Source organism: Microbacterium foliorum (assembly GCF_006385575.1).
GTDB lineage: Bacteria > Actinomycetota > Actinomycetes > Actinomycetales > Microbacteriaceae > Microbacterium > Microbacterium foliorum_B.
Map to the genome: position 1 here is coordinate 3506116 of NZ_CP041040.1, position 54501 is coordinate 3560616.

A 54501-nucleotide genomic window follows, 5' to 3' on the forward strand; every position below is an offset into this window, starting at 1 on the left:
AGTGACCGGCCGCTGTGCCTGGCGAGGATCGCCTCCATGTCCGCCCGCACGCGCACGACCTCGTCGGCCGCGAGGATGAGGTCGGGGATCGCCCCTCGTGACTGCCCGGCGGGCTGATGCAGCACGATGCGGGCGTGAGCCAACGCCGCGCGCTGGCCCTGTGCCCCAGCCGCGACCAGCAGCGCAGCCGGTCCGATCGCCTGCCCGACGCACGTCGTCGCGACCGCGGGGCGGATGTGCTGCATCGTGTCGTAGATCGCGAGCGCGGCCCCCGGGTCGCCGCCCTCGCTGTTGATGTAGAACTGCACGCCCGCGTCCTGACTGTCGGCATCCAGATGCAGCAGCTGCGCGATCAGCGCGTTCGCCACTCCCGCGTCGATGCCGGTGCCGAGATAGATGACCCGCTCGGCGAGCAGGTGCGAGTAGACGTCCATCACGCGCTCGCCCCGCGGATGCTGCGCGATGACGTTCGGGATCGTGTAGCCGCTCATGCGCTCGCCCCCAGTCCGACTCGGACTCGTCGACGCGGCATGAGATCCGAGAGCGAATCGACGATCTCGTCGATGAAGCCGTAGTCCTTCGCCTGTCCCGCGGTGTACCAGCGGTCATGCAGCGAGTCCTCGAAGATGCGCACCACGGGCTGCCCGGTGTCGGCCGCGATCAGCCCGAGCACCGTGTCGCGCATGTGCCTCAGGTCGTCGGCCTGCGTCTCGATCTCGCCGGCCGAGCCGCCGATGCCGGCAGACCCCTGGTGCATGAGGATGCGCGCGTGCGGCAGCGCCCTGCGCTTGCCCTCGGTCCCGGCCGAGAGCAGGAACTGCCCGGCGCTGCAGGCGAGGCCCAGCGCGAGGGTCGACACGTCGTTCGGAACCATCTTCATGAGGTCGCGGATCGCGAGCATCGACGGCACCGAGCCGCCGGGCGAATGGATCCACAGGGCGATGTCGGTCGTCGGATCCTCGGCTGAGAGAGTGAGCAGCTGCGTCATGAGCAGCGTGCCGTTGTCGTCGTCGAGGGCGCCGTCGAGCACGAGCACGCGCTCGTGGAACAGCGCCCGTCTGGCCTCGGGTCCGAACTGCGGGATCGGGTTGTCTTCGCTCATGGCCCCAGCATCCGTCGTCGAGAACGTGTGCGGGGCGGTATCCGCCCGAGGCAGATCCGCCTGAGGCAGATCGCGCATCGACCTGCACGGATGTGCACGCGTAACACCCCCGACTCACGACGCTTCTACCCTCGAGGCATGGCTCAGCAGAAGACACCCGAGTGGCAGTGGTCCGAAGACGGCATCAACTTCCGCACCCGCAAATGGGTGAAGCCGGAAGACCTCAACGCGAACGGGTCGCTGTTCGGCGGCAGCCTGCTCAAGTGGATCGACGAGGAGGCCGCGATCTACGCGATCGTGCAGCTGGGCAACTACCGCGCGGTGACCAAGCACATCTCGGAGATCAACTTCGAGGCCTCGGCCGTGCAGGGCGACCTGATCGAGATCGGCCTGCAGGCGACCCACTTCGGCACCACGTCTCTGACCATGCGCGCGGTCGCCCGCAACATGATCACCCGCAAGCGCATCCTCACGATCGAGAAGATCGTGTTCGTGAGCCTCGACGAAGACGGCACACCGACCCCGCACGGGTACGACGAGATCACCTACAACCGCGACCGGATGCCGACGGAGAGCATCGCCACCGGCACGATCCGCCTGCCCTAGGTTCTGGCCAGCGGCTCCGCGGACATCGCGGCGGCGTCCGTGACCCGCGACAACGAGGCGAATGCCTGAGCGAGGTCGGCGATCAGGTCGTCGACGTTCTCGAGACCGATCGAGAGTCGCAGCACATCCGCATCGGGGCGAGCCTCTGCGGGCACGGGCCGGTGGGTCAGCGCGGCCGGATGCTGGATCAGCGAATCGACACCACCCAGCGACACGGCGTGCGTGAACAGCGATGTCGACGAGGTGACGGCGGATGCCGCGGCATACCCGCCCTGCATCCGCATCGCGATCATGGCCCCGGTGCCGCGCATCTGGCGCGCGAGGATGCCGTCGGGATCCTCATCGAGGCCGGGATAGAAGACCTCCGCGACCTCTGGCCGGTCGATCAGCCACTGCACGATGCGGCGAGCGCTCTCCTGCTGCGCCCGCATGCGCACCGGAAGGGTCGTGAGTCCGCGGTGCAGCAGGTAGGCGCCGAGCGGGTGCAGCAGCCCGCCCGTCACTGCGCGCACGCGGCGCAGCGTCTCTGCGGTCTGCTCGCTGCAGGCCACCACACCGGCGATCACGTCGCCGTGCCCGCCGAGGTACTTCGTGGCGCTGTGCAGCGACATGGCCGCGCCGTGGTCGAGGGGGTTCTGCAGCACGGGCGTCGCGAAGGTGTTGTCGACGACGACGGGGACGCCTCCGGCCTGCGCGACCACCGCGGCGATGTCGGCGATCTCGAGGGTCGGGTTGGCGGGGGTCTCGACCACCACGAGTCCCGTGTCCGGGCGGATCGACGCAGCGACCTCGGCAGGGTGGCAGTACGTGGTCTCGACACCCAGCAGGCCCGAGCCGAGCAGATGGTCGGTGCCGCCGTAGAGGGGGCGCACCGCGACCACGTGGTTCTTGCCGGCAGCCGGTCCGTGCGCGAGGATCACCGCGGTCATCGCCGCCATGCCCGACGCGAAGGCGACCGATGCCTCGGCGTGCTCGAGCTCGGCGAGGGCGTCTTCGAACCGCGCCACGGTCGGGTTCCAGAGCCGCGCGTAGACCATGCTGCCGTCGGCGGGCGGCCGCCCGCCCGTCGCCATCGCCTCGTACGAGTCGCCACCGCGCTCGATATCGGGCAGCGGGTTGGTCGTCGACAGGTCGATCGGCAGCGCGTGGACGCCGAGTCCTTCGAGGTCTGAGCGGCCGCTGTGCACGGCGACGGTGTCTGGATGCAACGGTGCAGTCATGCCTGCCACGTTGCCCGAATCACGATCGATGCGCAGAAATTCGACAGCATCCGTCGTGTTCTGAGTGGTTCCCGATATTCTGAGCGAACATGCGACCACAGGAGGTGCGGGCATTGGCGAAAGCACAACTCGATGAGATCGATCTCGAGATCCTCGCCGTGCTCACCCGCGATGCCGAGGTCACGAACAAGGCTCTCGCGCACGGGCTGGGCCTGGCGGAGTCCACGTGCGCCCATCGCGTGCGAGCGCTGCGTGAGCGCGGGATCATCCGCGACACCCGCGTCCGGATCGACGGGGCGGCTCTCGGCCTGCCCCTGCAGGCGATCATCAAAGTGCGCCTCGCGAATCACACCGGCCCCAAGGTCACGGCGCTCTTCGACGCGCTCGCGAGCATCCCCCGGGTGCTGCAGGTGTTCCACGTCGCGGGTGTCGACGACTTCCTCGTGCACGTCGCGGTGCAGGATGCCACCGCTCTGCGCGACATCGTGCTCGAGCACATCACGATCCACCCCGTGGTCCGCGGCACCGAGACGCAATTGGTGTTCGAGCTCCGCGACGGCGCCGGTCTGCTCGCGCGCTGAGCGGATCGTGGGCGAGGATGGACTGGTCCGTCGAGCAAGGGAGCCCCGAATGAGCCGCAGCGCCACCGCAGCCACGACCGCGATCAGAGAGATGCGCGACTTCCTCTTCGCGAATGCGACGGACTACCCGGCGGCGCGCGAAGGGTTCGTCTGGCCGTCGCCCACCGAGTTCAATTTCGCGCTCGAGTGGTTCGACGTGATCGCGGGCGAGACGCCCGACCGCCCTGCCGTGCAGATCGTGTCGGCCGATCTCAGTCTCGAGTCTTGGACGTACGGCCAGCTGTCGGCCCGCTCAGACCAGGTCGCGGCCTGGCTGACCGGCCTCGGCATCCGACGAGGCGACCACGTCATCGTGATGCTCGGCAACACCATCGAGCTGTGGGAGGTGATGCTCGCCATCACCAAGATCGGCGCGGTGTCGATCCCGACGTCGACCCTGCTCTCGGCATCCGACCTCGCCTACCGCGTCGAGCACGGCAGAGCCCGCGCGATCGTCACGCTCGGCAGCCTCGGTGAGCGCATCGCCGACATCGACGCCGACGTGCTGCGCATCGGAGTGGGTGACGGCGTCCCGTCTGAGTGGACGCGCTTCGACGACTCTTCCAGCGCGCCGACGACCTTCGAACCGGACGCCGCGACGCCGGCCGACGACACGGCCCTGCTCTACTTCACGAGCGGCACGACCAACCGCCCGAAGCTCGTGCAGCACACGCACGTCTCGTATCCCATCGGACACCTGTCGACCATGTGGTGGCTGGGCGTGCGACCCGATGACGTGCACCTGAACATCTCGTCGCCGGGGTGGGCGAAGCATGCATGGTCGAGCTTCTACTCGCCGTTCCTCGCCGAGGCGACGGTCTTCGTCTACAACTACGACCGGTTCGACGCGAACACCCTGATGCAGGTGATGGACACGCACCACGTCTCGACGTTCTGTGCGCCGCCGACGGTGTGGCGGATGCTGATCCAGGCCGACCTCGCGCGACTGACCCACCCGCCGCGCGAGCTCGTGGGGGCCGGCGAGCCGCTGAACCCCGAGGTCATCGACCGGGTGCGCGCGGCGTGGGGCGGCACGATCCGCGACGGCTTCGGCCAGACCGAGATGACGGCCTGCGTGGGCAACTCCCCCGGCCAGGTCGTCAAGGTCGGATCCATGGGGCGCCCGCTGCCCGGGTATCCCGTGGTGCTGCTCGACCCCGCCACCGGTGAGATCGCCGAGCACGAGGGCGAGATCGCACTCGATCTGGCCGACCCGCCGGTCGGGCTCATGGCCGGGTACTACGACGACCCCGACAAGACAGCCGAGTCCCGCGTCGGCGGCTACCACCACACCGGTGACATCGCCCAGCGGGATGCCGACGGGTATCTGACCTACATCGGCCGGGCAGACGACGTGTTCAAAGCCTCCGACTACAAGATCTCACCGTTCGAGCTCGAGTCGGTGCTGTTGGAGCACGACCTCGTGATCGAGGCGGCGGTGATCCCGAGCCCCGACCCGACGCGGCTCGCGGTTCCGAAGGCCTACGTCTGTCTGCGCCCCGACGCGGTCGGTGCCGAGGCCGATGCCGCCCGTTCGATCTTCGCCTACGCGCGCGACCGATTGTCGTCGCACCTGTGGGTGCGGATCATCGAATTCGTCCCCGAGCTGCCCAAGACGATCTCGGGCAAGATCCGGCGCGTCGAGCTGCGCGCCAGAGAGGCCGAGCGCGTGACCTCAGGAGACGAGGGCGCGCAGCACCGCGATCGCGACTACCGCTGACGAGCCCTCAGCCTGCCAGCGCGGGCTGACTGCCCGTGCTCGGCGTCGCCGTCGTGCTGCGCGGCACGGCAACCGGATCCGGTGCGTCGACGAGGGGCTGGACCCGCGCTGCGCGGGCCGCTTCGCGTGCCGGCTCACCGGCGCTCACGATGCCGCGACCCACGGCTCCGATCACCAGCATCACGACGAGCGCCGCGCCTGAGATCAGCAGCGGCGTCCACTGATTCGCGAACGATGCCGTGGAGCTGAGCATCGCGCTCGGAATCCACAGACCGACCGCTCCGCCGGCGAGACCCGCTGCTCCGCGCATGATCGCGACCCCTGCGATGAGCGCACACAGCGCTGCGAGCACAGCTCCCGCCACTCCGATCGGCACCAGAATCGATGCTAGTTCGCTTGCCACCCTTGACGATGTCATCACGACCCCCCGGTCTGCGGAATCTCCGCACTACCAACACTACGAAGTGTCGGCGTGCTGGACATCCATCTCAAGGATGATGTTCTGCAACCGTGACGAGCTGTTCAGCGACGCGTCAACCGCCCGAAACGTGAGGTCTTGACCACTCGCACCGGCTGAGTGACGACCGCATCGACGACCATCGAGCCGTCCGTCGGTCCGATGATCGCCATCGCCGACGTCTCGGTGGACTCGATCGGGTCGACCGGCATGCGAGCGAGCGACCGATGAGCGCGCACATACGCCGGCACCAGCAGCACGATCGCGCCGAGCCAGGCGAGAGGGTTGCTGAGCGCCACGCCCTCGAAGCCGATCATCGCGCCGAGCACGATGGCGGCACCGACGCGCATCACCAGCTCGATCACCCCCGTGACGGTGGGCACGAGGGTGTGGCCGAGGCCCTGCAGCGCACCGCGCAGCACGAACAGCACGCCGAGCGCCCAGTAACCGCATCCGTTGATGATCAGCATGAGGTGTGCGAGGTCGACGACCTCATCCGCTGCGGCGCCCTCGCCGACGAACAGCCGCACCAGGGGCGCACCGAACGCGATGATGACGACTCCGAGCGCGATGCCGGCGGCGATCGCCATCCAGGTGCCCTCTACGACACCGCGGCGGATGCGGTCGGGGCGGCGTCCACCCAGGTTCTGCGCCGTGTACATCGATGAGGCGAGACCCAGCGACGAGAGGAACGCCACGGCGAGGCCGTCGACGCGGGACGCCGTCGTGTAGGCGGCGACGGCATCGGAGCCGAGGGTGTTCAGCGCCACCTGCACGACGAGCGTGCCGATCGCGATGATCGACGCCTGGAAACCCATCGGCAGGCCGAGGCGCAGGTGCTCCCTGAAGTCGTCGCGGGTGACGCGCCAGTCGGCCCGACGCAGGTGCAGCATCGGCAGCCGACGGCGCACGAACTCGAGGCACAGCGCCACCGACACGGCCTGGGCGACGACGGTCGCGAGGGCCGCGCCGCCCACGCCCCAGTCGAGCGGTCCGACCATGAGGATCACGAGGCCGACATTGAGCGCACACGACACCGTGAGGAAGATCAGCGGCGTGCGCGAGTCGCCGATCGCGCGGATGATCGCCGAGAGGTAGTTGAAGAACATCGTCGCGCTGGCGCCGATGAAGCTGATCTGCGTGAAGACCGTGGCCTCGGGCATGAGCTCGGCCGGCGTCTGCAGCAGGGCGAGCGTCGGTGCCGCGATCAACGGCGCGACGATCGTGAGCACCACGCTGGTGATGCCGGTCAGGATCACGCCCGTCGCGACCGAGCGGCGCACCGCCGCACCGTCACCCGCGCCGAACGCCTGCGCGATGGGGATCGCGAAGCCGCTCGTCAGACCCCAGGCGAAGCCGATCAGCAGGAACAGCAGGCTGCCGGTCGCGCCGACGGCGGCGAGAGACTCGACGCCGAGGTGCCGGCCGACGACGACGGCATCGGCGAACTGGTACATCTGCTGCACGACATTGCCGAGCAGCAGGGGGATCGAGAACGACAGGATGACGCGCCACGGGCGGCCCGTGGTGAGGGAGGTGGCCATGAGAGGAGCGGCTCGCAGAACTGGGGGATGATCGGGGGTCGAACAAGGATATCGAATCGATTCGGTTAACTGCCATCCCTGATCGGCCATTACGGTCGGAAGGATGCCGCAGCGGGACGCGGCACCCGATACCGGAGGATCGAGCGATGACGACAGAGAGAACACGGGGATCCGTCGGGGTGGACGCGACCGCCGGGGGCGACGGCGACGGCGACGACCAGCACCTGAAGAGGGCCCTGAGCAACCGCCACATCCAGCTGCTCGCGATCGGCGGTGCGATCGGCACCGGCCTGTTCATGGGCAGCGGCAAGACGATCTCGGTCGCCGGCCCCTCGGTGATCTTCGTCTACATGATCATCGGCTTCATGCTCTTCTTCGTCATGCGGGCGATGGGCGAGCTGCTGCTGTCGAACCTCAAGTACAAGTCGTTCAGCGACTTCGCGAGCGATCTGCTCGGCCCGTGGGCCGGCTTCTTCACCGGATGGACGTACTGGTTCTGCTGGGTCGTCACCGGAGTCGCCGATGTGATCGCGATCGCCGGATACTCGGATGCGCTGATCCCCGGCATCCCGTTGTGGATCCCCGGAGTCCTCGTGATCGTCATCCTGCTCGCGCTGAACCTGCCCACCGTCGCCGCCTTCGGCGAGATGGAGTTCTGGTTCGCGCTGATCAAGATCATCGCGATCGTCGCGCTCATCGTCACCGGTCTCGTGATGATCTTCACCGGCTTCCAGCACGATGCGGGAACCGCGAGCTTCAGCAACCTGTGGGACCACGGCGGCATGTTCCCGCACGGCTTCATGGGCTTCGTCGCGGGCTTCCAGATCGCGGTGTTCGCGTTCGTCGGCGTCGAGCTCGTCGGCACCGCCGCAGCCGAGACCAAGGACCCCGAGAAGAACCTCCCCAAGGCGATCAACGCGATCCCGATCCGCATCCTGCTCTTCTACGTGGGTGCGCTCGTGATCCTGATGGCCGTCACCCCGTGGACCGAGTACGTCGCCGGCGAGAGCCCGTTCATCGCGATGTTCGCCCTCGCGGGCCTCGGCATCGCCGCGACGGTCGTCAACCTCGTGGTGCTGACCTCGGCCATGTCGAGCGCCAACTCGGGCATCTACTCGACGTCGCGCATGGTCTTCGGTCTCGCGAAAGACGGCGACGCACCGCGCATCTTCGGTCGCCTCTCGAAGCGAAGGGTGCCGCAGAATGCGCTGTTCCTGTCGTGCATCCTGCTGTTCTCGGGGGTCGTGCTGCTCTACGCGGGTGAAGACATCGGCACCGCGTTCGACATGGTGACCACGGTGTCGGCCGTCTGCTTCATGTTCGTGTGGACGATCTTCCTGTGCAGCTACCTCGTCTACCGCCGCCGGCGGCCCGAGAAGGTCGCGGCGTCGAAGTTCCGGATGCCGGGCGGCGTCTTCATGGTCTACGTGGTGCTCGCGTTCTTCGTGTTCATCCTCTGGGCACTGACGACCCAGCCAGACACCCTTACCGCGCTGCTGGTGACGCCGATCTGGTTCGCACTGCTGTTCGTTTCGTGGCTGTTCGTGCGCAAGTCGCAGAACCATCTGACCCGTCACGCAGCGCACATCGCGTACCTGCGCGACGACTCCCCGGAGTAGCCGCGGGCGGATGAGGGAGGGGCTGACAGCCCCTCCCTCATCGTCGAGGCCGCGCGTAGCGTCGGTCTCGACGAAAGGACACCGCATGCACACTCGCACACTCGGACAGGGACTCGAGGTCTCGGCAGTCGGACTCGGCTGCATGGGAATGTCACAGAGCTACGGGCCGAACCCCGGCACCCGCGACGAGATGATCGCCGTGCTGCGCTCGGCGCTCGACCTCGGAGTCACGTTCTTCGACACCGCAGAGGTCTACGGCCCGTATGTGAATGAGGAGCTGGTCGGCGAGGCTCTCGAGCCGATCCGCGACCAGGTCGTCATCGCGACGAAGTTCGGCTGGCGCATCGAAGACGGCAAGAGCGTCGGCCTCGACAGCCGGCCGGAGCAGATCCGCCGCGTCGCCGAGCAGTCGCTGCGTCGCCTGCGCTCCGACGTGATCGACCTCTTCTACCAGCACCGCGTCGACCCCGACGTGCCGATCGAAGACGTCGCCGGCACGGTGGCCGAGCTGATCGCAGAGGGCAAGGTGCGGCACTTCGGGCTGTCCGAGGCATCGGCCTCGACGATCCGCCGGGCACATGCCGTGCAGCCGGTCACCGCGCTGCAGAGCGAGTACTCGCTGTGGACGCGCGACCCTGAGGCCGAGGTCCTGCCCGCCCTCGGCGAGCTCGGCATCGGCTTCGTGCCCTTCAGCCCGCTCGGCAAGGGGTTCCTCACCGGCACGGTCGATCGCAGCACTTCATTCGCTGAAGGTGACATCCGCGGCACGATCCCGCGCTTCAGCGAGGAGAACCGGGCAGCGAACCAGGCGCTGGTGGGCCACGTCGCCTCACTCGCGGAGGCCAAGGATGCCTCGCCCGGTCAGATAGCCCTCGCCTGGCTGCTGGCTCGCGAACCGTGGATCGTGCCGATTCCCGGCACCCGACGCACCTCTCGCATCGCCGAGAACGTCGGAGCGACGGCTGTGGCGCTGTCGGCCGACGAGATGGCGGATCTCGACCGGCTCGCCGACCGGGTCGGGGTGCGGGGAGACCGGTACAACCCGCAGCAGATGTCGTTCGTCGATCGTTGAGCGCGCGAGAGCGCTGGGTAGTCTGAGGCGGATGACTCCGCCCCGCAGCTACCCGGCCACGATCGCCGCACCCGTGGAGCACGAACTCGTCATCAAGAAGTCGCGGTTCATCGCACGGGTCGAGCCGGTCGCCTCGGTCGAGGATGCGGATGCCGTGATCGCGCGCATCCGCAAGCAGTGGTGGGATGCGCGGCACAACTGCACCGCGATGGTCACCGGTCTGCTCGGCGATCAGGCGCGCTCGTCGGATGACGGCGAGCCGTCCGGCACTGCGGGGGTGCCGATGCTCGAGGTGCTGCGACGGCGAGAGCTGACCGACGTCGTCGCCGTCGTGACCCGCTACTTCGGCGGCGTGAAGCTCGGTGCCGGCGGGCTCGTGCGCGCGTACTCGTCGGCCGTCTCGGAGACCTTCGATCTCGCATCGCTCGTGCACCGGCAGTCCCTCACTCAGGTGACGATCGACGTCGCACAGGCGGATGCCGGACGCTTCGACAACCTTCTGCGCGACTGGGTGCCGCGTCACGGCGCGACGCTCGGTGATCCGCGTTACGGGGCGCTGGCCACATTCGAGGTGTGGGTGCCCGCGCAGGAGCTCGAGCGACTCGCGGATGACATCGCCGCGGCATCCGCCGGCTCCGTGGTGCCGGTGATCGGCGTCGAGCGCGTCGTGGACGTGCCGGCCTGACCTCGACCGCGGCGCCCGGCTGATCCACAACAGCGTCCGGATATTCTGGATGCCGCGATCTCGGAAGGAGAGCGATGTTCGACAGCCCGCTCTCGGCTTCTGCCTACGAGATCCTCGGTGTGGACCCGACCGTCGACGACGACGAGCTGCGGCGCGCCTACCGTCGTCGCCTGCGCCAGACGCACCCGGACACGGGTGGCGACGCCGCCGTGTTCATCCAGGTGCAGCGGGCGTGGGAGCTGATCGGCACCCCCGAGGGCCGCGCGGCCTACGACCGCCGTTCCGGCGCGCACCCCGGCATCCCGGCCGAACCGGAGTGGAACGGCTGGCGCCCGCAGTCGGCAGCCCGCACCGACACCCGCCCCCGGGCACGGTCGTACGGCCACCCGGGCGGCTGGCGCCGAGAGCGCTACCTGTCGCTGATCCGCGAATGGGCCGGCCGCGGCGTCGAGGTGCCCGACCCCTATGACCCTGCGCTCGTGCGCTCGGCCCCACGTGACCTGCGTCGCCTGCTGGCCGATGCTCTCGCCGAAGAGGCGACCGCCCGCACGGTGAGCGCGCTCGGCATGGGCTTCACGGTGTGGCACGACGTGGCCACAGGAGCGGACGCCGACGACAAGCTCGACCATGTCGTGCTCAGCCCGTCCGGCCTCTACGGCATCATGTCGGAGGACTTCGGCGGGGTCGTCGGGTTCCGGCGAGGCGAGATCACCGGCCCGAGCCTCGGCACACGCGCGCCCGTCACCGCCGCTCTCGCGCGCATGCGCACCGTCGCCAAGGCCGCCCGCGTGAAGTTCGGCGGACTCATCATGGTGCTCCCCGACGATGATCTGGCCCAGGCTGTCACGCCGCTGGGCAGCAGCCGCGGCGTGCCCGTCGTGGTCGTGCGTCGCAGCGCGCTCTCGATGGTGCTGCGCCAGGGAGTCCCCGGCGCCCGTGCCATCGGCGGCAACGAGCTCTTCGACGTGCGCACCCGACTGCAGCAGACCGTCACCTTCGTCTGACGCGGGGCCTCCTGAGATCGAGAGGAGCTCTTGACCGCGATCGTCAAACCGGTTTACACTCGCCTCACCCGCATTCGTCAAACCGGTTAAATCCTGCTGGCCGGATGCCGATGGTCAGCCCGATGTTCCACGAGGAGGTGGCATGAGCCGCACGACGATCGCCGACGTCGCCCGCGAAGCCGGCGTCACCAAGGCCACCGTCTCGCACGCGATGAGCGGCAAGCGGCCCATCTCCGACGACACCAGGGCCAAGGTGCTCGCCGCCGCCGAGAAGCTCAACTGGGTGCCGAGCCAGAGCGCCCGCGCGCTGGCCACCCAGAAGGCCAACGCGATCGCGGTGGTGCTGGCCCGAGACCCTGAGGTCATCGCGAACGACTCGTTCTTCCCCGCGTTCATCGCCGGTGTCGAGTCGGTGCTGGCCGAGACCGAGACCGCCCTGATCCTGCAGGTGGTTCCCGATCGCGCAGCCGAAGAGCGGGCCTACCGGTCGCTCAGTCACGGTCGCGCGGATGGCGCCCTGCTGCTCGACCTGAGGAACGATGACTGGCGCGTGCCGCTGCTCGAAGAGCTCGACCTCCCGTCGGTGCTGGTCGGCGCCTACGAGCAGCCGACCAGGTTCTCCTGCGTGCGCACCGATGACGACTCACCCGTGCGCGAGATCATCGCTCACCTGCGCACCGAGGGGCATGAGCGCATCGCGCACGTCTCGGGTCCGCTCGACTACGTGCACTCGCGGGTGCGGGCTGATGCCTACATCGCCGCCGTGGGCGGCGATGCTCTGCTGCGCGAAGGCGACTTCACCGCCTCGAGCGGCCGCGAGCGCACCGCCGAACTGCTCGCGCTGCCCGAGCGCCCGACCGCCATCCTGTACTCGAACGACACCATGGCGATCGCCGGGCTGTCATTCGCACGGTCGAGCGGCCTCAGCATCCCCCGGGATCTCGCGATCGCCGGCTTCGACGACGACCACCTCTCGGCTCATCTCTCCCCCGCGTTGACGAGCGTCTCATCGGGCCCTGCCGCGCGAGGACGCGCCGCCGCCCGCCTGCTGCAGGCCGACATCCTCGGTGCCGAGCCGCGCACAGAGGTCGTCGACTGCAACGTCGTGCACTTCCGGGAGAGCACCACCCGCTAGACGATCGCCCGAACCATCGCGTCAAGGAGGACAACATGAAGAAGAAGATCCGCGCAGCAGCGCTCCTGGGAGCCGTCGCACTGGTCGCCACCGGCTGCTCGTCCGGTGGCGGAGGCGGCGATGCCTCGGCCGAGGGCACCGGCTCGATCGACATCTGGCTGTCGAACAACGAACAGGAGGTCGCCTGGGGCACCGCCGTGGTCGACGCCTGGAACGCCGAGCACCCCGACGAGCAGGTCAACGCTCAGGAGATCCCCGCCGGTTCGTCGTCGGAAGAGGCGATCACCGCGGCCATCACCGCCGGCACCGCGCCGTGCCTCGTCTACAACGTGGCTCCGGCTGCGGTCTCAGGCTGGGTCAAGCAGGGCGGACTCGTCGACCTCAGCTCCATGGAGGGCGGCAGCGACTACATCACCGAGCGCGGTGGAGAGGTCGACTCGTACGCGACCGACGGCAGCTTCTATCAGCTGCCGTGGAAGTCGAACCCGGTCATGGTGATGTACAACAAAGCCCTCTTCGAGGCGGCGGGCATCGACCCCGAAGACCCCCAGATGGCCTCGTACGACGACTTCCTCGCCGGGTCACGGGCGATCGTGGAATCCGGCGTGCAGAGCGCGATCTGGCCGGCGCCGACCAGCGAGTTCTACCAGCCCTGGTTCGATTTCTACCCGCTCTATCTCGCCGAGACCGACGGCACGATGCTCGTCGAAGACGGCACAGCGACGGTCGACTCGGATGCCGGGCGCGAGGTCGCCGAGTTCTGGAAGACCTTCTACGACGAGAAGCTCTCGCCCAACGAGGCCTCGACCGATGACGCGATGTCGGCCGGCACGACCGCGATGCAGCTCGCCGGCCCGTGGGCCATCCCGTCGTATGCCGAGACCGTCGACGTCGGGTTCATGCCCGTGCCGACGAGCGACGGCCGCGAGAACCCGACCACCTTCGCCGACTCGAAGAGCGTGTCGATGTTCACCGCGTGCGAGAACCAGGGCACCGCGTGGGAGTTCCTGAAGTTCTCGACGAGCGTCGACAGCGACGGACAGCTGCTCGAGGCGACGGGCCAGATGCCGATGCGCACCGACCTCACCGAGACCTACGCCGACTACTTCGACGCGAACCCGAACTACGTGGCGTTCGCCGAGCAGGCCGAGGCCACGGCAGACGTGCCCAGCATCCCCAACTCGGTCGAGGCCTGGCAGGCCTTCCGCGACGAGTACTCCGCCGCCGTGATCTTCGGCAAGGAGTCGGTCGACGACTTCCTGAAGAACGCCACGACGAAGATCGACGACCTCGTCGCCGAGTGATGAGCCCGTCATGACGCTCCGAGACGACGCCGTCGCGGACGTGGCCGGGGGCACTGCAGCCCCGGCCCCGTCCGCGGGCCGGCCACCGAGGGCGCGGTTGCGCACCCGACTCCTGGGTGCGCAACCGATCGGCGGCCTGTTCGCCCTGCCGTACCTGATCTTCGTGCTGGCGATCTTCGCGTTCCCGCTGGGATTCGCGGTCTACATCGCCTTCCACGACTACTTCTTCACGGCCCCCAACGTCGAAGTCGAGCGACCGTTCGTGGGCTTCGACAACTTCGTGACCGTGCTCACCGACCCGAGGGTTCTCGGATCGTTCCGCAACACCCTGATCTTCCTCGTCATCAACGTGCCGCTCACCGCCGTGCTCTCGCTCGTGCTCGCGGCGGCGCTGAACACCGGCATCCGCTGGGTCGCCGCCTACCGCGTGGCGTTCTACGTGCCGTATCTGACGGCGAGCGTCTCGCTCGTCGGAGTGTGGATGCTGCTGTTCTCGGGCAACGGTCTGATCAACACGATCCTCGGGCCACTCGCCCCCGATCCGTCATGGTTGGTGAACAGCGGTCTCGCGATGCCGATGATCGCGCTGTACGTCACGTGGAAGCAGCTGGGCTTCTACATCCTGCTGTACCTCGCAGCGCTGCAGAACGTGCCGAAAGAGCTCTACGAATCGGCCGAGACCGACGGTGCCGGCGCGTTCTCGCGCTTCTGGAACGTCACGGTTCCCGGTGTGCGCAGCGCCACCACGCTCGTGCTGATCCTGTCGATCATCACCGGAGCGAACCTCTTCACCGAGCCGTACCTGCTGACGAACGGCGGCGGCCCCGACGGCGCCTCCTCGACACCCGTGCTGCTGATCTATCAGCTGGGCATCCAGCAGCAGAATCCCGACACCGCGGCAGCGATCGGCATGATCCTCGTGATCCTGGTCGGCATGCTGTCGCTCGCCGCCAACCGTGCCACCAGGGAGCGATGACCATGAGACGCCAGCGTTCACTTCCCCGCATCCTGAGCCTGATCCTGCTCACGGTCGCGGCGATCGGCTTCGCCTTCCCGTTCTACTTCATGCTGGTCGGGGCGTTCCAGGAGAACCCGACGAACTCGCCGAACGAGCTCTTCCCGACGAGCGGATGGACGGTCGACAACTTCCTCGCGATCGACTCCCGCATCGACCTGGCCGGCTCCCTGCTCAACTCGCTGATCTTCACGGCCGGCGTACTGCTGGGAACGGTCGTGTTCGGCCTGCTCGCCGGGTACGCGATCGCGCGACTCGACTTCCGAGGTCGCGGCGTCATCTGGGTGCTCATGCTGCTGGTGCAGATGGTGCCCTTCCAGCTGCTGATGATCCCGTTGTACGTGCAGATCACCCGCAACTACGGGCTCGGCGACTCGTATATGGGCATGATCCTGCCGTTCCTCATCAACACCACGGCGGTGTTCATCTTCGTGCAGTTCTTCAAGGCGCTGCCCGTCGAGATCTTCGAGGCCGCCCGCATCGACGGCGCAGGGGAGATCCGCCTGCTGACCTCGGTCGCGATCCCGCTGATCAAGCCGGTGCTCGTGACGGTCGTGCTCGTCACCTTCATCGGTCCGTGGAACGAGTTCCTCTGGCCGTTCCTCATCACGAAGGACGCATCGCTGCAACCGCTCGCCGTGTCTCTCGCGAACTACATCTCGAATGTCGCGCAGTCCACGGCGAACCCGAACGGAGCGATCCTCGCGGGTGCGACCGCGCTGGCCTTCCCCGTCGTGATCCTCTTCATCGTCTTCCAACGCTTCTTCCGGGCCACCGACCTCGGTGCGGCCGTCAAGGGCTGATCCGCCCTCCCCAGTCCCCCAGAAAGGACCCCCATGTTCACCGGAGCATCCTTCCCCCTCGGCCCGTTCACCCCCTACGAGGGCAACCCGATCCTGCGCCCGAAGGGCGACAGCTGGGAGTCGGCGAATCTCTACAACCCTGCGGCCCTCGTCGACGGCGACGAGGTGGTGCTGCTCTACCGGGCGCACGCCGACGACATCGTGTCGCACATCGGCATCGCCCGCTCGAGCGACGGCGTGAACTTCACCCGAGAGGACGCCCCCATCCTCTCCCCCTCCGAGGACTACGAGCGCTACGGATGCGAGGATCCGCGCATCGCGCTGATCGACGGCACCTACTACCTCACCTACACCGGCTGGGATCGGCGCAGCGCGCAACTGTGCCTCGCGACCTCGACCGATCTGCGCACCTGGACCAAGCACGGCCCGCTGTTCGACGACTTCGACACGTTCAAGACCATGGACCCCCGCGGGTTCAACTGGTCGAAGGCCGGGGTCATCGTGCCGCAGAAGATGCACGGCAAGTGGTGGATGTACTTCGGCGAGGGTGCGATCTACTGGGCGACCAGCGACGATCTCATCCACTGGACGCCGGGCACCGCCGACACCGAGCCGATGTACTCCCCTACTGCCGGCACGTGGGACGAGGCGCTCGTCGAGATCGGCACATCGCCGGGCGTCACAGACAACGGCCTGCTCGTCATGCTCACGAACGGGGCGACGCGCACGGTGCACGCCGACGGTTCGGTCGACGTCGACTACCGCTGCGGGCAGATCGCGATCGACCCCGACGAGCCGACGAAGGTGCTCGCGCGGTTGCAGGAGCCATGGCTGCGTCCGCAGACTTTCGAGGACATGCACGGTCTCGTCTCGAACGTCACGTTCGTCGAGGGACTCGTGAAGTTCCAGGGCAGGTGGTTCGCGTACTACGGGCAGTCCGACACGACGCTGGCCGTCGCCATCCACGACCCCGCTCAGCCGTGGGGCCGCGCACTGCGGGATGCCGGCGAGGAGTGATGACATGGGCATCTCGCGCCGCACGTTCCTGACCGCCGTGGGCGGCGGGAAAGTGCGGGTGCGCGGCGGCGGGTTCACGATCACCCGGTGACCGGAGCCCCGACGTCGGGCTACGGTTGCGGTGTGCCTGCGATCCCCGTGTACGACCAGCTGCCCGACCGTCCCGCGCCCGACAACCCGACGGGAAAGCTCGTGCTCCTGCGCCATGGCGAGACCGAGTGGTCGAAGGCCGGCCTGCACACCGGCCTCACGGACATCCCGCTCACGGCCCGGGGCGAGGATCTCGCCCGCGGTGCCGGCCAGCTGGTCGCCGACTACGACTTCTCGCTCGTGCTGTCCTCACCGCTCGAGCGCGCCCGGCGCACGGCCGAGCTCGCCGGTCTGCACGCCGAGATCGATCCGCTGCTCGTCGAGTGGGACTACGGCGGATACGAGGGCCGCACGACGAAGGACATCCGCGAAGAACTCGGCTACGACTGGAGCGCATTCACCCACGGCGTGATCCGCGGCGCGACGCCGGGCGAGACCGTCGAGGAGGTCGCGGCCCGCGCATCCCGCGTGCTCACCCGCGTTCTGCCGAAACTGACCGAGGGTGATGTGGCGCTGGTCGCGCACGGGCACTTCCTCCGCATCCTCACCGCGGTCTACCTGCGCCTAGCTCCGCGCTTCGGCGCTCAGATCACGCTGGACGCCGGATCGGTGTCGGTGCTGAGCTTCTACCGCGAGCAGCCGGCGATCCTGACGTGGAACTACGGCCTCGAGCTGCCGCTCGCGCCGTCGGAGTCCTGACTGGTCAGATCACGCTTCCACAGGTGTCTTCACCGGGCACTGCGGATGACGTACCTCTCGTCGTTCGTCGGTCCGCCCCAGTATTCGTCGTCGTCCAGCAGCCGAAGCTCGACATCGCTGCGGACTTGCTTCACGAGCCGAACGCACTCGGCAGCGGGTAGACCCACACCATTGCTCCACAACCCCTCGACCAGGATCAGCACGCCGTCCGGCACGAGCAACTCACTCCATCTCGCCAGGGCTTCGGAGGGGTCGGGCATCGCCCACAGCACGTGACGGCAGAGAACCGCATCGAAGGTCGCGGCCGGCAGTGGCGGCTCCGCCGCATCCGCCACCGTGAAAAACGGCCGCGGGTCGACCTGCGCGGTCTTCTCGCGAGCCCGTCGAACCATCTCCGGAGAGAAGTCGACGCCGTGAACGAGGTGCTGGCCCTCGACAGCCAGGAGAGTCGAGAGAGTGCCCGTGCCGCATCCGAGGTCGGCAACACGGCGCCCCGGTGACCCGATCATCGGAAGCAGAAGATCGGCCCAGGCACGGCGGACGACAGGGTCTCGGAGACCGTGGTCCGGGGCTTCGTCGAAGGTTTCGGCCTCGCGGTTCCACAGCGCCCTCATGTCCTCGGGCACGCTCAGCTCATCCGCTGGAGGGACATCGCGTGGACCGTGGGCGCGCCCTCGAGAGCGAGTTCGAACCGAACTCCGGTGCGCGCGGTCGTGACGTCGAAGGCGATCGTCTCGTTCGTACACACGATCGGCTCCGATCGGGCTCCCTCGTCCAGTTCGCTGGTCACGAGTGTGATGGTGCCGTCACCCCTGCAGGCGAACTGAGCCTGGTAAGACCCCGCCGGGAGTGACGTGAAGGTCGTCACGTCGTTGGCCGAACTGTTCTCGCTCATCCACCCGGAGAACCCGAAGACATATCCGTCGGCGTCTCCGCCGGGAACGGCAGTCTTCGCCCAGTCGGCGATCTCCTCGACGGGCACGGGGAGCAGTGCTTCATCCCCCTCGGCGTCGGGAGTGGCGCTCGGTGCGGGGCTCGACGCCGAGGCGGAAGGCGACGGCGATTCTTCGGCTGACCCTGAGGGTTCGCCAGTGCATCCGGCGAGCGCCACCCCCGCCATCAAGATCAGTCCCACGGTCACCGCTCTTCTCGTAGACATCCCTTCACGCTACGTGCGCGTGTGCAGGATGCAACCCGCGCGGCCGACACGCCGTTCTTTTGAGTTACTCAAAAGAGTCGCTAGAGTCGAGGCATGGAGACAGAACTCGACTCGGCACTTCGCGGTGCCGGGCTGCGCGCGACGGCGGGCCGCGTCGCCGTGCTCGAGGCCCTGGAATCCATGGCCCACACGGATGCGGAGCGGGTCTTCCGTGCCGTCTCCGACGTGCTTCCGACGACGTCGATCCAGTCGGTGCACAACATCCTCGCGGACCTGACGACGGCGGGTCTGATCCGCCGGATCGAACCGGCAGGCTCCGCGGCGCTCTATGAGCGGCGCATCGACGACAACCATCACCACATCGTGTGCACCCAGTGCGGTGCGATCGGCGATGTGGACTGCGTCGTCGGCGAAGCGCCGTGCCTCACCCCGTCTTCGGCGGGGGGATTCACCGTCCAGACAGCCGAAGTGACCTTCTGGGGCCTGTGCCCCAGTTGCCAGAACGCCGCGCAGTAGCATCCGCCGCCCGATCCCGGGCACCCGGGGCGATCGTCGTCGCTGCGCGCAGAAGGAGAAGAACATGACCGACCCATCGACCACCACCCAGACGGGCACCCCCGTCGCGAGCGACGCCCACTCGCTCACCGTCGGAGCAGACGGACCCACGGTCCTGCACGACCGCTACCTCGTCGAGAAGCTCGCGTCGTTCAACCGCGAGCGCGTGCCGGAGCGCAACCCCCACGCCAAGGGCGGCGGAGCCTTCGGAACCTTCACCGTGACGGAAGACGTGTCGGCCTACACGCGTGCCGCAGCCTTCCAGCCCGGCGCTCAGAGCGAGACGCTGCTGCGCTTCTCGTCGGTCGCCGGCGAGCAGGGTTCGCCCGACACCTGGCGCGACGTGCGCGGCTTCGCGCTGCGCTTCTACACGCCCGAGGGCAACCTCGACATCGTCGGCAACAACACCCCGACCTTCTTCCTGCGCGACGCCATGAAGTTCCCCGACTTCATCCACTCGCAGAAGCGCCTCGGCGACTCGGGTCTGCGCGACGCCGACATGCAGTGGGACTTCTGGACCCTTTCCCCCGAGTCCGCCCACCAGGTCACGTACCTGATGGGAGACCGTGGCCTGCCGCGCAGCTGGCGCCACATGAACGGCTACGGCTCGCACACCTACCAGTGGGTCAACGCCGCAGGCGAGCGCTTCTGGGTGCAGTACCACTTCCTGTCGAAGCAGGGCGTCGAGGCGATGAGCGCCGAAGAGGCCGAGAAGCTCGCAGGGTCGGATGCCGACTACTACCGTCGCGACCTGTTCGACGCGATCGCGAGCGGCGATGCCCCCTCGTGGGATGTCTACGTGCAGGTCATGCCCTACGACGAGGGCAAGACCTACCGCTTCAACCCGTTCGACCTGACGAAGACCTGGTCGAAGAAGGACTACCCGCGCATCAAGGTCGGCACGTTCACGCTCGACCGCAACCCGCAGAACTTCTTCGCCGAGATCGAGCAGGCCGCCTTCTCGCCCGGCAACCAGGTTCCCGGCACCGGCATCTCGCCCGACAAGATGCTCATGGCTCGCGTGTTCGCGTACTCCGACGCACAGCGCTACCGCATCGGCGCGAACTACAACCAGCTTCCGGTCAACCAGCCGCATGCGGCCGAGGTGCGCAACTACATGCACGAGGGCCAGATGCAGTACAAGTTCAACCCGGCCGAGCATCGCGTCTACACGCCGAACTCGTATGGCCCGGCGGGCGGCCCGACCGCTGACCCGGCTGCCGGCGTCGAGGCGAGCTGGGAGTCGGATGGCGAGCTGATCCGCGCCGCGGCCACCCTGCACCTCGATGACGACGACTTCGGTCAGGCGGGCACGCTGTACCGCACGGTCTTCGATGACGAGCAGCGCGCGCGCTTCCTCGACACGCTGACCGGTCAGGGACAGGCCATCACGATCGACGCGATCCGCGAGCGCTTCTTCCAGTACTGGACGAACGTCGACGAATCGCTCGGTGACGCTCTGCGCGCTCGCTTCTGAGTCGCAGCTGCCACCATTCCGGGGGCCGACACACCAGACGACGAACCGCTTCGGCGGGTCCGTTCGACAACTGGCGTGTCGGCCCCCGGTCTGTGTGCGAGGGCAGGAGGAGGAGGACAATGGATGCCGTGGCTGTTCCTCTCTCCGACCTGACCAACATGCCCGACCCCCAGCAGGTGTACTCCGCTGACGGCACTCGCCTCGCGACGTACACGTGGGGCGAGATCGACGCTCCGGTGGTGGTCATCGTGCACGGCTTCGCGTCGAGCGCCCGCGACACCTGGGTGCTCACGGGCTGGGTGCGTGAGCTCACCAAGGCCGGCTACCGGGTGCTCGCGCTCGACCAGCGGGGCCATGGCCTCAGCCAGAAGCCGCACCAGGCCGATGCCTACGGCATTCGCACCCTCGCGACCGATGTCGAGACGGTCATGGACGCGTACCTCGTCGATGAAGCGGTCTATGTCGGATACTCGCTCGGCGCGCGCGTCGGCTGGGAGGTCGTGCGCGATCTTCCGCATCGCATCGGCCGTGCCGTGCTCGGCGGGGTGCCCGACGGCATCCCTCTCGCCCGACTCGATCTCGATCAGGTGCGCGCGTATCTGGCCGACGGCACGCCTGTGTCGGATCCGACGACGCAGAACTACATCACACTGACCGAGCGCGTGCCGGGCAATGACCTCGGTGCACTCGTGGCGCTGGCCGCGGGCTTGCGGTCGTCACGGACGATCGACCCGGATCCGTCGAATGCCCCGGCGAGCCCGATCCTGTTCGCGACGGGGTCGAAGGACGCCATCATCGAGGGCTCGCGCGCACTCGCCACCGCTGCCCCTCAGGGCCAGTTCTTCGAGATCCCGGACCGCAATCACTTCAACGCTCCGGGATCCCGTGCCTTCAAGGAAGCAGCGCTGGCTTTCTTGCAGGCGAGCTGACCTCCGTCAGACCGTCGCGTTCTCTTCGCGCTTCGGCAGCACCCATCCCGCACGCGGGAAGTGGCAGGTGTAGCCGTTGGGGTACTTGATCAGGTAGTCCTGGTGCTCTTCCTCGGCCTGCCAGAACGGGCCCGCGGGCTCGATCGTGGTCACGGCCTTGCCCGGCCACAGACCCGAGGCGTCGACGTCGGCGATGGTGTCGCGCGCGACAGCCTCCTGCTCGGGGCTGAGCGGGAAGATCGCCGAGCGGTAGCTCGAGCCGATGTCGTTGCCCTGGCGGTCCTTGGTCGAGGGGTCGTGGATCTGGAAGAAGAACGCGAGGATGTCGCGGTAGGTCGTCTTGGTGGGGTCGAAGACGATCTCGACGGCCTCGGCGTGCCCGGGGTGGTTGCGGTAGGTGGCATGGTCGTTGCTGCCGCCGGTGTAGCCGACACGGGTGTCGAGCACGCCGGGCTGGCGGCGGATGAGGTCTTCCATGCCCCAGAAGCAGCCACCGGCGAGCACGGCGGTCTCGGCTCCGGGGGTGCGGGTGATGGTTCCGGTGTCGGTCATGACTGCTCCTCAGAGGTGGGGGTGGTGGGGAAGAGGTGACGGTAGCGACCGTACCCCTCATCTTCCAGGCTGTCAGCCGGGATGAAGCGCAGGGCCGCGGAGTTCATGCAGTACCGGAGCCCTCCGGCGTCGCGGGGTCCGTCGTCGAAGATGTGCCCGAGGTGGCTGTCGGCCCCGCTGGACCGCGCCTCGGTGCGCTTCATCCACAGCGTGCGGTCGGTGCGCGTGGTCACGGCATCGGCCTCGATGGGCTTGGTGAAGCTCGGCCATCCGGTGCCGCTGTCGAACTTGTCGGTCGACGCGAAGAGCGGCTGGCCCGAGACGACGTCGACGTAGATGCCGTGGTCGTGGTTGTTCCCGTACGCGTTGCGGAAGGGCGGCTCGGTGGCGTCTTCCTGCGTCACCTCGTACTGCAGGTGCGTGAGGTCGCTGACCGCCGCGGGGTTCTTGCTGTACTCGTTCGACATGATCTGACTCCTTGTCTGACGCGGCTGGCTGCAGCGTCATAGAGGAGAACCAGGAGCGCGCCGGTTTTGGTCCCGCAGGACTGTGAGCGGGCTGTGAGTTTGAAAGGAGTCGATAGAGTTGCTCAGCCACACACACCACAGGGAGACGCACATGTCGGTTGGACTGCTCGCCGTCGTCGATGACATCCTCAGCGCCGCGATGAAGGCCTCGGCCAAGGCCGCCGGCGTCGTGATCGACGATGCCGCGGTGACCCCGCAGTACGTGCAGGGCATCACGCCCGCCCGCGAGCTGCCGGTCGTGGCGAAGATCGCTCTGGGATCTCTCGCCAACAAGTTCGTGATCATCATCCCGATCGCGCTGCTGCTCACCGCCTTCGCCCCGTGGGTGCTGCCCTATCTGCTGATCCTCGGTGGCGCGTACCTGTGCTTCGAGGGCGCCGAGAAGGTGCTCGAGTGGTTCGGGGTGCAGCACGGCCACGCCGACGAGAGCGATCGCAACGAGAACAAGCTCGTGTGGGGCGCGGTGCGCACCGACCTGATCCTGTCGACGGAGATCATGCTGATCTCGCTCGCGAACCTCGAGGCCGGTCTCGACATCTGGACCACGCTCGCGATCCTCGCGGTGATCGCCCTGCTCATGACCGGTGTCGTCTACGGCGCGGTCGCCCTGCTCGTGAAGATCGATGACATCGGTCTGAAGATGGCGAAGAACCCGGTCGCACGCGTCCGCCACACCGGCATGCGCATCGTGCGCTCGATGCCCGCGGTCTTCCGCTTCATCAGCATCCTCGGCACTGTCGCGATGCTGTGGGTCGGTGGACATCTGCTGCTCGTGAACCTCGGCGAGGTGGGCGTGCACTTCGGAGCCGACATCCTGCACGGCATCGAGCACATGCTCGAGCCTCTCGGCGGTGTCATCGTCTGGATCGGCGACACCCTGTTCTCGGCCATCGCGGGCCTGATCGCGGGTCTGATCATCGTCGGGATCATCCTGGGCATCGGCCGCCTGATCGGCAAGAAGCCGAACTTCCACGAGGGCGAGGAATCCCCCGCCGACGTGCACGTCTGACACCCACACCGCAGGAGCGACCTCAGGCCGCGACGTCATAGCGGGCCCTGCCCCCGAGTCTCGGAGTCCTCGCCGGATCGACGTGCGGCGGTGGGATGAGCCACACCCGCGCGGCGACACCGACACCATCGATGCGGATGTCCCATCCGTTGTCGTGGATGCGGTGATGACACGACTCGCAGAGCAGCACACCGTTGTTCAGGTCGGTGGGTCCGCTGTCTCGCGCCCACCACCTGATGTGGTGCGCCTTGGTCATCTGCGGCGGAAGACCGCACATCGCGCATCCCCCGTCTCGCTCGACAAGGGCCAGCCGCTGCGCGCGGGTGAAGAGCCGCTTCTCGCGCCCCCAGTCGAGGATCTCCCCCGCTGATCCGAGAACCACCGGGATGATGCCGCCGCCCGCGGCCATCCGGCGGCACGTGCTGACGCTCACGGGCTGGTCACTGCCGTCGATCGTCGCGCTGCCCTCGCCAGAGGTGAGCTGATCGAGGCTCACGCGCACCACCACAGTCGCACCCGATGCGGGCATCCCGCCGTTGTCGCAGGCGATCGCGTGCTCGCAGATGGCGGTCAACGCGTCGGCTTGGATCATCGCGACCGAGCGACGATCGGCATCCGGTGCATCGGGATCGGTCGCAGTGATCCGCGCCTGGAACGTCGCGGACACGTAGGCCTGGATCGCCGCCTTGATGGGCGCACTCGAGGCGATGTCTGTCTGCAGGTTCAGGTGAAAGGAACCGTCACGCTCGAACATCGTGAGCGACCGGCGATCGCGCGCCTCTCGCTCTTTCGGGGCGACGCCGTCGGGATCGAGCCAGGCCTCCGCGCGGGCGAGCATCTTGCGGACGTCGTCGAGCGACATCCCCGCGGCACGGGCGACGAGCAGCCGCTCGGCTTCTTCGACCCGAGCCGAGCCGACTTTCAGGCGAAGCCGCTCGAGCAGCGTGACGATGAGCGCGGCGGCCTGCACCGAGATCTCCCCCGCGGCGAGCGCTGTCGCCAGCGCAGGGTATTTCGCGGGCAGCACCTCGCCCAACAGGTTGGTGCGCGGCGCTGCTGCCTGACCGACCGAGATGAGGAGCTTCGCTTCTCCCGGCGACCCGCCTGTCGTGGCTGCGATCATCGCGGCTGCACTCCGATAACCCTGTTGTTTCGCCAGGCCCTCGGGGCCTAGCTCCGGTCGTGATTCATACGCGATCGTGGCGGCGAGTTCGGCGTGGATTCCGTCGAGACAACGTTGCACCTGGCTCACCGCACGATGCGTCTCGAGCAGCTCGTTGCGAGACAGCTCCCCTGCTCCCTCAGCGTCACCCCAGGTGTCGCCGAGGCGCTCGAGTGCCTCGAGAAGCGGCGTCAGGTGGAGTGCGGGCATGGCTCTATTTTAGAACAGATGTTCGAAAGTCGGGCGAGATGCCGGGATGCGATGGGACCGATGAAAGCTACGCACGCAGATGGTCGCCACCACTCAGCCACTCGTCGAACGTGACCTCACCCTGCACAGCATCCGCACCTCCGCGCAGTGACCCCGAGGCCAACCCGCGCCAATACGCCCCAGGCAGCCGCACCCCCAGCACCCGCCGCCGCACACCGTCGAACGCCAATTGCCGCCGGGCCAGATCGACCAGCACCTCGTCGCGCGGCCCGACCAGATCCCGCGCACGCCCGGTCGCCCCGGCTTCGGCGACCCGCACCAGGTGCGCCCCCACCTCCCGCGCCGCCACGGGCCGCATGAGCATCTTGGGCATCACCGCCACCGGCCCGGACATCCCCGAAAGCACCTGCCCCGCGAACTCGTGGAACTGCGCCGCCCGAGCGATCGTGAACGGCACCGACCCCGCAGACACGGCTCGTTCCTGCGCCAGCTTGCCCGAGTAGTACGAGGCGTCGATCGTATCGATCCCCACGATCGACAGCGCGACGTGATGCCCGATGCCCGCCCGGTTCGCCGCGGCCAGCAGATTGCGGGTCGCCGTCTCGAAGAACTTCACCGCCTTCGCAGCCGACAGCGTGGTCGTGTTCGTGACGTCGATCACGGCATCCACCCCTTGCAGCGCCGCATCGAGACCGGCACCCGTGATCACATCGGCACCGGCCGACCGCGACAGCACCACCACGTCGTGCCCCGCACCCCGCGCGGCCTCCACGACGTGCCGACCGACCACCCCTGTTCCTCCTGCGACCGCGATCCTCATCCGACTCCCTCTCTGCCTCCGGGGCGCACGTCCACGCCTCCTGCACAAGATGACGAATCAGCATCCGAGAATGTGAGGCCTCACACTCCGCCGTGCTCCGTCGTCATATCCTGCGAAGACACCCGCACGAAAGCACGGCGAGCGCGACACCACGAGGAGACACCCATGGACGACGACCTCGACGACGTCTTCCGCGAACGACGACGCCTGCTCGCCCTCGGCTACCGGATGACGGGCACTCTGACGGATGCCGAGGACGTCGTGCAGGAGACCTATCTGCGCTGGTACCGGCTCAGCGAGGAGGAACGCGCGGCGATCGCGAATCCCGCGGGGTGGCTCACGACCGTGGCCGGCCGCGTCGCGCTCGACCTTCTGGGCTCAGCCCGGCGCAGGCGCGAACAGTACGTCGGGCCATGGCTGCCGGAGCCCGTTCCGGCCGAGCTCTTCGCGGGAGCGATCGGATCGCGCACAGCGACGACGTCTGAAGATCCCCTCGATCGCGTCACCCTCGACGACGACGTCTCGACTGCGCTGCTCGTCGTGCTCGAGGCGATGACCCCGGCTGAGCGCGTCGCCTTCGTGCTGCACGACGTCTTCGCCGTGCCCTTCGACGAGATCGCCGAGGCGGTCGGCCGTTCCTCCGCCGCGGTGCGGCAGCTCGCGTCATCCGCTCGTCGTCACGTGCGAGAGAACCGGGCCACCGCTGTGCCCCGCGCCGAGCACGACCGAGTCGTCCGCGCCTTTCAAGATGCCGCACGAACCGGCGAGATCGGCGCACTCCTGCGGTTCCTCGCACCGGATGTCGAGCTCCGCAGCGACGGCGGCGGCGCGGTCAGCGCGGCACGCAACGTCGTGAGCGGTGCCGACAACGTCGCGCGCTTCCTGCTCGGGATAGCGACCAAGAACCCGCACTTCATCGTCGAGGAGCGGCAGTTCGGCGACGGGCTCGGCCTGGTGTTCCGCGACGAAGGGCGGGTGCACTCGGTCATGAACCTGCATGTCGAGGCGGGCGTGATCACCCAGCTCTGGGTCGTCCTCAATCCCGCCAAGCTCACCTCCTGGAATCCCGCGCAGCAGGAGATCACGGAGTGAGCGCCGAGGATCAGCCGTCAGCCACCCGACACCGCCCCGCCTGACAGGGCTTCGACTACGGCATCCGCAGCGATCTCGACGAGCCGCTGATCGCTCTTCTCCTCGTGCGCCGTGATCGTGACGACCGCATTCGCAGCCTCGTCGATGAAGACGTACTGCCCGTATCGCCCGTCCAGACGCCAGCCGTCGCGTGGTCCACGCCAGGCGGCGAGTCCGTAGGAGGAGTAGAGGCCGCTCGCCCCCGAAGAGACCCAGTCGGAGTGCATCCGATCGATCCAGCGCTCCGACACGATGCGGTCGTCTCCGAAGCAGCCCCCGTCGCGAAGGACGCGACCTATCCGCGCGAGCTCCTCCGTGCGCAGTTCGAGTCCGCTTCCGCCGACGATCCAGCCGAGGGGGCACCTCAGCCACTGCGGGTTGTGGATGCCGAGCGGCTGGAAGAGTCGGGGCATCAACCACTCCCGCACATCCCCGACAACCGCCCCGAGCATTCTCATGGCGACGTAGGTGCTGACGTCCGAATACTGGAAGTGCCCACCCGCACCCCTGCTCGGTCGAGCGAGCATCTCGAAGGCGAGGTCGGGCCAGGGCACCTCCTGATCCCCGAACCACTCGAAGTCGATTCCACTCGTCATCGTGAGGAGATGCTCGAGCGTCACCGCTTCGGCACCTGCACCTAGTTCGGGCACGTCCAGCACGTCGACAGCGCGGGTATCGAGCGACAGGAGGCCTTCGTCGACGGCGATGCCCGCCGCCAGTGCGCTCACTCCCTTCGACACCGAGTAGAGATTCACCCGATCGTCGCTGCGCCACCGGTGCTGTGCGGACTCGTGACCGACGAGCACATGAAGTCCGTAGGCGCCCAGCTGCTCCTCGTCGATCGCGTGGACGATGCGGTCGCGAACCGTTTCAGCGAGAGACATGACGCCAGTCTCCCGCATCCGACACCCCGGCATCCTGCTACCGTCGTGCAGTGCGCACCCGAGCGCAGATGCAGGAGACCCGATGAGCGACCACCAGATCAGGGATGCCGAGACCGCCGATCTCGAGGCCATCACAGCCATCCACAACGATGCGGTGCTGAACACGACCGCGATCTGGAACGAAGAGGCCGTCACGGTCGAAGACCGCGCTGCCTGGCTCAGCGATCGACAGCAGAAGGGCTACCCGGTGATCGTCGCGGTCGACGAGTCCGGTGTGCTCGGCTATGCGACTTTCGGAGACTGGCGCCCGCACAGCGGCTACCGCCACACCGTCGAGCACTCGGTCTATGTGCGCGACGGCCACCGGGGTCGCGGCATCGGCAAGGCTCTCATGATCGAGCTCATCCACCGCGCCCGCCGCCTCGGCAAGCACGTCATGGTGGCCGCGATCGAGAGCAGCAACACGGGATCGATCATCATGCACAAGCGCCTCGACTTCATGCAGGTCGGGCGCATGCCGCAGGTCGGCGCCAAGTTCGATCGCTGGCTCGACCTCACCTTCCTGCAGCTGGTGCTCGACGAGCGCCCGTTCCCCGACGAGACGAAGTGAACGTCTTCCTCTGGCTGGTCGACGCCTTCAACTCGCAGTGGGTGCTGCCAGGCGGCCAGGTGCTGCTCGTGCGCGAGGTGGTCGGCAATGCGTTCGGTCTCGCCAGCGCCCTCGGAGGCATGCAGCGCAAGATCTGGGCGTGGCCGGTCGGCATCGTCGGAAATCTGCTGCTGCTCACGGTCTTCCTCGGATCCATCCTCAATCCCGATCACGAGCTTCCACACCTGCTCGGCCAGGCCGGGCGCCAGGTGATGTTCATCATCGTCGCGATCTACGGCTGGGTGCGCTGGCGGCAGGCCGCGGCGTCGGGCGGTCGGGTCACTCCGCGCTGGGCGCCGAACAGCGCCCGCATCGGTCTGGTGCTCGTGATGGTGATCGGCACGATCGCGCTGACCCCGCTCTTCCGCGCCCTCGGCTCGTGGGAACCGGTGTGGGCCGATGCCTGGACCTTCGTCGGATCCCTGCTCGCCACCTACGGCATGGCCAAGGGGTGGACCGAATTCTGGCTCATCTGGATCGCCGTCGACGTCGTGGGTGTGCCGCTGCTGTTCAGCTCGGGCTTCTACGCGACCGGACTCATGTACGTGTTCTACGGCGTCTTCACCGCGGTCGGGTTCGTGGTCTGGTGCCGAGCACAGGCGAACGCGAAACCCCAGGTCGAGACGATAATGCCCGACCCGCGGCCGATCACCTCCACCATGAAGACGGTCGACGGCGACCGGGACTGACCCGGCCGGATCAGGCACACGAATGTGTCGCCCCGTGTCGCACGGGCTGACACGGGGCACCTCGGCGGGTTTGCTTGTCCCCATGACCCGACAGATCCGCTTCAACGCCTTCGACATGAACTGCGTCGCCCACCAATCGTCCGGTCTGTGGCGGCACCCGGACGACCGCTCGCGTCAGTACAACACCATCTCGTACTGGACCGATCTGGCGAAGCTGCTCGAGAGCGCGACCTTCGACGGCATCTTCATCGCCGACGTGCTCGGCACCTACGACGTCTACGGCGGCACCAACGAGGCCGCGATCCGCAACGGCGCGCAGGTTCCCGTGAACGACCCGATCCTGCTCGTGAGCGCGATGGCTGCCGTCACCGAGCACCTCGGTTTCGGCATCACGGCGGGCACCGCCTTCGAGCATCCGTATCCGTTCGCCCGTCGCCTGAGCACGCTCGACCACCTGACCAACGGACGCGTCGGCTGGAACGTCGTGACCGGCTATCTGCCCAGCGCCGCCCGCAACATGGGTCAGCACGATCAGCTCGCGCACGACGACCGCTACGACCATGCAGACGAGTACGTCGAGGTGCTCTACAAGCTGTGGGAGGGATCGTGGGAAGACGACGCCGTCGTCGAAGACCGCGAGCGCGGCATCTTCACCGACCCGTCGAAGGTGCACCCGATCGGCCACGAGGGCACGCACTTCAGCGTTCCCGGCATCCACATCTCCGAGCCGTCGCCGCAGCGCACCCCGGTCATCTACCAGGCAGGAGCCAGCCCTCGCGGTGTGCGCTTCGCGTCGGAGAACGCCGAGGCGATCTTCGTCGCCGCGCCCTCGAAGGAGGTGCTCGCCGGCACCGTGAAGCGCATCCGCGACGCGCTGGAGGACGCGGGTCGAGACCGCTACGACGCGAAGATCTACACGCTGCTCACCGTGATCACGGGCGCCACCAGCGCGGATGCCGCGGCGAAGCACGCCGAGTACCTGTCGTACGCGAGCCCCGAGGGCGCACTGACCTTCATGTCTGGCTGGATGGGCGTCGACCTCTCGCAGTACGCCGAGGACGAGCCGGTCGGCAACGTCGAGTCCAACGCGATCCAGTCGGTGCTGCAGCACCTCAAGGAGGAGGCCGACCTCGGGCGCGAGTGGACCGTCGGAGACTTCGGACGCCACAACGCGATCGGCGGCCTCGGGCCCACCATCGTGGGTTCGGGCGTCGAGATCGCCGACGAGCTGCAGTCGTGGGTCGAGGAGACCGACATCGACGGCTTCAACCTCGCCTACGCGGTCACGCCCGGCACGTGGCAGGACGTGATCGAGCACGTCATCCCGGTGCTCCGAGAGCGCGGCGTCTACCCGAACGAGTACACGCCAGGCACGCTGCGCAACAAGCTGCAGGGAAAGGGCGACCGCGTGCAGGACACGCACCGCGCGGCGCGGTATCGGATCGGAGCGAACGCCCCGGTCTCCTGATCGGCGCTGCCGGTCAGTCGGCCTTCGAGCTGAACATCCCGCGCAGCACCAGGAAGACCACGACCGCGACGACGGCGACGATCGCGAGCTTCGCGATGAACCACAGGATCGAGAAGAGCGCGCTGACGATCCACCAGGCGATCACCACGGCGAGGATGACGCCGACGATGGTCCAGAGCGAGTTCTTGTTCATGGCTCCAGCCTAGGCGGCGCGGCCGACGTCACAGATCCGGAGGCTACGGCGTCAGTACTCATGGAGGCGCATCTCGCGCCCCATGAGCGAAGGAGACGACGTGACGCACGTCAACATCGGCAAGGTCTATGCAGCCCCGTATCAGGCGATGCTGGAGTTCAGCGGCAAGGCCGCAGAGGCGGGGACGGATGCCGGGCTCTCGCCCCTGCTCGTCGAGCTGGTCAAGGTGCGGGCGTCGCAGCTCAACGGGTGCGCGTTCTGCCTCAGGATGCACTGCGCCGATGCCGTGAAGGCCGGCGAGACGGCTGACCGGCTGGCGGTGCTCGCGGGCTGGTGGGAGTCGCAGTACTTCACGGCCGAGGAGCAGGCCGCATTGCAGATCGCCGAGAACGTGACCCTGATCGGCGACCATTGCCGCCTCGCGGATCGCGGAGTCGACGTCGATGGCGTGCTGACCGAGAAGCAGATCGCCGCCGTGACCTGGCTCGCCGTGGTCATCAACAGCTGGAACCGCATCGCGATCAGCAGCCACTACCCCGTGCACGCCTGATCCGGCGGCTGGATGACATGAGGGACGGATGTCGCGGCATCCGTCCCTTCCGCATCCGATGCGTCGCCGTCAAGACCCTTCTCGAGAGGGCGGATCGGGGGCGAGACTTCGAGCATGTCTGCACCGGCCCTCATTCCGTCCGCCCTTCACGGCATCGTCGCCCGCGGCCCGCTCAGCGACGGCATCATCCGTCGACTGACCGGAGACGACGCCGACGATCTCGGCGCCCGAGCCGAGGCCGCGCTCGCCATGAGCGACGACGTCGTCCGCGACGACGACATCCAGCTCGCGCTCTTCGTGCTGTACGCCTCGTCGTACGGATCGCTGCCCGGGCTGGATCCGGCCCTCGAATGGGACCCGGCGCTGATCGCCACGCGGGGAATCCTCGAGCACGCGTTCGAGCGGGCGCTGCGGGCGACCGTGCCGGCCCCCGAGTTGCCCGAGCCGACCGTGGATGCCGTCGGCCGCGCGCTCTTCGCCCTCGCCGAGGCCGACACCGGCCCGAGCCTGTCGCGCTACGTCGCGAAGAAGGCGACTGAAGAGCAGATGCACGAGTTCTTCATGCAGCGCTCGATCTACACGCTGCGCGAGGCGGACCCGCACTCGTGGGCGATCCCCCGCCTGACCGGTCGGCCGAAGGCCGCGCTCGTCGAGATCCAGTCGGACGAGTACGGCGGAGGGCGCCCCGACCGCGTGCACGCGACGATCTTCGCGCGGGCGATGCGCGGCGCCGGCCTCGATGACACCTACGGTGCGTATGTCGACGACGTGCCGGCGATCACACTCGCCTCTCTCAACTCGATGTCGATGTTCGGTCTCAACCGTCGGCTGCTCGGGGCGATCGTCGGTCATCTGGCGGCGTTCGAGATGACCTCGTCGATCCCGAACCGGTTCTACGCCGACGGCCTGCGACGACTCGGCTTCAGTGAGGACGTGACCGACTACTTCGACGAGCACGTCGAGGCGGATGCCGTGCACGAGCAGATCGCCGCACGCGACCTCGCTGGGGGGCTGGCCGAGGATCGCCCCGACCTGCTGCCCGACATCATGTTCGGCGCCGCAGCCTGCCTCACGGTCGACGGCTGGGCGGCCGGGCACATGCTCGACTCGTGGACGCGCGGAGAGTCTTCGCTGCGAGAGAGGGACGCGCGATGAGCGGCGCGCAGGATCCCGTCACGATCACGGCGTACCCCGACGGTCCGCTGCTGGTGCGCGGAGCAGCGGTGATCGAGACCTCCGACGGCGAGCCGATCGAGGTGACGCGCCGCACGGTGGCGCTGTGCCGGTGCGGTCTCTCGACGATCAAGCCCTTCTGCGACGGCACGCACAAGGCCGCCGGGTTCCGCACGGACGCCTGATTTCGGCGACGCCTGATCTCGGCCGCGCCTGGCTGTTGTGGTCAGTTCCGGTCGTTCTTGGTCAGTGGCCCACTGCCGGCAGGCAGCCGCCGTCCATGATGACGCCGCCGATCTCGACCGAGAGAACCTCCGCCGAGACCTCGCCGAAGATGCAGCCGCCCTCGGGAGCAGCCACGCCGAAGGCCACGGCCCGCTCGTCGCCGAGGGTCTGGATGCCGCTGAGCCCGGCATCCGCGATCGCGTCTTCCACAGCCTCGACAGACAGGTCTCCTGAGGTGCGGAGCGTCTCGAGAGCCGTGCGTATGTCGGCGGCGGGCTGCTCGGCGGCTGCTCGACTCTCGTCCGAGAGGTCGACCCGGTCGCGATAGCGGTCATTCTGCGCCATCGCGTGCTCGGGGTCATACGGCGCGCACTCCGGCGGCAGCTCGACGCCCTCGACCTGCGGGCACGCTGCGGTGGGCGTCGGCGTTGCCGTCGGCGATGCTCCCGGCGGGCCGGTGGTCGCCGTCGCACACCCTGCGAGCATCATGATCGTCGCGGCGACGAGAAGCAGACGTGCACCTCTCGACCTGTCCCCCCGGATTCCGGTCATGCCTCATGCAACCACATGGGACGGACAGTGCCAACAGGGTGTGCGCTGCCTCGTGGCCTCGGGAGATCTGCGCCCCGGGAGGAGAACTGCGCCCCGGAGGAGTCTCAGCGGCATCCTCTCCTCCCGTAGGAGGGTTCTCCTCCCGAGGGCGCAAGAGGGACACCCCGGGTGCGCGCATGAGCCCCATCTGACAGGCTTCAGCGCGGATTCAGCGTGCGCCCGCCACACTGGAGGAATGCGGATCCTGGTGGTTGACGACGAGGTGCGTCTTGCCGACGCCGTCCGCCGGGGGCTCGAAGCGGAGGGCTTCGCGGTCGACGTCGCGAACAACGGTGTGGACGGGCTCTGGCGTGCGCGCGAGACGAGGTACGACGCGATCGTGCTCGACCTGATGATGCCCGGCATGAGCGGGTGGAAGGTGTGCGAGGCGCTGCGCGCCGAGGAGAACTGGACGCCCGTGCTCATGCTCACCGCGAAGGACGGCGAGTGGGATCAGGTCGAGGCGCTCGAGACAGGCGCCGACGACTATGTGACCAAGCCGTTCTCATTCGCGATCCTCGTGGCCCGCATCCGTGCTCTGGTGCGGCGCGGTGCAGTCGCCCGCCCCGCGATCCTCGAAGCCGGAGACCTGAAACTCGACCCCTCCTCGCACCACGTGTGGCGCGGCGAGACCCAGGTGACGCTGACCGCTCGAGAGTTCGCCGTGCTCGAGCACCTCATGCGCCACCGCGGCCAGGTGCTGTCGAAGCGCGCCCTGATCGAGGGTGTCTGGGATGACGACTTCGACGGCGACCCGAACATCGTCGAGGTCTACGTCGGCCACCTGCGCCGCAAGCTCGACAAGCCCTTCGGACGCGAGGCGATCGAGACGATCCGCGGCGCCGGGTACCGATTGGCGGCCGACGGTGGCTAGACGCGCGTTCAGATCGGTGCGCGCCAGGACCACCCTCGGCGCGACCCTCGTCGTGGCCGTCGCGCTGCTGATCGGGGCGTTCTCGTTCTACGGCATCCTGAGCTCCAGCATCCATGCGAGCGCCGAGCGCGCCGCCGAGCAGCGACTCGACGAGCTCGCCGAACGATTCGACGGCCCCGGAGGCGGGCCAGGCGGCGAGCGCGGCGTCGACTCTCTCGACGACGAGATCGTGCAGATCATCGGCGAGGACGGCGCGGTCAGGGCCGCGAGCGAGGACGCCCGCGACGAGCTGGGCTCCACCGCCCTCCCCCTCGCCGACCAGGCTCGCACCACGACGATCGGTGGCGAGCCGATGCTCGTCGTCTCTGACGATCTCGACGACGACGAGACGCTAGTGCTCGCCGTCTCGATCGAAGACGGCGTCGAGACGCTGTCGACGGTCGCCGTGCTGCTCGCGGTCGCCGTGCCGCTGCTGCTGCTGCTCGTCGCCGTCACCACCTGGCTCGTGGTCGGCCGAGCACTGCGGCCCGTCGCCCGCATCCGCGAAGAGGTCGACGGGATCACCGCCGAGCACCTGCACCGACGCGTCGAGGTGCCCCCGTCATCCGACGAGATCGCGGCGCTCGCGACCACCATGAACCGGATGCTCGACCGCCTCGACGCCTCGGCCACGGCCCAGCGCCGTTTCGTCTCGGACGCGTCGCACGAGCTGCGCTCACCGCTCGCGACGATCCGTCAGCATGCCGAGCTCGCGCAGGCGCACCCGGCCACCACCAGCATCGGCGAACTGGCCGAGGTCGTCTCAGACGAGGGTCTCCGGCTGCAGGGCATCGTCGAGTCGCTGCTGCTGCTCGCCCGCCTCGATGAGGGCGGCGGCACGCACGACGAGGCGATCGACCTCGACGACCTCGCGCTCGGGGAGGTGCGCCGGCTGCGGTCACGGGGAGTCGAGGTCGACGGGTCCGGCATCCGTGCGGCCCGGGTCACCGGAGATCCACGTCTGCTCGGCCAGCTGCTGCGCAACCTCGCCGACAACGCCGCCCGGCACAGTGCCGGCCGCGTCGCGATCAGCGTGATCCCGCAGGAAGCCTGGGTGTTCGTGACCGTCGAGGACGACGGAGCAGGGGTGCCCGCCGACGAGCGCGAGCGCATCTTCGAGCGCTTCGTGCGGCTCGACGAGGCCCGCAGCCGGGATGCCGGAGGCAGCGGTCTCGGGCTCGCGATCGTGCAGGGCATCGCCGCGGCCAGCGGAGGCACCGTCTCCGTCGACGCCTCGCGCTGGGGCGGTGCCCGCTTCGTGGTGACCCTGCCTCTCTCGGACTGACATCCTCTCGGCATCCGGCCCGCCCGCAGGGCCCGGCACTTATCGGCACCCGGCCCGCCCGCAGGACTGAAGCACGGATGCGGGACCAGACACCTGTTCTCGTCCTGCAGACGTGCCCGGATCCTGCAAACGGCACGAGGAAAACCCCAGGCCACGACCCGGTGCGGCCGATCTCCGCTTCCTGAAGGACTCTTCAGGACGCTTCAGGGTGGCTTCAGCACTGCTACGAGAGCATCGAGACATGAACGACAAGAACTCGACCCCCGACCAGACGCCCGAGAACCTCCCCGCGAACTCGACTCCGCCGGCACCGCCCGCGCCCCCCGCCCCGACGCCGGCCCACGACGCCGAGAGCGTGCCCGTCGCACCGCTCGCCGCTGACACCGCCGCTCCGGCATCCGCTCCCGCAGCCCCCGCGAGGCGCGGACGCAAGCGGGCTCTGCTGATCGGCGGAGGAATCGCGGCCGCAGTGGTTCTCGCCGGCGGTGGCGTGGCCATCGGCGCAGCGATCGGCGACGAGTTCGGCGACGACGACGACCGCCCCTCGGTCTCGGACGCCCCCCGCGGCGATGCCGATGACAACGGCGGGCAGCCGGACGGCGACCGCGACGACCGTGACGACGACGACCAGCAGGGCGCACCCCAGGGCGGAGGCCCGGTGACCGGAATCGGCACCGACTCGGCCGATGAGCTCGTGGAGATCGCGGATGCCGCCCGCGGCGCAGCCGACGGCGACGTCACCTCGATCGACGCGAAGCGCGACGGCACCTGGGAGGTGCAGCTGACGGCGGCGAACGGCAGCGAGACCGAGGTGCGCGTGGATGCCGACCTCGCGGCCACCGTCATCTCGACCGAGCAGGACGACGACGACTCCGCCCCCACGAACACCCTCGACGAGGCGACCATCCGCGCACTCGTCGACGCCGCGCTGGCCGAGGCCGACGGCATGATCACCGACCTCGACGCCGACAACGATGAGGTCAGCCCCTACGACGCGTCTGTGCTCACGAGCGACCGCCGCTCGATCGACATCGACTTCAGCGCCGACTTCGCCGTGGTCGGCACCGACATCGACGACTGAACGACTCGCGTCGTTCTTCGAGCCGTCGGCCCTCCGGGGTCGGCGGCTCGACGCATCTCCGACGAGTTCGGCACTTTCGCATCATGATCCGTTCACCGCGCGGTCTCTGTAGGTGGGTACGGTCTCGATCGCAGACCGAAGATGCTGTCGTCAGGGGAATCCATGCCGGTCACGGTGCACACGTACTTCTACACACCCGCGCAGGCGGACTCCGTCGTGCGGGTGCTGCAGCAGCTCACAACGGAGCTGAAGCACGTCGAATGGCGGGTCTCCGATCATCGTTCCGTGGCGTTCAGCACACGACGGACGCTGTTCGGGGGGCCCGCCGACGTGAGGGTCGTCGCCACTCCGATGACCGCGGGCGGATCCGACGTGAGGATCGCACTGCAGTCGCCGACGCGTCGGCGGACCACCTCGAAGGCGGCCGACCGACTCAGCGAACGGCTCCAGCGCGCGCTCGGCTGATCGTCGGCTGATGGCGTTCGGCGGCTACCATTTCATTCATGACGAATTCCGGCCGCATCGACGATGTCTGCATCGGCGGCGAGATGATCCGCCTCGGACAGTTCCTGAAGTACTCGGGGCTGCTCGACTCGGGCGGCAACGCCAAGGAGGTCGTGATCGACGGGTTCGTGAAGGTCAACGACGAGGTCGATCGTCGCCGAGGCCGTCAGCTGCACGACGGCGACCTGGTCACCTTCGAGGGCCGCACCGTTCGCGTGCGCCCCTGACGCCGGGCTTCCCGGTCACCGCCGGGTCGCGTAGCGGAGGAACATCACACCGCTGCTGAAGCGCCGATCGTCGAGCAGCTCGAGATCGACGTGCACACCGCCGGGGAAGAAAGGCTTGCCGCCCCCGACGATCCCCGGGCCGATGAACAGGCCGAACTCGTCGACCAGGCCCGCGCGGATCGCCTCGGCGGCGAGCGTCGGCCCGTCGACCGTGAAGTCGCTGTCGGATTCGGCTTTCCAGCGCTCGATCGCCTCGGGGTCGAACGTCCGCTCGATCCGCGTGCGCTCGCTCGCCACGTCAGGGAGTGTCTTCGAGAAGACGACCTTGTCGGCCGCCTGCCAGACCCGTGCGTAGTCGATGCCGACCTGCGGCTGATCGGGCTCGAGGTGGGCGGTCTCCCAATAGACCATCGTCTCGTACATGCGTCGGCCATAGAGATACGTGCCGACGTCGGCGAACTGCCTGTTGATGAAGTCGTGCAGCTCTTCATCGAGCGCCCAGTCGAATCCTCCGTGAGGCCCGCTGACGTATCCGTCGAGCGACGTGATCATGGAGTAGATGAGTCGGGCCATGCGGCGAGGCTACTCCGGGCGCCGGGGTTGGTCGACCCCTTGCATGGCGCCCGCTCGGGAGGAGATCTGCCCTTCGGGCTGCTGCCCCTCGGGAGGAGATCTGCCCTTCGGGCTGAGGAATCCTGCGAATCTCTCCTCCCTAAGAGCAGTTCTCCTCCCCACGCGACGTCAACGACGTCTCCCGGGCACCGCCCTAGCGACCTGAGTCCGGAGACGCAAGGCGCTGGCCCACATCACGACCTCGACGCAGGCTGGAGTCATACCCCCAGACCAGCGACCGAGAGGACACCCCATGTCTCGCGACCAGTACACGTTCGTCAACCCGGCCGAGCTCTATTCCGACATCGAGCCCGAGAAGCAGCGCATGCCCGAGCCCGGGCTCGACGCCGACCTCGCCCCGAAGGCCGACCTCGGCGAGGAGAGCTACCGCGGCACCGGCCGTCTCACCGGTCGCAAGGCTCTCATCACCGGCGGCGACTCGGGCATCGGAGCGGCGACCGCGATCGCCTTCGCCCGCGAGGGCGCCGACGTCGCGCTCTCCTACCTTCCGGAGGAGGAGGAGGATGCTGCGCGCATCGCCGGCATCCTGCGGGAAGCCGGCGCCACCGTGGCGCAGATCCCCGGTGACCTGCGCGATCCCGAGTACTGCCGCACGCTGGTGGCTGAGGCGGTCGGCGCGCTCGGCGGCCTCGACATCCTCGTGAACAACGGCGGAAAGCAGGTCTACCAGGAGTCTCTGACCGACATCACCGACGAGCAGTTCGACGACACCTTCAAGACCAACGTCTACGCGATGTTCTGGATCACGAAGGCCGCGCTGCCGCACCTCCCGGCCGGGTCGACGATCATCAACACCACGTCGATCCAGGCGTACTCGCCGTCGGGGATCCTCGTCGACTACGCGTCGACCAAGGCCACGATCAACGCATTCACGAAGGGCCTCGCCGACCAGCTCGCACCGAAGGGCATCCGCGTGAACGCCGTGGCTCCGGGCCCGATCTGGACTCCGCTGCAGCCGAGCGACGGACAGCCGCAGGAGAAGCTCCCGGAGTTCGGTGAGGACACGCCTCTCGGCCGCATGGGACAGCCGGCCGAGCTGGCACCGGCCTACGTGTTCCTCGCCTCGGCCGAGTCGAGCTACGTCGCAGGCGAGACGCTCAACGTCAACGGCGGCATGCCCACGCCGTGACCCGCTGACGGCGAACGCCCCCTCCCGAGACGATCGGGTGGGGGCGTTCCCGTGTCCGGCAACCCCTTGGGAGATGTCCGAGGGGGCGGGCATCATGGGGGCATGGCAGACGGATACGACCTCGACTTCCTTCCGACGCGGGTCGCCCTGCCCCGGCCGACACAGGATGCGACCGAGCTGACCTACCCGCGCTTCACAGTGCTGCTCGACGGCGACCGTCGGCTTGCTGCCGTGACGGGCGTGAACATCGACGGAGCACTGCTGCGCGAACTGCCACGCACCGGAGAGTGGCGTCTCGACCCCCGAGTCGAAGCCGAGCTGCAGACGGGTCCCGCTGTCTACGCGCGCAACGACCTCGACCGGGGCCATCTCGTGCGGCGGCGTGATCCGGGATGGGGCGATGTCGATGAGGCGAGGGATGCCACCGAGGCGACGTTCTTCTACCCGAACGCCGCCCCGCAGGCAGCCGGCTTCAACCAGTCGAAGGAGCTCTGGCTCGGACTGGAAGACCATGTGATCGAGTACGCAGAGGCGACCGATCAGCGCATCTCGGTGTTCACCGCTCCTGTGCTGGGCGACGACGACCCGCCCTATCGCGGCATCCGCATCCCCCTGCTGTTCTGGAAGATCGCCGCCTGGCAGGCACCCGAGGGTCTGTCATCCGCCGGGTTCGTGCTCGATCAGTCCGAGCTCGTCGACACTCCAGACGGCCTGCTCGCCGCGCCGCCACTGGGCGCGTACCGCACGTTCCAGGTTGCCGTCGCCGAGATCGCCCGTGTCACAGGGCTCGATATGGGGCCGTTGCTCGACGCCGACGTGCTCGCCCGGCAGGGAGCTCGGTCGCCCGATTGGACTCGGCTCACCGAGGCCGCCGACATCGTGCTCTGACACCACCGCGCGGCATCCGCAGCGACCACGCGACCGCGACAGGCACCGGTGAACGCCGCCACGATCCGGGGAGGGAGAAGTCGCGAGCGGGGAGGAATGCGACTCTGTGGCGGCGTTCGCGCGGATGATCCGCGGTGATCCGATTGGGTGATCGAACCGTTCCACCATCTCGTGCACCACGTGCCGGAAGACGCAGAGACCACCGGAGTCCGAACCGGGAGCGGCGATCTTCGGTGCCGGGGCCCGCTCTCTCAGTGGCGCGCAGCGCCCGCCGCAGTGGTGACACGAGTGATGGGAGGCCGCGAGGCTGGCATACAGCACTCTCGGTCATAGAGGGGTTGCCTGAGGCCGTGAGAAATCACCGGCTGCCTCGTGCCCGTCCAGCAGTGTTCTGCGCGAATCTCAGTGGCGACCCGTCGCCGTTGCGTAGAGCGAGGTCGGGGCGCTGCGGAGTCCGATACGACGCCCCTCAGTACTCGCGATCCGGCTACTGCTCGGCGTCTGTCATCCCGCGGATCATCACCGAGCGGTACGCAAGCTCGGCGGTCGGTCCGCGCACCGTGCCGCATTCGCGGCAGCATCGGTCCGATCGTGCGGAAAGCTCGGTGAAGAGCAGCAGCGTCGGCTCGTCGCATCGCGTCTATCCCCCACCCGGTCCTGGAGTGTACTTTTGCGTAGGAACAGCGCGTGAGGAAGCGGGATCTCATGGTGGTCGGTCGCGAGGAGAGTCTCGCCGCAGCAGTGGCTCTGATCCAGGCGGGCGTCAGTATCGATGTCGTCGGCAGCCGCGGTTCGGGTCGCAGTGCGTTTCTCACAGCGCTGCGCGCCCGCGTCGAGCAGGACGAGTGGACGGTCGTCTCGGTGCGTGGAATCGCGTCGCTGCGCCAGCATCCGCTCGCCGCGCTGCATCTCGCCGGCATCGGTGCCACCGGCGGTCAACGGCCGGGGCCGAATCTTCACGAGACGGCCGACTCGCTGCGTCAGGCGCTCCGCGCCTCGCGCTCGGTGCTGTTCCTCGACGACTGGGATGACCTCGACGAGTCGTCGTGGGGCGTCGCGGAGTCGGTGCGACGCGAATACGGGGTGCCGATCGTGCTCTCCCGGCTGCAGGGTCTTCGTGCCAGGCACACTCCGAGCGGCCTCTCCGCATCGACTCTCGAGCCCACGTATGTGATCGACATGACTCCGTTGCGCTTCGAAGAGCTCGAGACGGCTCTCGAGAGATACCTCTCGCACCCGATCGAGGCGAGCACGATGAGCCGGGTGTTCGCGAAGTCGGGAGGAAACATCGGTCTCGCGCTGGCCCTGGTCGACGCGACCGTGCGTGAACAGCGTCTCGTGCTGCGCGGCGGCGAGTGGACCGCGACCCGCGATCTGTGGAGCAGCGGACTGCGAGCAGTGCTGGAAGCACACCTCGAGAGTCTCGACGACGCCACGCGCGATGCGCTCGAGATCATCGCGATCGTCGGAGTGGCCGATATCGACACGGCGAGCCAGCTCGTCGACTGGGGCACGCTCGAACTGCTGGAGGAGCGCCGGATGATCACCTTCATCCCCAGCGGCGACCGGCAGCTCGTCGCCGTCATGCCACCCCTGCTGGTCGAATTCTTCCGGCACGAGCCGCTCACCGCGCGACGCACGCGACTGACGAGCCAGATCGTGCGACAGCTGAGCACGCCGGAGTCGGTGTGGTCGGTGCTCACCGACCAGCAGTCGTCCCCGACCGCGTCTGGCGGTCAGGACGCGCTGTTCGTCCGGCTGCTGCAGGAGCGCGCCCGCGCACGCCGCATCGTCACGGCCGCCGAGTGGGAGGCGAACCCGACCGCCGCCAGTGCCGTGCGCTACATCCGCGCCCTCATGCACACCCACACGGCGAAGGTGCGAGACGTGATCGCCGACGTCCTCTCGTCTCCTGCCACCCGCACCGGGGATGACGCCAGTCGTGCCGAGTTCGCCGTGCTCAAGGCCGAGTGGACCGCCTACGTCGACGACGACCTGCAGCGGGCGGTCGCGCAACTGCAAGACGACGCCCAGACGGCGGGTGTGCACGCCGGGATGCTGAGGGCTGCCGAGGTGCAGCTGCTCGCGAATCTCGACACGGTGCCCGCAGACTTCGGCAACCGCCTCGAGGTGACAGACGAGCTGCCCGTGACGGTCACGCTGATGATGCTCGAGACGCAGATGGGCGTGCTCGTCAGCCTCGGGCGGTTCACCGATGCGCTTCGGGTCTTCGGCCTCATCGAGGCTCTCGAGAACGAAGAGCAGAGGTACACCCCCAGGGTGCTGCTCGGCATGGCGCTCTTCGGCCAGGGCGACCCGAGAGCCGCCCTCGACGTGCTGCAGCGCGGGTTCGACGAGGCGCACGGCTATCTGGACATCGACGCTGTGCGAGCCTTCGGCACCGCCGCGTCACTGTGTCATCTGGCAGCGGGTGATCATGCGGCCGTCGACGACCTGCTCGAGGTCATCTTCTCGGCAGGAGAGCCCTCACCCCTGCCGCCCGGGGTGCAGCTCTCGCTGCTGTCGGTCGCCGCCGTGGTCGCGATCCGCCGTGGGCAGGTGACGACCGGCGAGCGGCTGGCCGCCGACCTGGAGCAGCTCGGGGCCGAAGACGGCCCGCTTCCGGGGCAGAGCAAGGCGTGGCCCCAGGTGCAGCTGCTCGCGTTCGACGGCAGCACGGAGAAGGCCGCCGAGCTGCTCGCCCGCTCCGGCGAAGCTCTCTGGAATCGCGGAGCACGGGTGGCCGGACTCACCGCCCTCCTCTCCGCAGTCGAGCTCGACCCGACGCCGACCAGGCTGGCCGTCGCGATGGCGCGCGCGAAAGAGCTCCCGGAGGCGAGAGGGCTGGCCGCCCATGCCGCCTTCGTGAGCGCGCTGGTGCAGCGGGATCCCGCGGCGATGCTCGCCGTCGCGGATGAGCTGGACGTCCGGGGACTCACCGGCACTGCGCTGTCGGCCTGCCGCTTCGCGCGGGCCTGGTTCACCGAGCGCGGCGACGAGGCGGGGCAGCAGCGCGCGGTCGAGCGCGAGGAGCAGATCCGTGCCCGTCACCCGGGGAGGCACTACGACCTCGCGCGGTTCGGCGCGACAGCGGTCACCCTCACCGACCGCGAGAAGGAGGTGGGGCGCCTCGCCGCTGGCGGACTCTCCAACGCCGAGATCGCCTCCCGACTCGTGCTGAGTGTGCGCACGGTCGAGAGCCACATGCACCGGATCATGCGCAAGCTCGACGTGTCGAACCGCAGGGAGCTGCGCCGTCACGCCGAAGCGCTGAACTGATCGGGGAGCCGCCCGACCAGCGGCATACCGGTCGACGATGGGGCTTGTGCGGTGACGCCGGTGGTGCCACGCTTGCCACACAGTTCTGTCGCGCTGTAACGCGACACCTGGGGTGCCGCCCATTGACGGCATCGGATGGGGCGCCCTTTCTGCCGCCTCCCCCGTGGTGGGGGCGTCCCGTCCTCCCCGGATCAGCTGGACGATCCCCGCGCACCGGCGCGCGCGCGTCAGACGAGACGCTGCGACAGGGTGCGCGCCTCTCGCTCCCAGGCCTGGGTCGCGACCTGCACGGCGTCCCACGGTGAGCCGAGCGGCGGCGTGTACGACAGGTCGAGGTCGCTCATCTCGGCCACGGTCATGGCGTGGTGCAGCGCCGCGGCATACGTGTCCACTCGTTTCGAGATCTCGGCGCCGCGCGTGCCGACGAGCTGAGAACCCAGGAGGCGCCCGTCGAGGGTGTCGCCCGTGACACGGATGCTGATGGGAGTGGCTCCGGGGTAATAGCGCTTGTGATCGTCCGCGATCGCGGTGTGACTGTGCGGCGCGAAACCCGCGGCGATCGCCTCATGGTCTCGTAGGCCCGTGCGAGCCGCCACGACATCGAAGACCTTCACGACCTGCGTGCCGAGGCTTCCGGCGAAGTGCGCGTCGCCGCCGATCGCGTTCTCGCCGGCGACGCGCCCCTGCTTGTGGGCGGTCGTGCCGAGCGGCAGGTAGGTGACACCGAGCTGGCGGTGATGGGTGACCACTCCGTCACCTGCCGCCCAGACATGCGGCAGCCCGGTGCGCATCCGGTCATCGACGACGACGGCCCCGCCGGCACCCGTCGCAGCACCCGCTGAGGTGAGAAGTCCGGTGTTGGGGCGCACACCGACGACGACGAGCACCAGGTCCGCATCGCGGGAGAACGGTTCGTCGTCGCGGGATCCTGACACCGTGAGCCGCCCGGCTTCGCGCGAGACCTCTTCGACGCGGGTGTCCGTGAGCACGTCGACGCCGTGACGGGTGAGCTCGTCGTGCACCAGCGCACCGAGCTCGGGGTCGAGGGTCGAGAGCACCTCGGGCCCCCGCTGAAGCTGCGTGACCCGGAGGCCCCGAACCGTGAGAGCTTCGGCCATCTCGAGTCCGACGTACCCGGCACCGACGATGATCGCCGTCTCGGGCTGATGCTCGTCGAGGTAGCGCTCGAGCGCGAAGGTGTCCCCCATCGAGTGCAGCAGGTGCACGCCGTCGTCGGGGCCGAGCCGGTCGAGACCCGCGATGCCGGCCGTCGACGGAGAGGCCCCGGTGCCGACCATGAGCTCGTCGTAGGCGATGCTCGACTCGGTGCCGTCCTGGTCACGCACGGTGAGCCTCTGCCCCTGCACGTCGATGGCCGTGGCGAGGGTGTTCAGACTCAGCGTCATGCCGGTGGCTTCGAGATCGGCGTGCGTGCGATGGGCGAGGGACTGCCACGGCTGCACCTCGCGCGAGAAGTAATAGGGGATGCCGCAGATCGAGAAGTTCGGATAGGCATCGGCCACGACCACGGTGACGTCGACCGAGGGGTCGAGTTCGCGAGCCCGCAGTGCGGTGGAGATTCCGGCGTCGCTTCCGCCGATCGCTACGAGGTGCATGGCTGCCTTCAGGGCTGGGTTTCGAGGTGCTGGGCGACGACGACACGGTCCGCGGTGCGGGCGGCCGTCGGATAGAAGACGAGCAGGAGCGCGAGGCCGAGAGCGGCCCCGACGACCTGCGCCACGATGAACGGAACCACCGAGCCCGGCGCGATTCCGGCGAATGTGTCGGTGAACATGCGCGCGATCGTCACAGCCGGGTTCGCGAACGACGTCGAGCTGGTGAACCAGTACGCCGCGCCGATGTACGCCCCGACCGCGGCAGCCGTCGCCGACGCCGTGCCCGTGCGGGCGAGTGCGAAGATCAACAGCACCAGACCGGCTGTGGCGACGACCTCGCCGACCAGGTGCCCGCCGGTCGCGCGGTCGTGGGATGAGAACGCCGGCGCCGTGTCGAACATCACCCCGGCGAGGAGGGTTCCCGCGATGCCGCCGACGATCTGCGCGAGCACGTAGGTCGGCAGGTCGCGCAGCGGCAGGCCCGTGCCCGCGCGGCGCCCGATCAGCCAATCGGCGATCGACACCACCGGGTTGAAGTGCCCGCCCGAGACGGGACCGAGCATCAGGATCAGCACCGCCAGGCCCAGCGCCGTCGTCAGACTGTTCTCGAGCAGCTGCAGCCCGACGTCTTCGGGAGACAGCCGCTGGGCGGCGATGCCCGACCCCACGACGATGGTGACGAGCAGTCCCGAGCCGACGAACTCGGCGGCAGCGCGACGCGGCAGGGAGGGGCGAAGGGGCTCGATGCGAGACGGAGGCGAGATGTTCATGTCGACTCATCTTGACCCGGGCCGGGTGCTTCAGTCAAGATTGAGACAATGAACATTGAACAAACCACCGATGTCGACGCCCGTGCAGCGAAGCACGCGGCGCTGGGCGACGCGTCCCGCCTGCGTATCGTCGACCTGCTGACTCTGGGCGATCTGTCCCCCACCGAGATCCGGGTGGCCCTGGGGCTTCCGGCGAACTTGATCACGCATCACCTGAACGCGCTCGAAGCCGTCGGGATCGTGGCGCGTTCGCGGTCGGAGGCCGACAAGCGGCGCAGCTACGTCCACCTGACCGACACCGCACTGCACGGACTCACGCCGGGGCGGGTCGAGCGTGCGAGCCGGGTCGTGTTCGTCTGCACCGCGAACTCGGCCCGATCCCAGTTGGCCGCAGCGCTGTGGTCGGCCCACAGCAGCATCCCCGCATCGTCGGGGGGAACGCACCCCGCCGAGCGGATCGATCCTGGCGCAGTGGCCGCGGCAGATCGCCACTCCCTCGACCTCCCCGATGAGCCTCCCCGCGCTCTGGATGCCGTAGTGACCGACTCGGACTTCGTGGTGACCGTCTGCGACAACGCGCACGAAGAGCTCGGCGTCTCGGGTCACCTGCACTGGTCGATCCCCGACCCGGTGCGCGTCGGCTCCGTCGACGCCTTCGACACCGCCTACGACGAGCTGGAGCGCCGGATCATCCAGCTCGCTCCCCGTCTCGCCGCGAGCTGATCCCCACAAGAAAGAGAACCCGTGACCGACACCGCCCCGACCGTCCTGTTCATCTGCCAGCACAACGCCGGCCGCTCGCAGCTCGGCGCCGCTCTGCTGCAGCACCTGGCCGGCGATCGCTTCGTCGCGACCTCCGCGGGTCTCTCACCCTCCGACGAGGTGAACCCGGCAGTGGCCGCCACGGTCGCAGAGCTCGGCATGGACATCACCGACCGTGTGCCCCGCGCCGTCACGAGCGACGACCTCGACGCGGCCGATGTCGTGGTGCTGATGAAGCCAGGGCTCGCGCTGCCCTCGACCCCCAGCGGCGAGGTGCTGGAGTGGTCGTTCCCGAACCCCGAGTCGTGGGATGCCGACGCGGTGCGCCCGCTGCGCGAGGCCGTCGCCGCGAAGATCCAGGAGACACTGCTCAGGCGCTGAGCGCGAAACGGGGGTGCGACCGGCGCACCGAGGGCGTCGGTCAGAGCTCGGCAGGGAACCCCGGCAGACCGTCGATGCTCACCGCGTTGCGGGAAGCGCGGTATTCGGCCATGCCGTCCTCCCCCTTCTTGTCCGCCTGAAGGCGGAGAAGGTCGCGTTCGCCTTTCAGCTCCATGACCGGCACGCCCCACCCGCACGAATCGCTGACGCGCGTGACGTGCACCGTGATGACGGCTCGAGTGCTCGGGTGCTCCGGATGCCGCGAGGCCACCTCGTCGAAGCCAGGTTGCCCGGGAAGGAAGACCTCGCCCCGGCCGTGCAGCCGAACGATGCGGGGCCTGCTGTCGAACGAGTTGAACATGAGACACACGCGGCCGTTCTCGCGGATGTGCGCGATCGTCTCGACGCCGCTGCCGGTGTAGTCGACCCAGCCGACCCGATGCTCGTCCAGAACCGAGAACGAGTCGTGGCCGCGGGGCGACATGTTCACGTGCCCCTCCGCCCCGAGGGGCGCTGTGGCCACGAACCACAGGGGTTGCTTCTCGATCCACTGCTTCAGGTTCTGGTCGATGGAATCGAAGACTTTGGCCACGGTCGAAGGCTACTCCTGCTGCATCCGTGCGAATCTCGCCCGTACATCCCGGCGTGAGTCCGCCGGATCCGGCCTACTTCGCGAGACGGCTGCGAACAGCGCGCTCGGTGAGCACGGTGAGATAGTCGGTGACCCTGCTGTTCGAGATCTTTCCGAGTTCCTCGACGGCGAGCGACGAGATGTGCTCATGCTGGACTTCGGGATAGCGCTCAGCCAGTCGATCGGTGACTTGCTTCACGATCTCTTGAGGGTCGATGTTTGTGGCCACAGCGGCATCGTACGCCGAGAGGGCGGCCCAGCCTAGAGCGGGATTCGGGCCCGATCGATCAGTTGAATGTAGGTTCCGTGGTGAAACGTCCAGACACGCCGCGCGTTCCACAGTAGTTGTCCGCTGAATCGGGCGCAGCTTCCGCGGCATATGGCCAAAATCTTCACCGCGGCATCAGGCCCGCCAGACGGACCAGTCACGTGCCGACGTGCGATGCACGGCGAAGGTCGTAGATCCGAAACGCTTCGCTCAGCGTCATCGCACCTGTCGCCAGGGCCGGGCCGACGTCAACCTCGAGATCCCCGTAGAGGCGAGCGACGGAGTGATTCCCCTCCGCCGCGATCGGATCGCTCCGTTCGAGACGCATCAAGCCGAAGTGGTATTGGCCATGGGCGGCCGCGCTGCCCGTGCGCCAGATCGATTGAGTCGCTCCGATGAGAAGTGAGTATTCGGCTTGCTGAGCGCCGCGCGTATCGCGGTCGGGCACCGCGTCGCCGTGGGCGTGATCGTCGCCGTGAGCGCCACCGGATCGTCGATGTGAGCGCCACCTGTCGCGCGGGTTTCTAGGCTCCTTCTGCCGCGTGGCCACTCACGCGGCAGAAGGAGCAACCGAATGGTACGAAAGATCAAGGCGAAGCTCGTGCTTCGCCTCCGAGCGGAGGGCCTCTCGCGGCGACAGATCGCCGCGCAGGGCATGTCCCGGCACTCCGTGGACGCGGTCATCGCCGCCGCTGACGCGGCGGGCATCGACTTCGGCGATGTCGCCGACGTGGCGGACGCGGACGTGTATGTGCGCCTGTTTCCCGGTCGGGGCGAGCATCACAGCGTCTACGCCCAGCCGGACTGGGGCGAGGTCCACAGGGAGCTCGCTCGTGTCGGGGTCACGTTGAAGCTCCTGCATGGCGAGTATCGCGATGCCTGCCAGGCGACGGGGACGGCCGCGATGGGCTATGACCGGTTCTGCAAGACCTACCAGCAGCATGTCCTCGTCGCCGGGTTGACGTCGCGCGTCGGCCACAAGGCCGGCCAGAGCGTCGAGGTCGACTGGTCCGGCAAGACGATGAGCCTCGCCTCGGTGACGGGCGAGCGCACGCGGGTGTTCTTGTTCGTCGCGTGTCTGCCGTTCTCCCGGTACGCGTTCTGCTGGCCGTCGCTGGACATGAAGCAGGAAGCATGGCTGCGCGCGCATCAGGCGATGTTCGACTGGTTCGGCAGGAGCGTTCCACGGATCGTTCCAGACAATCTCAGAACGGGCGTGATCTCGCATCCGGCCGAGGGCGAGGTCGTCCTCAACGACGCGTATCGCGAGCTCGCTGCGCACTACTGCGCGGCGGTGCTGCCGGGCAGGGTCCGGAAGCCAAAAGACAAGGCGAGTGTCGAAAACACCGTCAGCGGGGTCGCGACCTGGGTGATCGCGGCGCTGCGGGACGAGCAGTTCGCGACGCTGCCGGAGCTGCGCGAGGCGATCTACGAGCGGATGGACGCCTATAACGCGGCGCCGTTCCAGAAGCGCGCAGGGTCGAGGCTGTCGGTGTTCGAGGCGGAAGAGAAGCCGCTGCTGCGGCCGCTGCCGGCGGTCGCGTACGAGATCAGTCGCTGGTTCTACGGCAGGCGGGTCCTTAAGGACGGGCATGTGGTGTTCGAGAAGAACTTCTACTCGGTCCCTTACGCGCACGTCGGGCGGGCTGTCGATCTGCGCGTCACCGAACGGGCGTTGGAGGTGTTCGACGGCGATGCGCGGTTGACGAGTCATCTCCTCGCGCCGGTGGGGGTCACGGGCGAGCACTACACGCACGACAGTGACCTTCCGGACGGTCCGCGGTATCGCCAGTGGGATGCCGAACGCGTCCGGGAGTGGGCGGCCCGGGTCGGGGAGAACACCACGACGATCGTGAAAGGGATCTTCGAGTCCGTGCCCGTTGACGAGCAGGGCCTGGACGCGGCTCTCGCGGTGCTGCGCCTCACCCGACGCTACTCGGCCGGCAGGGTCGAGGCCGCCGCGCGTGTCGCACTCGGGTCACAGGTCCGTTCGCCGCGTTACGCGCACCTGCGACCGATCCTGGAGACCGGGCAAGACGCGCCGCCGGCCCGGCGACGGCCACGGTTCGAGCCATCGTCACCGCCATCGTCATCGCTGGGCGACGCGTCCGCGGAGCCAGCGGGGTACGTCCGCGGGGCGGACTACTACGCGGGAGAAGACCGGTGAGCCGGATCGACAGCGAGTCCAAGCGCAAGCTGCGCGAGATGGGCGTGAGCGTCTTGCTGGACGCGTTCGAAGCGCAAGACGACACCCTCACCCTGGGGATGGCGTTCGAAGAGCGCGTCAAGCTCGCCGTCGACGACGCCCACGCCGCGTTCACGCAGTCCAAGGTCGAGGGCCTCATCCGACGGGCAGGGCTGCGTTACCCGGACGCGGACCTGCGTCGTGTCGATCTGATCGAGCAGCGCGGCCTGGACCGGGGTGTTCTCGCTCAGCTGGGGACGTGTTCGTTCATCACCCAGCAACAGAACGTCGTCTTCCAAGGCTTCACCGGGTCGGGGAAGTCGTACCTCGGGTCCGCGCTGGCGAAGCAGGCCTGCCAGCACCGCTATCGGGCCCACTACATCCGCATGCCCGACCTCGAGGAAGCATGGGCGACGGCGCAGGACAAGCCCGGCGGGCGAGAGAAGTGGTTGCGGAAGTACTCATCGTTCACGCTCCTCGTGATCGATGAGTGGCTCCTCGACCCGCCCGACGATGATGTCAGATCGATGCTGCTGGAGCTGCTCGAGCGCCGCTACGACGCCGTCTCGACGGTGTTCTGCACGCAGTACGCGAAGAAGGACTGGCATCAGCGGCTCGGGTCAGGTGTTCACGCGGACGCGATCATGGATCGCATCGTTCACAACACGATCTGGATCACGACCGGGGAGATGAACATGCGCGAACAGGCCGCGACGGCGACGCGGTGATCACAGCGTCGGTGAGCGTCGACATGCGCGGCGCTCACCGACGCTCCTGCTGGCGCTGAACCGCGATATCGAGTGGCGCTCGACCGCAATAATCAGCGGCGCTCACACCGCCGAATACTCATTTCATGCTTCGACGCTATCGCGCAGTATGACGTTCCCGCAGAAACGATGCCGGGGGCATCGAGGCGGCCAGGTCTGCTGTCGATACTGGCGTTCCGCAGGGCACCCTGGGCACCTGGGTACGTAGTATCGGGAGGAGCATCCCGACCTGTGAGCGGACCTGGAGAAGGGCGGCTTTTCGATCGCATGGCGGTGTCGGGTTCCGCCGATGTCTCCGACGTCGTCCTACCGGTAGCGGAACCGGAAACCGACAACAGCGCCACACAGCGCTGTTCGATGCCGTGCCGGCCGAATACGACGACGTCTGCGACGATCGATAGCCGAATCAGTCGAGCGCGCTCCGTGCTCTGAGTGCTCAATAGGCAGGTTCGAGACGGTCGTTACGAACGTTTCCCGAGCCTGCCGTGCGATGTACCGCGACCAATCGTCGCTCGTGGACGGTCGAACAACAGCGCCGTCGTCCCCGCGGTGATCGCCGCCAGCGCCCACCAGAGTCCGGCCGCGGTTCCGCCGGTGCCAGGGAGCGGCTCATCGGGATCACCGGGTTGGTCTCCCGGTTCGCTCGGAATGATCGCTTCGTCGTGTGCCAGTGTCACGCGCAGAGCGAACGATGCGCGATCCACGCGCAGATCCGCACCCGACGTGGCATCGTGCGGAAAGACCAAGGCGATATCGAGGGCGACGACCTGCGTGGGATCGACGCGGGAGCCGTAAAGCTGGGCGTCCGACAGCTCAGAGAACGACACCTCGACGCTGGCGGAACCTTGCTCGCGCACAACGAGGGCGAGCTCGTCGTAGAACGGATCCGGCGAGCTCGACGCCAGGGCGACATCTTCGGCGATAATCGTCAGCGTCGCCGCGTCCTCAGAGTCGTTGCGCACGAACAACGTCGTCATGAGCACGTCGCCCGGAACCAACGTCGCCGGCTCGAATAGTGCTGGCAGGTCGTCGTGCCAGGTGACCCCGTCGTAACTCAGGCGCAATTGCGATGCAACGGGGGAATCGGCGGCGTACGCGTCGTCCACGAATATCGTCGACGCCATCGAGAGCAGGAGCGCGGTTGCCGAGAGTGCGATAGCGGCGCTACACGAGAGCCTCATCTGGGTTGCCTTCTCATCAGTGCGCGGAGGAGGGTGAAGACGGCATAGCCGATGAGGAGTCCCCCGAGTGCTCCGACGATCCAGCCCCGCTCCGTAACGCCGAATAAGGTGGTGACGTATCCCACGTAGGGCACGGAGTAGACCACCTTGCCCATCACCTGGTCTCCCACAATCGGCTGGTCGTCTGCGCCGTTGTTGTCGCCGCGCGTCGTGAACGTAAGGTCACCGTCGGCCTGGTATCCGACTTCGACGATGCGGTGTGTCACGAGCATCGGGTCGTCGGAGACCGGCTGGAACGTCACGACGTCTCCGATCGCCAGAGTCTCCGGGTCGACGGACTGCGAGACCACCAGGGTGCCCGGGGCCAAGACCGGCTCCATCGACGAGGTAAGCACGGCGAGAGGAACGGCCCCGATCAGCCGCGGGATAACGAGCACGAGTGCGACGACGGCCATGACCAGCGCGAACACGACCCACCCGATGAAACGCAACAGTCCGCGCCACGGGCGAGGTTGTGTGTGCTCGATCGGCGCCTCAGCGTCGCATTCGCCGAGCTTGTCGGCCGGGGTCGGTGCGTGCTGCGTCATGATCATGTCTGGCAGTAGCTCTGGCTGAGGTCCGGCTGAGGATAGATCGTGATTGTGTTGCTCTTGGGGCCCAGCCAACCGCTGGCGTAGACCGGTCGCACATACACTTGCATCGGTGAGTTGTCGGGCGGCAGGTTGTAGAACTCGGTGCCGCGGCCGTGGAACAGGTAGTTGTACTGACTCGGATTGTCCAACGGCGCGGAACTGGGTGCCCACAGCTGGTCCCGTGTCACGCCGCCGACGATCCGGTAGACCCTGAAGTTGCTGAACACCGGCGCGATCTGATCGCGGTACAGATACTGCACGACCTGAAAGTCCGCGCCGATGCTGTCCGCGTATCCGTTGTGAAACTGTGGTCCTCGGCAACTCAGCCATTGCCCGTTACTCACGGTGATTGCCGGGTAGCCCGCCGTGGCGGAGACCGAGGCTTGTGCGTTCGCCGACCATTGCGCCGAAGCGGGGAGCGCTAGTGCGCCCGCACCGATCATGAGGAGCGCCGCGAGCGGCAGCTGCCATCGCCGCCGTCTACGCGATTGCTCCCGCGCGCTCATCGGGTGCCCTCACCCGTCGCGGTGATGGTAAAGGTCGTCGCCGCCCCGCTGAGCTCGATGCCGCCGACGTCGGGCGGAGTTCCAGCTGGGATCGTGAACCGTATGCACAAGTGGGTCGTCGCGGAATCCGCAGCCGGAGCAACGAGTGACTCGGTTACGACCAGTGCGCTCAGTTCTGTGAAGCCCCCACCGCTGCCGTACACCTGCATCCCGTCGGGTAGTCCGGTGGATGCGCAGGAGGCTCCCGCATCGCTCTGGGTGAAGACCTGAGCGTCAATGATGCCGTACAGCGTCGACGAGGCCGACGAGGTGTCAGAGAGGATGGCTGCGAGCGTGTAGTCGAGCCCGAGATTGCCGGATGCCTGGCCGGCGAGCGCGATCTTCGTGGCGATGACGCCACCAGGGTAGAGACCGCTTAACGGTCCGATCGTCACCTGTGATTGCCCGTTCATCGTGAGTTTCAGGGTGCCCGAGTTAACGGTGGTGCCTTCGACGGCCTCGGAATCGTTCCACAGCGCCGCAGTCGTACCGGTCCCCACGAGGAGGACCAGCGCGACCGCTGCGATGGTGACGGCGAGACGTTTCAAACGGGCTTCCGTATCCGGGCGCGGGCGTTACCGGGCGTCCTGCTGTAAGGTGATTGTCATATCGCTTAGGTTGATGCTCTCGGCCTGCGCGGTCGTGCCCGGTGTGCTCTCATCGAACACGATCGTCACGGTCACGTTGATCACCTCGCCATCGTCGGCGCTCGTGATGGCCCCATCGGTAACCGGCTCACCGCCGACATATGTGAACGTCTGGGTGACCGTAGTCGCTGCGAGCAATGCCGCATCACCGGTAGCCGCGACCGGATCAGACACATCGAGGGTGGCTGAAAGGTTGTCTCCCGATGCGTCGACAGTGAAGGCGGCCGTGTACTCGATCGTGTCTCCGGGCACGATGAGGAAGTCCGCGATCGTGATCGGCACCGGTGTCGGGGTCGAGATGTCGTTCCACGCGGGTGTGCCCGATGGCGTGAGTGCCAGGGTGCCGGAGTTCACCGTGCCCCCGTTCACGTTTGCCGAATCGCTCCACAAAGCGAACGTGGTCCCGCCTGTAAGCAACACGACACCGAGCGCTCCCGCGATCGTGGCTTTGGTCACTTTCCTCATGCTTGCCCCTGCTCCTTGATGATTTACGTGGGTATCAGCATGACACG

The 54501-nt window shown here is 67.9% G+C and carries 61 protein-coding genes (2 of these 61 cut by a window edge); 36 read left to right on the forward strand and 25 right to left on the reverse strand.

Translation table 11 applies throughout. The features are described from left to right. Window positions 1-491, reverse strand: partial view of a ClpP family protease gene (locus FIV50_RS16950; RefSeq protein ID WP_140038443.1) — the 5' portion only. The gene continues 103 nt to the left of window position 1, outside the view; 491 of the gene's 594 nt are visible here — the first part of the coding sequence; its start codon is at window positions 489-491; the stop codon falls past the left edge of the window. Further along, a complete protein-coding gene (locus FIV50_RS16955) occupies window positions 488-1102 on the reverse strand; it encodes a ClpP family protease (RefSeq protein WP_140038444.1) in 615 nt (204 codons plus the stop codon). Before FIV50_RS16955 ends, FIV50_RS16950 begins: the two co-directional genes overlap by 4 nt. A 138-nt stretch (window positions 1103-1240) precedes the next feature. Between FIV50_RS16955 and FIV50_RS16960 the strand changes: the two genes are divergently transcribed. Then, on the forward strand, window positions 1241-1708 hold the full coding sequence (locus FIV50_RS16960) for an acyl-CoA thioesterase (RefSeq protein WP_140038445.1): 468 nt from the start codon (window positions 1241-1243) through the stop codon (window positions 1706-1708). Here the strand turns inward: FIV50_RS16960 and FIV50_RS16965 are convergent. Continuing rightward, window positions 1705-2928, reverse strand: coding sequence for a trans-sulfuration enzyme family protein (locus FIV50_RS16965; protein WP_140038446.1), 1224 nt, complete (start codon window positions 2926-2928; stop codon window positions 1705-1707). The two genes, FIV50_RS16960 and FIV50_RS16965, sit on opposite strands and share 4 nt — an antisense overlap. Window positions 2929-3032: 104 nt before the next feature. Between FIV50_RS16965 and FIV50_RS16970 the strand changes: the two genes are divergently transcribed. After that, a complete protein-coding gene (locus FIV50_RS16970) occupies window positions 3033-3509 on the forward strand; it encodes an Lrp/AsnC family transcriptional regulator (protein ID WP_258184499.1) in 477 nt (158 codons plus the stop codon). Window positions 3510-3558: 49 nt separating this feature from the next. After that, window positions 3559-5268 carry an AMP-binding protein gene (locus FIV50_RS16975; protein WP_140038448.1) on the forward strand — a complete coding sequence of 570 codons (1710 nt, stop codon included), beginning with the start codon at window positions 3559-3561 and terminating at the stop codon, window positions 5266-5268. Between the two features lie 7 nt (window positions 5269-5275). Here FIV50_RS16975 and FIV50_RS16980 read toward each other — a convergent pair whose 3' ends face one another. Beyond that, window positions 5276-5644 (reverse strand): hypothetical protein, encoded by a 369-nt coding sequence (locus tag FIV50_RS16980; RefSeq protein WP_181164265.1) that lies wholly within the window; start codon window positions 5642-5644, stop codon window positions 5276-5278. Window positions 5645-5790: 146 nt separating this feature from the next. Further along, window positions 5791-7269 carry an MATE family efflux transporter gene (locus FIV50_RS16990; protein WP_140038450.1) on the reverse strand — a complete coding sequence of 493 codons (1479 nt, stop codon included), beginning with the start codon at window positions 7267-7269 and terminating at the stop codon, window positions 5791-5793. A 146-nt stretch (window positions 7270-7415) separates the two neighbouring features. On the opposite strand from FIV50_RS16990, the gene cycA reads away from it, so the two are divergent. From cycA to FIV50_RS17040, 10 genes are all read left to right on the forward strand, one after another. Then, entirely contained in the window at window positions 7416-8888 is a 1473-nt protein-coding gene (gene cycA, locus FIV50_RS16995) for a D-serine/D-alanine/glycine transporter (RefSeq protein ID WP_258184325.1), read from the forward strand. 85 nt (window positions 8889-8973) lie between these two features. Then, a complete protein-coding gene (locus tag FIV50_RS17000) occupies window positions 8974-9960 on the forward strand; it encodes an aldo/keto reductase (protein ID WP_140038451.1) in 987 nt (328 codons plus the stop codon). A 31-nt stretch (window positions 9961-9991) separates the two neighbouring features. Continuing rightward, window positions 9992-10645, forward strand: coding sequence for an IMPACT family protein (locus FIV50_RS17005; RefSeq protein ID WP_140038452.1), 654 nt, complete (start codon window positions 9992-9994; stop codon window positions 10643-10645). Between the two features lie 74 nt (window positions 10646-10719). After that, entirely contained in the window at window positions 10720-11649 is a 930-nt protein-coding gene (locus FIV50_RS17010) for a J domain-containing protein (protein ID WP_140038453.1), read from the forward strand. 142 nt (window positions 11650-11791) lie between these two features. Further along, window positions 11792-12784, forward strand: a complete 993-nt coding sequence (locus tag FIV50_RS17015) for a LacI family DNA-binding transcriptional regulator (RefSeq protein ID WP_140038454.1) — start codon at window positions 11792-11794, stop codon at window positions 12782-12784. Window positions 12785-12819: 35 nt separating this feature from the next. After that, window positions 12820-14088, forward strand: a complete 1269-nt coding sequence (locus tag FIV50_RS17020) for an extracellular solute-binding protein (RefSeq protein WP_140038455.1) — start codon at window positions 12820-12822, stop codon at window positions 14086-14088. A gap of 10 nt (window positions 14089-14098) precedes the next feature. Next, entirely contained in the window at window positions 14099-15064 is a 966-nt protein-coding gene (locus tag FIV50_RS17025; protein WP_140038456.1) for a carbohydrate ABC transporter permease, read from the forward strand. A 2-nt stretch (window positions 15065-15066) separates the two neighbouring features. Further along, window positions 15067-15906 carry a carbohydrate ABC transporter permease gene (locus FIV50_RS17030; protein ID WP_140038457.1) on the forward strand — a complete coding sequence of 280 codons (840 nt, stop codon included), beginning with the start codon at window positions 15067-15069 and terminating at the stop codon, window positions 15904-15906. 33 nt (window positions 15907-15939) lie between these two features. Continuing rightward, the gene (locus FIV50_RS17035; RefSeq protein ID WP_140038458.1) at window positions 15940-16923 is read left to right on the forward strand and encodes a glycoside hydrolase family 130 protein; all 984 of its coding nucleotides are present in this window, start codon (window positions 15940-15942) and stop codon (window positions 16921-16923) included. A 132-nt stretch (window positions 16924-17055) separates the two neighbouring features. After that, complete coding sequence (locus tag FIV50_RS17040; RefSeq protein WP_228385721.1) at window positions 17056-17712, forward strand: histidine phosphatase family protein; 657 nt, start codon at window positions 17056-17058, stop codon at window positions 17710-17712. 29 nt (window positions 17713-17741) lie between these two features. Here the strand turns inward: FIV50_RS17040 and FIV50_RS17045 are convergent, their stop codons facing one another. Continuing rightward, on the reverse strand, window positions 17742-18338 hold the full coding sequence (locus tag FIV50_RS17045; protein WP_258184328.1) for a class I SAM-dependent methyltransferase: 597 nt from the start codon (window positions 18336-18338) through the stop codon (window positions 17742-17744). 2 nt (window positions 18339-18340) lie between these two features. Next, complete coding sequence (locus FIV50_RS17050) at window positions 18341-18871, reverse strand: hypothetical protein (RefSeq protein WP_140038459.1); 531 nt, start codon at window positions 18869-18871, stop codon at window positions 18341-18343. Between the two features lie 93 nt (window positions 18872-18964). On the opposite strand from FIV50_RS17050, the gene FIV50_RS17055 reads away from it, so the two are divergent. From FIV50_RS17055 to FIV50_RS17065, 3 genes are all read left to right on the forward strand, one after another. Beyond that, entirely contained in the window at window positions 18965-19387 is a 423-nt protein-coding gene (locus FIV50_RS17055; protein WP_056374876.1) for a Fur family transcriptional regulator, read from the forward strand. 64 nt (window positions 19388-19451) lie between these two features. After that, window positions 19452-20903 carry a catalase gene (locus tag FIV50_RS17060; protein ID WP_140038460.1) on the forward strand — a complete coding sequence of 484 codons (1452 nt, stop codon included), beginning with the start codon at window positions 19452-19454 and terminating at the stop codon, window positions 20901-20903. A gap of 119 nt (window positions 20904-21022) precedes the next feature. After that, entirely contained in the window at window positions 21023-21832 is an 810-nt protein-coding gene (locus FIV50_RS17065) for an alpha/beta fold hydrolase (protein WP_140038461.1), read from the forward strand. A 6-nt stretch (window positions 21833-21838) separates the two neighbouring features. Here the strand turns inward: FIV50_RS17065 and msrA are convergent, their stop codons facing one another. Next, complete coding sequence (gene msrA, locus FIV50_RS17070; protein WP_140038462.1) at window positions 21839-22384, reverse strand: peptide-methionine (S)-S-oxide reductase MsrA; 546 nt, start codon at window positions 22382-22384, stop codon at window positions 21839-21841. Beyond that, a complete protein-coding gene (msrB, locus tag FIV50_RS17075) occupies window positions 22381-22851 on the reverse strand; it encodes a peptide-methionine (R)-S-oxide reductase MsrB (RefSeq protein ID WP_140038463.1) in 471 nt (156 codons plus the stop codon). The genes msrA and msrB overlap by 4 nt, the downstream gene beginning before the upstream one ends. 151 nt (window positions 22852-23002) lie before the next feature. Here msrB and FIV50_RS17080 point away from each other — a divergent pair, with 151 nt between their 5' ends. Next, a complete protein-coding gene (locus FIV50_RS17080) occupies window positions 23003-23920 on the forward strand; it encodes a DUF808 domain-containing protein (protein WP_140038464.1) in 918 nt (305 codons plus the stop codon). Between the two features lie 22 nt (window positions 23921-23942). Here FIV50_RS17080 and FIV50_RS17085 read toward each other — a convergent pair whose 3' ends face one another. Together FIV50_RS17085 and FIV50_RS17090 are read right to left on the reverse strand one after the other, a co-directional pair. Beyond that, on the reverse strand, window positions 23943-25292 hold the full coding sequence (locus FIV50_RS17085) for an HNH endonuclease signature motif containing protein (protein WP_140038465.1): 1350 nt from the start codon (window positions 25290-25292) through the stop codon (window positions 23943-23945). Window positions 25293-25359: 67 nt separating this feature from the next. After that, window positions 25360-26112 (reverse strand): SDR family oxidoreductase, encoded by a 753-nt coding sequence (locus tag FIV50_RS17090; RefSeq protein ID WP_140038466.1) that lies wholly within the window; start codon window positions 26110-26112, stop codon window positions 25360-25362. 165 nt (window positions 26113-26277) lie between these two features. Here FIV50_RS17090 and sigJ point away from each other — a divergent pair, with 165 nt between their 5' ends. Then, window positions 26278-27204: an RNA polymerase sigma factor SigJ gene (gene sigJ, locus FIV50_RS17095; RefSeq protein ID WP_140038467.1), complete on the forward strand. Its 927-nt coding sequence runs from the start codon at window positions 26278-26280 to the stop codon at window positions 27202-27204. 17 nt (window positions 27205-27221) lie between these two features. Here sigJ and FIV50_RS17100 read toward each other — a convergent pair whose 3' ends face one another. After that, window positions 27222-28127 carry a serine hydrolase domain-containing protein gene (locus FIV50_RS17100; protein WP_140038468.1) on the reverse strand — a complete coding sequence of 302 codons (906 nt, stop codon included), beginning with the start codon at window positions 28125-28127 and terminating at the stop codon, window positions 27222-27224. Window positions 28128-28209: 82 nt separating this feature from the next. On the opposite strand from FIV50_RS17100, the gene FIV50_RS17105 reads away from it, so the two are divergent. The 3 genes from FIV50_RS17105 (at window position 28210) to FIV50_RS17115 (ending at window position 30933) form a co-directional block, all read left to right on the forward strand. Continuing rightward, entirely contained in the window at window positions 28210-28737 is a 528-nt protein-coding gene (locus FIV50_RS17105) for a GNAT family N-acetyltransferase (RefSeq protein ID WP_140038469.1), read from the forward strand. Beyond that, window positions 28734-29465: a nicotinamide riboside transporter PnuC gene (pnuC, locus tag FIV50_RS17110; protein ID WP_140038470.1), complete on the forward strand. Its 732-nt coding sequence runs from the start codon at window positions 28734-28736 to the stop codon at window positions 29463-29465. Before FIV50_RS17105 ends, pnuC begins: the two co-directional genes overlap by 4 nt. Window positions 29466-29547: 82 nt before the next feature. Beyond that, window positions 29548-30933, forward strand: coding sequence for an LLM class flavin-dependent oxidoreductase (locus FIV50_RS17115; protein WP_140038471.1), 1386 nt, complete (start codon window positions 29548-29550; stop codon window positions 30931-30933). A 13-nt stretch (window positions 30934-30946) separates the two neighbouring features. Here FIV50_RS17115 and FIV50_RS17120 read toward each other — a convergent pair whose 3' ends face one another. After that, complete coding sequence (locus tag FIV50_RS17120; RefSeq protein WP_140038472.1) at window positions 30947-31126, reverse strand: hypothetical protein; 180 nt, start codon at window positions 31124-31126, stop codon at window positions 30947-30949. Between the two features lie 100 nt (window positions 31127-31226). Here FIV50_RS17120 and FIV50_RS17125 point away from each other — a divergent pair, with 100 nt between their 5' ends. The 3 genes from FIV50_RS17125 to FIV50_RS17135 all read left to right on the forward strand — a co-directional run bounded on the left by FIV50_RS17125 (window position 31227) and on the right by FIV50_RS17135 (window position 33034). Next, the gene (locus FIV50_RS17125; protein ID WP_140038473.1) at window positions 31227-31676 is read left to right on the forward strand and encodes a carboxymuconolactone decarboxylase family protein; all 450 of its coding nucleotides are present in this window, start codon (window positions 31227-31229) and stop codon (window positions 31674-31676) included. A 114-nt stretch (window positions 31677-31790) separates the two neighbouring features. After that, a complete protein-coding gene (locus tag FIV50_RS17130) occupies window positions 31791-32831 on the forward strand; it encodes an iron-containing redox enzyme family protein (RefSeq protein WP_140038474.1) in 1041 nt (346 codons plus the stop codon). Then, entirely contained in the window at window positions 32828-33034 is a 207-nt protein-coding gene (locus FIV50_RS17135) for a CDGSH iron-sulfur domain-containing protein (RefSeq protein WP_140038475.1), read from the forward strand. Before FIV50_RS17130 ends, FIV50_RS17135 begins: the two co-directional genes overlap by 4 nt. A gap of 61 nt (window positions 33035-33095) precedes the next feature. Here the strand turns inward: FIV50_RS17135 and FIV50_RS17140 are convergent, their stop codons facing one another. After that, window positions 33096-33626, reverse strand: coding sequence for a hypothetical protein (locus FIV50_RS17140; protein ID WP_140038476.1), 531 nt, complete (start codon window positions 33624-33626; stop codon window positions 33096-33098). 235 nt (window positions 33627-33861) lie between these two features. On the opposite strand from FIV50_RS17140, the gene FIV50_RS17145 reads away from it, so the two are divergent. The 5 genes from FIV50_RS17145 (at window position 33862) to FIV50_RS17165 (ending at window position 37675) form a co-directional block, all read left to right on the forward strand. Then, window positions 33862-34539, forward strand: a complete 678-nt coding sequence (locus tag FIV50_RS17145) for a response regulator transcription factor (protein WP_140038477.1) — start codon at window positions 33862-33864, stop codon at window positions 34537-34539. A 16-nt stretch (window positions 34540-34555) separates the two neighbouring features. Further along, the gene (locus tag FIV50_RS17150) at window positions 34556-35863 is read left to right on the forward strand and encodes a sensor histidine kinase (protein ID WP_140038478.1); all 1308 of its coding nucleotides are present in this window, start codon (window positions 34556-34558) and stop codon (window positions 35861-35863) included. Between the two features lie 241 nt (window positions 35864-36104). Then, a complete protein-coding gene (locus tag FIV50_RS17155) occupies window positions 36105-36944 on the forward strand; it encodes a hypothetical protein (protein WP_258184330.1) in 840 nt (279 codons plus the stop codon). A gap of 162 nt (window positions 36945-37106) precedes the next feature. After that, on the forward strand, window positions 37107-37409 hold the full coding sequence (locus FIV50_RS17160; protein ID WP_140038479.1) for a hypothetical protein: 303 nt from the start codon (window positions 37107-37109) through the stop codon (window positions 37407-37409). Window positions 37410-37447: 38 nt separating this feature from the next. Then, window positions 37448-37675: an RNA-binding S4 domain-containing protein gene (locus FIV50_RS17165; RefSeq protein ID WP_140038480.1), complete on the forward strand. Its 228-nt coding sequence runs from the start codon at window positions 37448-37450 to the stop codon at window positions 37673-37675. A 15-nt stretch (window positions 37676-37690) separates the two neighbouring features. On the opposite strand, the gene FIV50_RS17170 is transcribed toward FIV50_RS17165, so the two are convergent. Further along, window positions 37691-38248: a dihydrofolate reductase family protein gene (locus FIV50_RS17170; protein ID WP_140038481.1), complete on the reverse strand. Its 558-nt coding sequence runs from the start codon at window positions 38246-38248 to the stop codon at window positions 37691-37693. Window positions 38249-38540: 292 nt separating this feature from the next. Between FIV50_RS17170 and FIV50_RS17175 the strand changes: the two genes are divergently transcribed. The 3 genes from FIV50_RS17175 to FIV50_RS17185 all read left to right on the forward strand — a co-directional run bounded on the left by FIV50_RS17175 (window position 38541) and on the right by FIV50_RS17185 (window position 43604). Continuing rightward, the gene (locus tag FIV50_RS17175) at window positions 38541-39437 is read left to right on the forward strand and encodes an SDR family oxidoreductase (protein ID WP_140038482.1); all 897 of its coding nucleotides are present in this window, start codon (window positions 38541-38543) and stop codon (window positions 39435-39437) included. A gap of 102 nt (window positions 39438-39539) precedes the next feature. Next, a complete protein-coding gene (locus tag FIV50_RS17180) occupies window positions 39540-40325 on the forward strand; it encodes a DNA/RNA non-specific endonuclease (protein ID WP_140038483.1) in 786 nt (261 codons plus the stop codon). A gap of 687 nt (window positions 40326-41012) precedes the next feature. Continuing rightward, entirely contained in the window at window positions 41013-43604 is a 2592-nt protein-coding gene (locus FIV50_RS17185; RefSeq protein WP_140038484.1) for a helix-turn-helix transcriptional regulator, read from the forward strand. A 227-nt stretch (window positions 43605-43831) separates the two neighbouring features. On the opposite strand, the gene FIV50_RS17190 is transcribed toward FIV50_RS17185, so the two are convergent. Then, the gene (locus FIV50_RS17190; RefSeq protein WP_140038485.1) at window positions 43832-45220 is read right to left on the reverse strand and encodes an FAD-dependent oxidoreductase; all 1389 of its coding nucleotides are present in this window, start codon (window positions 45218-45220) and stop codon (window positions 43832-43834) included. 8 nt (window positions 45221-45228) lie between these two features. Beyond that, entirely contained in the window at window positions 45229-45990 is a 762-nt protein-coding gene (locus tag FIV50_RS17195) for an aquaporin (protein WP_181164266.1), read from the reverse strand. A 48-nt stretch (window positions 45991-46038) separates the two neighbouring features. Between FIV50_RS17195 and FIV50_RS17200 the strand changes: the two genes are divergently transcribed. Further along, on the forward strand, window positions 46039-46713 hold the full coding sequence (locus FIV50_RS17200) for an arsenate reductase/protein-tyrosine-phosphatase family protein (RefSeq protein ID WP_140038486.1): 675 nt from the start codon (window positions 46039-46041) through the stop codon (window positions 46711-46713). Window positions 46714-46734: 21 nt separating this feature from the next. Next, window positions 46735-47133, forward strand: a complete 399-nt coding sequence (locus FIV50_RS17205) for an arsenate-mycothiol transferase ArsC (protein ID WP_140038487.1) — start codon at window positions 46735-46737, stop codon at window positions 47131-47133. 40 nt (window positions 47134-47173) lie between these two features. Here FIV50_RS17205 and FIV50_RS17210 read toward each other — a convergent pair whose 3' ends face one another. From FIV50_RS17210 to FIV50_RS17220, 3 genes are all read right to left on the reverse strand, one after another. Further along, complete coding sequence (locus tag FIV50_RS17210) at window positions 47174-47725, reverse strand: pyridoxamine 5'-phosphate oxidase family protein (RefSeq protein ID WP_140038488.1); 552 nt, start codon at window positions 47723-47725, stop codon at window positions 47174-47176. A 73-nt stretch (window positions 47726-47798) separates the two neighbouring features. Next, window positions 47799-47993, reverse strand: coding sequence for a three-helix bundle dimerization domain-containing protein (locus tag FIV50_RS17215; protein WP_140038489.1), 195 nt, complete (start codon window positions 47991-47993; stop codon window positions 47799-47801). Window positions 47994-48189: 196 nt separating this feature from the next. Further along, complete coding sequence (locus FIV50_RS17220) at window positions 48190-48480, reverse strand: hypothetical protein (RefSeq protein WP_140038490.1); 291 nt, start codon at window positions 48478-48480, stop codon at window positions 48190-48192. Window positions 48481-48606: 126 nt separating this feature from the next. Here FIV50_RS17220 and istA point away from each other — a divergent pair, with 126 nt between their 5' ends. Both istA and FIV50_RS17230 read left to right on the forward strand, forming a co-directional pair. Continuing rightward, window positions 48607-50199, forward strand: coding sequence for an IS21 family transposase (istA, locus tag FIV50_RS17225; protein ID WP_140038491.1), 1593 nt, complete (start codon window positions 48607-48609; stop codon window positions 50197-50199). Continuing rightward, window positions 50196-50945, forward strand: a complete 750-nt coding sequence (locus FIV50_RS17230) for an ATP-binding protein (protein ID WP_140038492.1) — start codon at window positions 50196-50198, stop codon at window positions 50943-50945. Before istA ends, FIV50_RS17230 begins: the two co-directional genes overlap by 4 nt. 500 nt (window positions 50946-51445) lie before the next feature. Here the strand turns inward: FIV50_RS17230 and FIV50_RS17235 are convergent, their stop codons facing one another. The 5 genes from FIV50_RS17235 to FIV50_RS17250 all read right to left on the reverse strand — a co-directional run. Continuing rightward, the gene (locus FIV50_RS17235) at window positions 51446-52090 is read right to left on the reverse strand and encodes a hypothetical protein (RefSeq protein WP_140038493.1); all 645 of its coding nucleotides are present in this window, start codon (window positions 52088-52090) and stop codon (window positions 51446-51448) included. A gap of 71 nt (window positions 52091-52161) precedes the next feature. Next, complete coding sequence (locus tag FIV50_RS17740) at window positions 52162-52752, reverse strand: signal peptidase I (protein ID WP_181164267.1); 591 nt, start codon at window positions 52750-52752, stop codon at window positions 52162-52164. Window positions 52753-52754: 2 nt separating this feature from the next. Next, window positions 52755-53303 carry a hypothetical protein gene (locus FIV50_RS17745; RefSeq protein ID WP_181164268.1) on the reverse strand — a complete coding sequence of 183 codons (549 nt, stop codon included), beginning with the start codon at window positions 53301-53303 and terminating at the stop codon, window positions 52755-52757. Then, entirely contained in the window at window positions 53300-53890 is a 591-nt protein-coding gene (locus FIV50_RS17245; RefSeq protein ID WP_140038495.1) for a SipW-dependent-type signal peptide-containing protein, read from the reverse strand. The genes FIV50_RS17745 and FIV50_RS17245 overlap by 4 nt, the downstream gene beginning before the upstream one ends. Window positions 53891-53917: 27 nt before the next feature. Next, window positions 53918-54501: the 3' portion of an alternate-type signal peptide domain-containing protein gene (locus tag FIV50_RS17250; RefSeq protein ID WP_140038496.1), read on the reverse strand. It continues 100 nt past the right edge of the window; 584 of the gene's 684 nt are visible here — the last part of the coding sequence; its start codon lies off the right edge, out of view — the gene reads right to left on this strand; it ends in the stop codon at window positions 53918-53920.

What these genes read in the sequence shown, in the direction of transcription:
- FIV50_RS16955 (WP_140038444.1), bottom strand. Translation starts at nt 1,102, where the DNA reads ATGAGCGAAGACAACCCGATCCCGCAGTTCGGACCCGAGGCCAGACGG.
- FIV50_RS16960 (WP_140038445.1), top strand. Translation starts at nt 1,241, where the DNA reads ATGGCTCAGCAGAAGACACCCGAGTGGCAGTGGTCCGAAGACGGCATC.
- FIV50_RS16965 (WP_140038446.1), bottom strand. Translation starts at nt 2,928, where the DNA reads ATGACTGCACCGTTGCATCCAGACACCGTCGCCGTGCACAGCGGCCGC.
- FIV50_RS16975 (WP_140038448.1), top strand. Translation starts at nt 3,559, where the DNA reads ATGAGCCGCAGCGCCACCGCAGCCACGACCGCGATCAGAGAGATGCGC.
- FIV50_RS16990 (WP_140038450.1), bottom strand. Translation starts at nt 7,269, where the DNA reads ATGGCCACCTCCCTCACCACGGGCCGCCCGTGGCGCGTCATCCTGTCG.
- cycA (WP_258184325.1), top strand. Translation starts at nt 7,416, where the DNA reads ATGACGACAGAGAGAACACGGGGATCCGTCGGGGTGGACGCGACCGCC.
- FIV50_RS17000 (WP_140038451.1), top strand. Translation starts at nt 8,974, where the DNA reads ATGCACACTCGCACACTCGGACAGGGACTCGAGGTCTCGGCAGTCGGA.
- FIV50_RS17005 (WP_140038452.1), top strand. Translation starts at nt 9,992, where the DNA reads ATGACTCCGCCCCGCAGCTACCCGGCCACGATCGCCGCACCCGTGGAG.
- FIV50_RS17010 (WP_140038453.1), top strand. Translation starts at nt 10,720, where the DNA reads ATGTTCGACAGCCCGCTCTCGGCTTCTGCCTACGAGATCCTCGGTGTG.
- FIV50_RS17015 (WP_140038454.1), top strand. Translation starts at nt 11,792, where the DNA reads ATGAGCCGCACGACGATCGCCGACGTCGCCCGCGAAGCCGGCGTCACC.
- FIV50_RS17020 (WP_140038455.1), top strand. Translation starts at nt 12,820, where the DNA reads ATGAAGAAGAAGATCCGCGCAGCAGCGCTCCTGGGAGCCGTCGCACTG.
- FIV50_RS17025 (WP_140038456.1), top strand. Translation starts at nt 14,099, where the DNA reads ATGACGCTCCGAGACGACGCCGTCGCGGACGTGGCCGGGGGCACTGCA.
- FIV50_RS17030 (WP_140038457.1), top strand. Translation starts at nt 15,067, where the DNA reads ATGAGACGCCAGCGTTCACTTCCCCGCATCCTGAGCCTGATCCTGCTC.
- FIV50_RS17035 (WP_140038458.1), top strand. Translation starts at nt 15,940, where the DNA reads ATGTTCACCGGAGCATCCTTCCCCCTCGGCCCGTTCACCCCCTACGAG.
- FIV50_RS17050 (WP_140038459.1), bottom strand. Translation starts at nt 18,871, where the DNA reads ATGTCTACGAGAAGAGCGGTGACCGTGGGACTGATCTTGATGGCGGGG.
- FIV50_RS17055 (WP_056374876.1), top strand. Translation starts at nt 18,965, where the DNA reads ATGGAGACAGAACTCGACTCGGCACTTCGCGGTGCCGGGCTGCGCGCG.
- FIV50_RS17060 (WP_140038460.1), top strand. Translation starts at nt 19,452, where the DNA reads ATGACCGACCCATCGACCACCACCCAGACGGGCACCCCCGTCGCGAGC.
- FIV50_RS17065 (WP_140038461.1), top strand. Translation starts at nt 21,023, where the DNA reads ATGGATGCCGTGGCTGTTCCTCTCTCCGACCTGACCAACATGCCCGAC.
- msrA (WP_140038462.1), bottom strand. Translation starts at nt 22,384, where the DNA reads ATGACCGACACCGGAACCATCACCCGCACCCCCGGAGCCGAGACCGCC.
- msrB (WP_140038463.1), bottom strand. Translation starts at nt 22,851, where the DNA reads ATGTCGAACGAGTACAGCAAGAACCCCGCGGCGGTCAGCGACCTCACG.
- FIV50_RS17080 (WP_140038464.1), top strand. Translation starts at nt 23,003, where the DNA reads ATGTCGGTTGGACTGCTCGCCGTCGTCGATGACATCCTCAGCGCCGCG.
- FIV50_RS17085 (WP_140038465.1), bottom strand. Translation starts at nt 25,292, where the DNA reads ATGCCCGCACTCCACCTGACGCCGCTTCTCGAGGCACTCGAGCGCCTC.
- FIV50_RS17090 (WP_140038466.1), bottom strand. Translation starts at nt 26,112, where the DNA reads ATGAGGATCGCGGTCGCAGGAGGAACAGGGGTGGTCGGTCGGCACGTC.
- sigJ (WP_140038467.1), top strand. Translation starts at nt 26,278, where the DNA reads ATGGACGACGACCTCGACGACGTCTTCCGCGAACGACGACGCCTGCTC.
- FIV50_RS17100 (WP_140038468.1), bottom strand. Translation starts at nt 28,127, where the DNA reads ATGTCTCTCGCTGAAACGGTTCGCGACCGCATCGTCCACGCGATCGAC.
- FIV50_RS17105 (WP_140038469.1), top strand. Translation starts at nt 28,210, where the DNA reads ATGAGCGACCACCAGATCAGGGATGCCGAGACCGCCGATCTCGAGGCC.
- FIV50_RS17115 (WP_140038471.1), top strand. Translation starts at nt 29,548, where the DNA reads ATGACCCGACAGATCCGCTTCAACGCCTTCGACATGAACTGCGTCGCC.
- FIV50_RS17120 (WP_140038472.1), bottom strand. Translation starts at nt 31,126, where the DNA reads ATGAACAAGAACTCGCTCTGGACCATCGTCGGCGTCATCCTCGCCGTG.
- FIV50_RS17130 (WP_140038474.1), top strand. Translation starts at nt 31,791, where the DNA reads ATGTCTGCACCGGCCCTCATTCCGTCCGCCCTTCACGGCATCGTCGCC.
- FIV50_RS17135 (WP_140038475.1), top strand. Translation starts at nt 32,828, where the DNA reads ATGAGCGGCGCGCAGGATCCCGTCACGATCACGGCGTACCCCGACGGT.
- FIV50_RS17140 (WP_140038476.1), bottom strand. Translation starts at nt 33,626, where the DNA reads ATGACCGGAATCCGGGGGGACAGGTCGAGAGGTGCACGTCTGCTTCTC.
- FIV50_RS17145 (WP_140038477.1), top strand. Translation starts at nt 33,862, where the DNA reads ATGCGGATCCTGGTGGTTGACGACGAGGTGCGTCTTGCCGACGCCGTC.
- FIV50_RS17155 (WP_258184330.1), top strand. Translation starts at nt 36,105, where the DNA reads ATGAACGACAAGAACTCGACCCCCGACCAGACGCCCGAGAACCTCCCC.
- FIV50_RS17160 (WP_140038479.1), top strand. Translation starts at nt 37,107, where the DNA reads ATGCCGGTCACGGTGCACACGTACTTCTACACACCCGCGCAGGCGGAC.
- FIV50_RS17165 (WP_140038480.1), top strand. Translation starts at nt 37,448, where the DNA reads ATGACGAATTCCGGCCGCATCGACGATGTCTGCATCGGCGGCGAGATG.
- FIV50_RS17170 (WP_140038481.1), bottom strand. Translation starts at nt 38,248, where the DNA reads ATGGCCCGACTCATCTACTCCATGATCACGTCGCTCGACGGATACGTC.
- FIV50_RS17175 (WP_140038482.1), top strand. Translation starts at nt 38,541, where the DNA reads ATGTCTCGCGACCAGTACACGTTCGTCAACCCGGCCGAGCTCTATTCC.
- FIV50_RS17180 (WP_140038483.1), top strand. Translation starts at nt 39,540, where the DNA reads ATGGCAGACGGATACGACCTCGACTTCCTTCCGACGCGGGTCGCCCTG.
- FIV50_RS17190 (WP_140038485.1), bottom strand. Translation starts at nt 45,220, where the DNA reads ATGCACCTCGTAGCGATCGGCGGAAGCGACGCCGGAATCTCCACCGCA.
- FIV50_RS17195 (WP_181164266.1), bottom strand. Translation starts at nt 45,990, where the DNA reads ATGAACATCTCGCCTCCGTCTCGCATCGAGCCCCTTCGCCCCTCCCTG.
- FIV50_RS17200 (WP_140038486.1), top strand. Translation starts at nt 46,039, where the DNA reads ATGAACATTGAACAAACCACCGATGTCGACGCCCGTGCAGCGAAGCAC.
- istA (WP_140038491.1), top strand. Translation starts at nt 48,607, where the DNA reads ATGGTACGAAAGATCAAGGCGAAGCTCGTGCTTCGCCTCCGAGCGGAG.
- FIV50_RS17740 (WP_181164267.1), bottom strand. Translation starts at nt 52,752, where the DNA reads ATGACGCAGCACGCACCGACCCCGGCCGACAAGCTCGGCGAATGCGAC.
- FIV50_RS17745 (WP_181164268.1), bottom strand. Translation starts at nt 53,303, where the DNA reads ATGAGCGCGCGGGAGCAATCGCGTAGACGGCGGCGATGGCAGCTGCCG.